38 protein-coding genes (1 of these 38 running past the window's edge) are annotated in these 57671 nt (G+C 43.4%); 25 read left to right on the top strand and 13 right to left on the bottom strand.

Going from position 1 to position 57671, the window contains the following annotated elements:
• Positions 1-440, bottom strand: the 5' end (the start) of a protein-coding gene (locus tag JMX63_RS04195) for a two-component system sensor histidine kinase NtrB (RefSeq protein WP_201555861.1). The gene continues 925 nt to the left of window position 1, outside the view; 440 of the gene's 1365 nt are visible here — the first part of the coding sequence; the start codon lies at positions 438-440; its stop codon lies beyond the left edge, outside the window.
• Positions 441-575: 135 nt separating this feature from the next.
• Here JMX63_RS04195 and rimO point away from each other — a divergent pair, with 135 nt between their 5' ends.
• The 12 genes from rimO (at position 576) to JMX63_RS04135 (ending at position 15761) form a co-directional block, all read left to right on the top strand.
• Positions 576-2162 (top strand): 30S ribosomal protein S12 methylthiotransferase RimO, encoded by a 1587-nt coding sequence (rimO, locus tag JMX63_RS04190; RefSeq protein ID WP_201555859.1) that lies wholly within the window; start codon positions 576-578, stop codon positions 2160-2162.
• A gap of 172 nt (positions 2163-2334) precedes the next feature.
• Positions 2335-3060: a UMP kinase gene (pyrH, locus tag JMX63_RS04185; protein WP_057759121.1), complete on the top strand. Its 726-nt coding sequence runs from the start codon at positions 2335-2337 to the stop codon at positions 3058-3060.
• Positions 3061-3172: 112 nt separating this feature from the next.
• Positions 3173-3727: a ribosome recycling factor gene (gene frr, locus JMX63_RS04180; protein WP_057759123.1), complete on the top strand. Its 555-nt coding sequence runs from the start codon at positions 3173-3175 to the stop codon at positions 3725-3727.
• Between the two features lie 389 nt (positions 3728-4116).
• On the top strand, positions 4117-4875 hold the full coding sequence (gene uppS, locus JMX63_RS04175; protein ID WP_201555858.1) for a polyprenyl diphosphate synthase: 759 nt from the start codon (positions 4117-4119) through the stop codon (positions 4873-4875).
• A 189-nt stretch (positions 4876-5064) separates the two neighbouring features.
• Positions 5065-5874: a phosphatidate cytidylyltransferase gene (locus tag JMX63_RS04170; protein ID WP_160021660.1), complete on the top strand. Its 810-nt coding sequence runs from the start codon at positions 5065-5067 to the stop codon at positions 5872-5874.
• A gap of 185 nt (positions 5875-6059) precedes the next feature.
• A complete protein-coding gene (ispC, locus tag JMX63_RS04165) occupies positions 6060-7268 on the top strand; it encodes a 1-deoxy-D-xylulose-5-phosphate reductoisomerase (protein WP_201571151.1) in 1209 nt (402 codons plus the stop codon).
• Between the two features lie 96 nt (positions 7269-7364).
• Complete coding sequence (gene rseP, locus JMX63_RS04160) at positions 7365-8741, top strand: RIP metalloprotease RseP (protein WP_057759128.1); 1377 nt, start codon at positions 7365-7367, stop codon at positions 8739-8741.
• A 262-nt stretch (positions 8742-9003) separates the two neighbouring features.
• Positions 9004-11403, top strand: a complete 2400-nt coding sequence (gene bamA, locus JMX63_RS04155; RefSeq protein ID WP_201571149.1) for an outer membrane protein assembly factor BamA — start codon at positions 9004-9006, stop codon at positions 11401-11403.
• A gap of 146 nt (positions 11404-11549) precedes the next feature.
• Positions 11550-12566 carry a UDP-3-O-(3-hydroxymyristoyl)glucosamine N-acyltransferase gene (lpxD, locus tag JMX63_RS04150; protein WP_201571147.1) on the top strand — a complete coding sequence of 339 codons (1017 nt, stop codon included), beginning with the start codon at positions 11550-11552 and terminating at the stop codon, positions 12564-12566.
• 52 nt (positions 12567-12618) lie between these two features.
• Positions 12619-13155: a 3-hydroxyacyl-ACP dehydratase FabZ gene (gene fabZ / locus JMX63_RS04145; RefSeq protein ID WP_057759133.1), complete on the top strand. Its 537-nt coding sequence runs from the start codon at positions 12619-12621 to the stop codon at positions 13153-13155.
• A gap of 172 nt (positions 13156-13327) precedes the next feature.
• Complete coding sequence (gene lpxA / locus JMX63_RS04140; RefSeq protein WP_201571145.1) at positions 13328-14107, top strand: acyl-ACP--UDP-N-acetylglucosamine O-acyltransferase; 780 nt, start codon at positions 13328-13330, stop codon at positions 14105-14107.
• Positions 14108-14408: 301 nt separating this feature from the next.
• Positions 14409-15761 carry a sodium-dependent transporter gene (locus JMX63_RS04135; RefSeq protein WP_102078128.1) on the top strand — a complete coding sequence of 451 codons (1353 nt, stop codon included), beginning with the start codon at positions 14409-14411 and terminating at the stop codon, positions 15759-15761.
• A 141-nt stretch (positions 15762-15902) separates the two neighbouring features.
• Here JMX63_RS04135 and tgt read toward each other — a convergent pair whose 3' ends face one another.
• Positions 15903-17054: a tRNA guanosine(34) transglycosylase Tgt gene (gene tgt, locus JMX63_RS04130; RefSeq protein WP_102078127.1), complete on the bottom strand. Its 1152-nt coding sequence runs from the start codon at positions 17052-17054 to the stop codon at positions 15903-15905.
• Between the two features lie 321 nt (positions 17055-17375).
• On the opposite strand from tgt, the gene JMX63_RS04125 reads away from it, so the two are divergent.
• Positions 17376-17969 (top strand): SOUL family heme-binding protein, encoded by a 594-nt coding sequence (locus JMX63_RS04125; RefSeq protein WP_227673238.1) that lies wholly within the window; start codon positions 17376-17378, stop codon positions 17967-17969.
• Positions 17970-18033: 64 nt separating this feature from the next.
• Here the strand turns inward: JMX63_RS04125 and asd are convergent, their stop codons facing one another.
• The gene (gene asd, locus JMX63_RS04120; protein WP_201571141.1) at positions 18034-19167 is read right to left on the bottom strand and encodes an aspartate-semialdehyde dehydrogenase; all 1134 of its coding nucleotides are present in this window, start codon (positions 19165-19167) and stop codon (positions 18034-18036) included.
• Between the two features lie 439 nt (positions 19168-19606).
• On the opposite strand from asd, the gene JMX63_RS04115 reads away from it, so the two are divergent.
• Positions 19607-20737: an endonuclease/exonuclease/phosphatase family protein gene (locus JMX63_RS04115; RefSeq protein WP_102078124.1), complete on the top strand. Its 1131-nt coding sequence runs from the start codon at positions 19607-19609 to the stop codon at positions 20735-20737.
• Between the two features lie 474 nt (positions 20738-21211).
• Here the strand turns inward: JMX63_RS04115 and JMX63_RS04110 are convergent, their stop codons facing one another.
• Positions 21212-22603 (bottom strand): peptidylprolyl isomerase, encoded by a 1392-nt coding sequence (locus JMX63_RS04110; RefSeq protein ID WP_201571139.1) that lies wholly within the window; start codon positions 22601-22603, stop codon positions 21212-21214.
• A gap of 156 nt (positions 22604-22759) precedes the next feature.
• Positions 22760-25843 carry an LPS-assembly protein LptD gene (locus tag JMX63_RS04105; RefSeq protein ID WP_102078122.1) on the bottom strand — a complete coding sequence of 1028 codons (3084 nt, stop codon included), beginning with the start codon at positions 25841-25843 and terminating at the stop codon, positions 22760-22762.
• Positions 25844-26224: 381 nt separating this feature from the next.
• Here JMX63_RS04105 and JMX63_RS04100 point away from each other — a divergent pair, with 381 nt between their 5' ends.
• A complete protein-coding gene (locus JMX63_RS04100) occupies positions 26225-27328 on the top strand; it encodes an aminoglycoside phosphotransferase family protein (RefSeq protein WP_102078121.1) in 1104 nt (367 codons plus the stop codon).
• A gap of 46 nt (positions 27329-27374) precedes the next feature.
• Positions 27375-28112 (top strand): N-acetylmuramate alpha-1-phosphate uridylyltransferase MurU, encoded by a 738-nt coding sequence (gene murU, locus JMX63_RS04095; RefSeq protein ID WP_102078120.1) that lies wholly within the window; start codon positions 27375-27377, stop codon positions 28110-28112.
• Positions 28113-28294: 182 nt separating this feature from the next.
• On the opposite strand, the gene JMX63_RS04090 is transcribed toward murU, so the two are convergent.
• From JMX63_RS04090 to JMX63_RS04060, 7 genes are all read right to left on the bottom strand, one after another.
• On the bottom strand, positions 28295-28411 hold the full coding sequence (locus tag JMX63_RS04090) for a DUF2474 domain-containing protein (RefSeq protein WP_101206161.1): 117 nt from the start codon (positions 28409-28411) through the stop codon (positions 28295-28297).
• A 95-nt stretch (positions 28412-28506) separates the two neighbouring features.
• Positions 28507-29523: a cytochrome d ubiquinol oxidase subunit II gene (gene cydB, locus JMX63_RS04085; protein ID WP_057759155.1), complete on the bottom strand. Its 1017-nt coding sequence runs from the start codon at positions 29521-29523 to the stop codon at positions 28507-28509.
• Positions 29523-31019 (bottom strand): cytochrome ubiquinol oxidase subunit I, encoded by a 1497-nt coding sequence (locus JMX63_RS04080; protein ID WP_227673236.1) that lies wholly within the window; start codon positions 31017-31019, stop codon positions 29523-29525. Before JMX63_RS04080 ends, cydB begins: the two co-directional genes overlap by 1 nt.
• A gap of 453 nt (positions 31020-31472) precedes the next feature.
• Positions 31473-33944 (bottom strand): esterase/lipase family protein, encoded by a 2472-nt coding sequence (locus tag JMX63_RS04075; RefSeq protein WP_227673235.1) that lies wholly within the window; start codon positions 33942-33944, stop codon positions 31473-31475.
• 299 nt (positions 33945-34243) lie between these two features.
• Entirely contained in the window at positions 34244-35356 is a 1113-nt protein-coding gene (locus JMX63_RS04070) for a tetratricopeptide repeat protein (protein WP_201571137.1), read from the bottom strand.
• A 236-nt stretch (positions 35357-35592) separates the two neighbouring features.
• Positions 35593-36231, bottom strand: coding sequence for a 2-polyprenyl-3-methyl-6-methoxy-1,4-benzoquinone monooxygenase (gene coq7, locus JMX63_RS04065; protein WP_201571247.1), 639 nt, complete (start codon positions 36229-36231; stop codon positions 35593-35595).
• 235 nt (positions 36232-36466) lie between these two features.
• Positions 36467-37798: an MFS transporter gene (locus JMX63_RS04060; protein ID WP_201571135.1), complete on the bottom strand. Its 1332-nt coding sequence runs from the start codon at positions 37796-37798 to the stop codon at positions 36467-36469.
• Positions 37799-38284: 486 nt separating this feature from the next.
• On the opposite strand from JMX63_RS04060, the gene JMX63_RS04055 reads away from it, so the two are divergent.
• Positions 38285-41866, top strand: a complete 3582-nt coding sequence (locus tag JMX63_RS04055) for an autotransporter assembly complex protein TamA (RefSeq protein WP_201571133.1) — start codon at positions 38285-38287, stop codon at positions 41864-41866.
• A gap of 102 nt (positions 41867-41968) precedes the next feature.
• The gene (locus JMX63_RS04050; protein ID WP_201571125.1) at positions 41969-46963 is read left to right on the top strand and encodes a translocation/assembly module TamB domain-containing protein; all 4995 of its coding nucleotides are present in this window, start codon (positions 41969-41971) and stop codon (positions 46961-46963) included.
• Between the two features lie 323 nt (positions 46964-47286).
• Here JMX63_RS04050 and hemP read toward each other — a convergent pair whose 3' ends face one another.
• The gene (hemP, locus tag JMX63_RS04045; protein WP_227672156.1) at positions 47287-47445 is read right to left on the bottom strand and encodes a hemin uptake protein HemP; all 159 of its coding nucleotides are present in this window, start codon (positions 47443-47445) and stop codon (positions 47287-47289) included.
• A gap of 298 nt (positions 47446-47743) precedes the next feature.
• On the opposite strand from hemP, the gene JMX63_RS04040 reads away from it, so the two are divergent.
• The 7 genes from JMX63_RS04040 to argC all read left to right on the top strand — a co-directional run bounded on the left by JMX63_RS04040 (position 47744) and on the right by argC (position 57524).
• On the top strand, positions 47744-48868 hold the full coding sequence (locus JMX63_RS04040; RefSeq protein WP_201571123.1) for an NUDIX domain-containing protein: 1125 nt from the start codon (positions 47744-47746) through the stop codon (positions 48866-48868).
• Positions 48869-49314: 446 nt separating this feature from the next.
• A complete protein-coding gene (locus JMX63_RS04035; RefSeq protein WP_201571122.1) occupies positions 49315-50562 on the top strand; it encodes a lipocalin family protein in 1248 nt (415 codons plus the stop codon).
• Positions 50563-50902: 340 nt separating this feature from the next.
• The gene (locus JMX63_RS04030; RefSeq protein WP_201571120.1) at positions 50903-52345 is read left to right on the top strand and encodes a glyceraldehyde-3-phosphate dehydrogenase; all 1443 of its coding nucleotides are present in this window, start codon (positions 50903-50905) and stop codon (positions 52343-52345) included.
• A 290-nt stretch (positions 52346-52635) separates the two neighbouring features.
• On the top strand, positions 52636-53841 hold the full coding sequence (gene cgtA / locus JMX63_RS04025; protein WP_101206151.1) for an Obg family GTPase CgtA: 1206 nt from the start codon (positions 52636-52638) through the stop codon (positions 53839-53841).
• 77 nt (positions 53842-53918) lie between these two features.
• Positions 53919-55091: a glutamate 5-kinase gene (gene proB / locus JMX63_RS04020; protein WP_057759177.1), complete on the top strand. Its 1173-nt coding sequence runs from the start codon at positions 53919-53921 to the stop codon at positions 55089-55091.
• Positions 55092-55183: 92 nt separating this feature from the next.
• Entirely contained in the window at positions 55184-56320 is a 1137-nt protein-coding gene (hemE, locus tag JMX63_RS04015) for a uroporphyrinogen decarboxylase (RefSeq protein ID WP_191114928.1), read from the top strand.
• Positions 56321-56456: 136 nt separating this feature from the next.
• The gene (argC, locus tag JMX63_RS04010; protein ID WP_201571118.1) at positions 56457-57524 is read left to right on the top strand and encodes an N-acetyl-gamma-glutamyl-phosphate reductase; all 1068 of its coding nucleotides are present in this window, start codon (positions 56457-56459) and stop codon (positions 57522-57524) included.
• The last annotated feature ends 147 nt before the right edge of the window (positions 57525-57671 follow it).

Raw genomic sequence — 57671 nt, 5'->3', positions numbered from 1 at the left:
CACATCTCGATAATAAAATAAGGCTGCTGTTCATAGATGACAGGCGTGACGCTATAGTCGACTGACAATGATAAATTACCATTTAGCGGTGTTTTGATAATGTGATCATGGTCGATAAAAGGCTGCTGATAGTTTTGCGCTTGCACAAAGCGCTCGGTCAAAGAGTAAGCTGGCTCGCTTGAAGACTCATTTTCATTTGTATCATTACTATCATTATCTATAGATACCGTATCTTTAGTCTTTAATTCATCAGGTGCTAGCAGTGTCAAGATGGATTGATTGATTAATCTGCCGCTACTAATGGCAAGTAGCTGCTCGGCTTGAGCATTCAACCGCGTGATTGATAGCTCATCGTTGACCCATAAAATAGCGGTGAATAAATGCTGAGATATAAATGCGAGGTCAGGGGTTGTTTTGGCGGTTATAAAATCAGCGTTCATCAGTAGGGCCCAAAAAAGTCAGATGCTTGAGATAATATTTAACCACAAATCAAGACTATAGAGCGGCAAAACTGGTGATTTTTGCAAAAAAAACGTACAATGCGCTCAGCCAATTTATCTCTAGCAAGGTCAGCCATGTCCAAAACTTCTACCGAGTCAGTGAATACGACAGCAACAGCTCCTCTATCTGCCGTAAAAGACACTGCCACTATCTTCAATCCTGCCGCGCCTACCATAGTACAAGCGCAGAGTCAGGCAGATGCCAGTCAAACAGATACTAAACAGCCTTACCATCACAAAGCCAACCACAACCAAAACCGTAGTGTAGCCCAAAGCAGCGATGTTACGACTGCCAACGCCACTGCTACGATGCCAGTTAGTGCAGCGCCAAAGATTGGTTTTGTGTCACTAGGTTGTCCAAAAGCATTGGTGGATAGTGAGCGTATTATCACTGAGCTAAGCCGTGACGGCTATCAAGTAGCCAGTGATTATGACGGTGCTGACTTAGTCGTGGTAAACACTTGCGGCTTTATTGAATCAGCGGTACAAGAGTCCCTTGATGCGATCGGCGAGGCCATTAGCAAAAACGGTAAAGTGATTGTTACTGGTTGCTTAGGTAAAGAAGCAGACAAAATCCGTGAGATGCATCCGGCCGTACTAGCAGTGACGGGCGCGCATGCCTATGACGAAGTAATTACGGCAGTGGCGCAGCATGTGCCTAAGCCAAATCGTAGTCAGGACGCTAACTATGATCCAAAAATAGATTTGATTAATGAAGCGGGTATCAAACTGACCCCAAGCCATTATGCTTATCTAAAAATATCAGAAGGCTGTAATCACCGTTGTACGTTCTGCATTATTCCAAGCTTGCGCGGTGATTTGGTATCGCGCCCGATTGATAATGTGATGAACGAAGCACTGGCACTCAAAAAAGCTGGCGTGAAAGAATTACTTATCATCTCGCAAGATACTTCGGCATATGGCCTTGACCTAAAGTATAAGACCAGTTTTTGGAATGGCATGCCGCTCAAGTCTAAGTTTTATGACTTATGCCAAGCATTGAACGATTTGGGCATTTGGGTACGCCTGCATTATGTCTATCCGTATCCACACGTAGACAAAGTCGTTGAGTTGATGGGTGAGAAGAAACTGCTTCCTTATCTGGACATTCCGTTCCAGCATGCCAGTCATCGTATCCTAAAAGCGATGAAACGTCCTGCGCATAGCGAAAACACCTTGGCCCGTATCAAAGCGTGGCGTGATATCTGTCCTGATATCGTGATTCGTTCAACCTTTGTGGTTGGCTTCCCTGGCGAGACAGAAGAAGATTTTCAGTGCTTGCTTGATTGGCTGGTTGAAGCACGCCTCGATCGCGTGGGCGCATTTACTTATTCAGAAGTAGAAGGCGCAGTTGCTAATGACTTGCCTGATCATGTGCCTGAAGACGTCAAGCAGTCTCGCTATGAGCGTTTAATGGCGCTACAGCAAGATATTTCAGCGCAAAAGCTACAAGAAAAAGTCGGCAAAACCTTAACGGTATTGGTCGATGAAATTGATAGCGATGAAAATATTGCTATCTGCCGTAGTTATGCTGATGCACCTGAAATTGATGGTCATGTCTATGTTGATGACATCAACGCTCAAGTTAAAGTAGGGCAGTTCTTAACCGTGACTATCGATGATGCTAGCGAATACGATCTATTCGCCAGTTATCAAGGCTAGATATCCAATAAGATATGCGAGTGAAAATTGCCCAATGGCGGGCAGTTTTTGCTACAATTAGCGCAATTTAGCCTTTTTAATACGCTTAGCTGTAAGTGTGGCGTTGTGGGCAAACTCGATTTGTATTTTACCGATAATTTTCTTTATAATTTCATGATAACAAGGTGACCTCATGTCTGACAAAAACCCGCGTTACGCTCGTATCTTGCTGAAACTCTCCGGTGAAGCCTTAGCTGGTAGTAAAGACATGGGTATTGATACCGAAGTGCTTGATAAAATGAGCTTGTCTATCGCTCACTTGCGTGGACTTGGTGTCCAAGTGGGTATCGTAGTCGGTGGTGGTAATTTATATCGCGGTGCACAGTTACAAAAAGAAGGTCTCGTTGGCCGTGTGACTGGTGATCAGATGGGCATGCTAGCGACCGTTATGAACGGACTGGCAATGCGTGATGCGCTTGAGCGTCGCAATATCAAAACGCGCTTGATGTCAGCGTTACCGATTGGTGAAGTCACCGAAAGCTATAGCAGTCGTAATGCCATTCGTTATCTCAAAAACGGCGAAGTTTGTATCTTTGTTGCAGGTACGGGTAACCCATTCTTTACCACTGACACTGCTGCTTGTTTGCGCGGTATCGAGATCGAAGCTGGTTTGATTTTAAAAGCGACTAAGGTCGATGGCGTTTATGACAAAGACCCAAGTCTACATGACGATGCAGTCAAGTATGACGGTCTGACTTTTGACGAAGTGTTAGAGCAAAAGCTAGGCGTCATGGATTTAACGGCTATCGCATTGTGCCGTGAGCACAACGTACCGCTGCAAGTGTTTGATATGACAAAGCCCAATGCATTATTGAATGTCATCATGGGTGAAAATGAAGGCACACGAGTTTTTCATTAATTGATGCGATACTGGCAACTAACGTCAGTAAATAGCTAACGATTAGCAATAAATAATTAATATCCCAATAGCAAATAAAAGATTTGTCGGTAACGATAAATAAGGATAAACAATGATTAAAGAGATTAAGCAAGACGGCGAAGCACGCATGCAAAAAACGTTGGAAGCGCTTGAAAGCACTTTCAGTAAAGTTCGTACTGGTCGTGCGCATCCAGGCATGTTGTCAGGTGTGATGGTTAGCTACTACGGTTCTGATACACCATTGAACCAAGTGGCAAGCGTCAACGTCGAAGACTCACGTACCTTACTGGTTCAACCGTTTGACCGTACAATGGTACAAGCAGTAGATAAGGCCATTCGTGAAGCAGATTTGGGTCTAAACCCAATGTCTGCTGATGTTATTCGTGTGCCGATGCCAGCATTAACAGAAGATACTCGTCGCGATATGCAAAAACTTGCACGTGGTGAAGCTGAGAGCAGCCGTGTTTCTATCCGTAATATTCGCCGTGACATGATGAATGACATCAAAGATTTGGCAAAAGAAAAAGAAATCTCAGAAGACGATGAGCGCCGCGCTAGTGATGATATTCAAAAAATCACTGACAAATATATCGAAACAATCGATGCTCGCTTGAGTAAGAAAGAAAGCGATTTGATGGAAGTTTAATACTGATATATTTGGTATTGAGAGCAAGAAATAGTTCGGTAGATTATCTGTCATTGAGCAGCCAATACTTTATAGCTATTGGCTGTTTATTATTGTGTAGACTGATATAGTCAATCCTTTCTAAAAGAGTGACAGCGTTAACCTCGCTTGAAATATCACAGTTACATCTGCACTCGGTTGCTCTGTTTCTCTTTTAAACTGAATTAACTATATAAAGCCATATCTAAAGCAAGCCAAAGGTGTGGTTGATTGAACTGGATTCATCGAATTCTGAACGCTAAAAACTAACAATGCAATTGTGATAAGTTAGTGAATTATATAAATGGCGCTTTTTAATCGCTGTTGCACACGTTATTATTATTTTACCTCAACAATAAGCAAGTTCGCCTATGTCCACTTCAGCCGTTTTGGCGCCCGCTATTCTTCCTCGTCATATCGCCATCATTATGGATGGTAATAATCGCTATGGTAAGGCTAATGATTTGGGCCACGGTCAAGGACATGTGGCTGGCAAAGATGCGCTCGATCCTATCGTCGAGTATTGTGTCAATACAGGCATTGAAGTGCTGACCGTATTTGCGTTTTCTAGCGAAAATTGGCAGAGACCGCCTAGTGAGGTAGCATTGTTGATGCAGCTACTCACATCGACGATTCATGAGCAAATGCCGCGCATGAATGAGTATCGTATTCGCTTGCGTTTCATCGGTGACCGTAGTCAACTTAGTGAGTCATTACAAACGCTAATGGCTGACGCAGAAGAAAAGACGGCAGAGTTTGATGCGATGACGCTGGTGATTGCGATTAGTTACGGTGGGCAGTGGGATATTGCAAATGCAGCACAACAGCTGGCTCAGCAAGTGCAAGCTGGCGAATTAAAACCTGAAGATGTCAGCGAAGAGCTGTTAGGTAACTACGTACAATTAGCCGATACGCCAGCAGTAGATATGCTGGTACGTACGGGCGGCGAGTATCGTATTTCTAATTTTTTATTGTGGCAGTCTGCTTATGCTGAGCTGTTTTTCACTCCCACATTATGGCCGAACTTTGCAGCAGAAGAGCTAGCTTCGATGATCGCAGAGTTTGCAAAACGTCAACGCCGCTTTGGCAAAACCAGCGAGCAAGTAGTGATAGAGCAGCAAGGTCACTGAGCAGTGAGCTGATAGATAAGTTTAGTCGGCTCAGTTCAGTTAGTATTGTATAACTGGTCAATAGGGTTGGTTTATGCAATGATAAACGGCTTGAATGAGCATTGAATGCTATCACTAGGCCATCGTTAGTTAGCTGCTATAATGCATTTTTTGACCATCTGTTCTTCATTATTATAAGGCTCGATAAGTATGTGGCAACGAATTAAGACGGCAATTGTTCTCGTTATTATCGTTGGTATTGCAATGTTTGCGAGCCAAACGCCTATTTTATTTGCACCACTGTTGGCCATTGGGGTCATTATCGCCGCTCATGAGTGGGCTAAATTGATGCCTAAATGGCGCCAGCCTGTGGTATTCGTTCTATTGATTTTAGCGCTTACTATATTCTCACTGATGTTCAAGGTAACTTGGTTGTTTTGGTGGGTGGCGTCACTCATTATATGGCTGATGGCGCTGTCTTGGGTTCGAGTCTTCCCAACACAGACGAGATGGTACGGCAACCAGCTGGCAATGATGGGCGCGGTTATTTTGACGGCATCTATCACGGCGATGTTCTATCTCTGGCAGTTATCTGCGTGGTGGCTGCTGTATGTGTTCTTATTAGTATGGTGTGCAGATAGTGGCGCATATTTCGTTGGACGCAAACTTGGTCGCCGAAAAATGGCACCCAATGTCTCACCCAACAAGAGCATGGAAGGGTTGGCTGGTGGCCTCGTCACAGGGCTGTTAGTTGTGGTAGCCATTAGCGTCTTTAAATTACAGCTGACCGGTGTACCGTTAATCGCATTTGTAGCGTTATCGGCCATCACTATTCTTGCCTCTGTACTTGGAGACTTGTTCGAGTCGATGCTCAAACGTCGTGCTGATGTAAAAGATTCAGGCACTATCTTGCCAGGTCACGGTGGTATCCTTGATCGTATCGATTCGCTGCTGTCTGCTACACCGATATTTGCCCTTGGCTTTTGGGCGATACAGCAGTTTGGTTTGATAGTGGTGTAAGCTTATATAGCAGCACTGTTCTATTTAAACCTGTTCTGTAGCTCATTCTCAGTAATATTGATATAAGTGAGCCAAGTGTGAACGATACATTAGTATAGCTATAGCCAGCAAAGTTATCAGAGCAGTGGTTTTATAGTTAACAGACAATATTCTATTTTTATTATTTTTAAGTATCATGGGCATTGATGGTTATGACGCAACGCATCGCCGTACTAGGCGCGACAGGCTCGATTGGCGATAGCACCTTAGCAATATTAGCGGCGCAACCGCACACTTATGAAGTCTATGCTTTATCAGGCTATCATCGCTTAGATAAGCTATTTGCACTCTGTCAGCAGTTTTTGCCGAAACGCGTCAGTGTGCCAATGTCAGCCGTGGATGATTTTGCTAACAGGCTTAAAGCAGCAGGGATTGATAGTGAGGTCGTAGGGGGCGAGGCAGGATTAGTAGATATTGCCACTGACTCACAGACTGATACGGTGGTAGCGGCGATTGTAGGGGCGGCAGGGTTGCCGTCTACATTAGCAGCAGCCCGTGCAGGCAAACGTATTTTATTGGCCAACAAAGAAGCCTTAGTCATGGCAGGTAAGGTTATGATCGATGCGGTCAAGACGCACAAAGCCACTTTGCTGCCGCTCGATTCTGAACACAATGCTATTTTTCAATGCTTACCACTTGCTATTCAGCAAGATAATACGCAAATCCATCAGTCAAATCATGGTGTCCGCAAACTATGGTTAACAGCCTCTGGTGGGCCTTTTTTGCAGCAGTCGTTCGAGCAAATGCAGCAGGCAAGCGTCGCAGAAGCGGTCAAACACCCGAATTGGTCAATGGGTCAAAAAATATCTGTCGATTCGGCGACGATGATGAATAAAGGGCTTGAGCTGATAGAAGCCTGTCACTTATTTGATTTGCCTGAAGATAAGATAAATGTGGTCATTCATCCACAAAGTATCATTCACTCAATGGTAGAATATAGCGATGGGAGTTTTTTGGCGCAGCTAGGTAGTCCAGACATGAAAACGCCCATTGCGCACGCGCTTAGCTACCCTGATCGGATTGATAGTGGCTCGCAGCCATTAGATTTATTTGCACTTAGTGGTTTGGAGTTTATTGAGCCAGATCTACAAAAATTTGCCTGTTTGCGTTTGGCTCGCCAAGCTATGCAAGCAGGGACGCAAGCCACAATTGTGCTCAATGCGGCAAACGAAATTGCAGTAGCAGCGTTCCTCGATGGTAAAATACGTTTGACGGATATTGCTGATATTAACGAACAAGCCTTAAATGACATACAGCTGCCACCATTGAACGAAACCGCTGACATAGAAGACATATTGGCAATCGATAAGATTGCACGCCATCTGACTGATAAGTTGGTAGCAAAGCTGACATAATCGTAGCAAGCGTCTCTTAGCTGATACATGATATTGCTAAACGATATTAGCGAAGATGTTGATAAAAATGCTGAGAGACAATACTGAGAAAAAATCATGACGTTTTTACTAACACTTCTTGCCGCCATATTTGTCTTGGGCCCGCTTATTGCCTTACACGAGTGGGGACATTATATTGTGGCGCGGCTTTGCGGTGTCAAAGTGCTAACGTACTCTATCGGTTTTGGTCCTAAAGTTTTTGGTTGGACCAGTAAAAAAAGCGGCATCGACTATCGTATCTCAGCATTGCCACTTGGCGGCTATGTAAAGATGCTAGATGAGCGTGAAGGTAATGTCGCAAAAGATGAGCAGCACCTTGCATTTAATCGGCAACATCCGCTCAAGAAAATTGCTATCGTTGCAGCTGGCCCTATCATGAATTTTGTCATCGCTATCGCGCTATTTTGGGTGCTATTTATGACCCCATCTGAGCAGTTGGCGACTAAGATTGGACAAGTACTACCAGATACGCCTGCTGCGATGGCACAGCTGCCAGTCGGTGATAAGATTGTGGCGATTGATGGACATGATGTGCAGACATGGGAAGGTATTAACTATCGCCTTGCAGGACGTATGGGTGAGACGGATAATGTCAGCATTACCTTGCAGTCAGACGCCCAAACCGATCAGTCGACTAAAACCTATCAAGCACCAGTCACGCAGTTTATGCAAGGCGAGGCTCAAGGTAAAGACGCATTGACCAGCTTTGGCATGTTGCCATGGCAACCGCAGATTGCGCCGATTGTAGGCGGCTTGGCTCCCGATGGTGCCGCTAGCCGCCAAGGTCTAAAGGTTGGCGACCGCATTACTGCTATTAATAATGAGTCAATCGAAGATTGGATTACTGCCACACGTATCATCCGTGATAATCCTGAAACGCTATTGAACTTTACGGTGTTGCGTGATGATAAGTCTGTACAGTTGCAGATTATGCCTCAAGGTAAAAAAGACAACTTGGGTAATGATTACGGACAGATTGGTGCGATGGTTGATCAGACTGAGATTGTGATTCCTGACGATTACAAGACTACCGTGGTCTACGGTCCTAGTGAGTCGTTAGTTAAGTCGTTTGAAAAGACTGAGCAGCTCGCGGTAATGACTGTAAGCTCGATGGGGAAAATGCTGTCAGGTATGATTGGTTTAGACAATTTATCAGGGCCAATTACCATTGCTAAAGTCGCCAAGCAAAGCTTTGATATCAGTTGGCAAATGGTATTATCGACAGCGGCGCTGATTAGCTTGAGTCTTGCTGTATTAAACCTTTTGCCAATTCCGGTATTGGATGGTGGACATATTGTCTATCATTTTATCGAGCTGATCCGTGGTAAGCCATTATCTGAAGGTGTGCAAATGGTCGGTCTAAATATCGGTTTACTCTTGCTGGCAGGTTTCATGGTGTTAGCAATTGGTAATGACATCAGCCGGCTATTTTGATCAACTGATGGGTAGTATGGCTTATAAAGCACGATATACTAATGGTTTTACGCCTATTATAGGCTGATTATTGTTATGATATACATGCTACTCTGTGTCGCAGCCTCTGTACTAATCGTAATTTTTAGTTTATTTTGTGATGCAATTTATATAAAGTGTTCTGAGTTACCCTTGCATGGGTTTATAAACTTATGCGCATGGGTTAGACAATACGTGCCTTTTAACTTAACTTAAGCAATTTTTTTATTGACGGATAGTGTTTATGCGTACGCCTTTAATTATGAGCGCGGCTGGGTTGCCGTTAGTTGTAGCGATGATGAGTATGCCAGTACAGGCTGCAGAATTTGTAGTAACTGACATCGGTTTTAATGGCTTACAACGCCTAACCCCTGATAGCCTCTATCCGGTCTTACCTGTTACGGTAGGCGATACGGTGAATGATAGTAGCTTAGCTGCCAGTATTAAGGCGCTATATGCAACTGAGAACTTTGCTGATATTCAAAGCCGTGTCGAAGGTGGCAAGCTAAGGTTTGACGTCATTGAGCGTCCAACGATTGCTGAAGTTACCTTTGAAGGTAACAAGCTCATTCCAAAAGAAGGGCTTGAGCAGGGATTGAAGAATGCTGGACTGTCTGCTGGTGACGTGCTCAAGCAGTCTACTTTGCAAGGCGTGGCCAATGAGCTACAACAGCAATATATTAGCCAAGGTTACTACAATAGTAATATCGAAGTAGATCAAACGGTACTTGATGGCAACCGCGTAAAACTTGACGTACGCTTTGTAGAAGGCAAGCCTGCTAAAGTTGTCGATATCAACATTATTGGTAATAAGCACTTTAGTGATGAAGAGATTAAAGATGTTTTCGCGGTAAAAGAATCTTCATGGACGCGTCTATTATCTAAGTCTGATCGTTATGCTCAAGAAAAACTGGCTGCCAGTCTAGAGAGTTTAAAGGCACTATATCAGAACGATGGTTATGTGCGTTTTTCAGTTGATAATGCCGTATTGAACATCAGCGAAGACAAGAGTAGCGTGTTTATCGAAGTTAGCCTAAGCGAAGGCGAGCAATATCAATTTGGTGAAGTGAACTTTTTAGGTAAACCTACCTTTGAGAATAGTGAGCTAAAAGAGCTGGTGAGCTTTGCATCTAATGAAAAGTACTCGCAAGCAAAACTAGACGAAACCACTGCTTCTCTTAAAAGACGCTATGGTAATGAAGGCTATTATCTAGCTCAAATCAGACCAGTACCACGTATCAATGACGATACGAAAATGGTCGATGTTGATTACTATATCGACCCTGCACGTCCTATCTACGTTCGCCGTATTAACTTTACGGGTAATATTAAAACGCAAGACGAAGTATTACGTCGTGAAATGCGTCAGTTAGAAGGTACGCTATCGTCCAATGACAAAATTCAACTGTCACGCACGCGTTTGATGCGTACTGGCTTTTTTAAAAATGTCACTGTCGACGTTAAGCCCGTACCTAACCAGCCAGATCAAGTTGATGTAAACTATGTGGTTGAAGAGCAGCCTTCTGGTAGCTCAACGATTGCAGCCGGTTACTCACAAAGTGGTGGTGTGACTTTCCAGTTGGATTTGACCCAAAACAACTTTATGGGTACCGGTAACCGCGTAAAGGCTGCGCTTTCTCGTTCAGAAACACGCGACTCTTATAGCCTAGGTTATACCGATCCGTACTTTACAGAAAACGGTGTTTCTCAAGGTATCAGTGGTTATTATCGCAAAACTAAATATGATGACGACAACGTTAGTAACTATGTGACCGATTCATATGGTGCGACGCTGAATTATAGTTATCCTATTGATGAAACCAAACGCCTGAGTGCCGGTCTAAATGTGGACAACACAAAAGTTCGTGGTGGTCGTTACCTAGGTATATCTAATGTTCAGGAAATTCTAGACGAAGGCGGTACAAAAACGCCGGAAGTTGAGACTGATGGGGTTGCTAGCTTCAAGAATGACTATCAGACTTACAACCTATTGTTTGGTTGGGACTATAGTACTTTAGACCGTCCAGTATTCCCTACCAAAGGGATGAGCCATGCAATTGATGCAACCATCGGTCTTGGCGATGCCAATTACCAGAAGCTAACTTATAGCGGCAATATATATTACCCTATTTATAAAGACGTGATCGCGCGTGGTTATACTAAGCTTGGTTATGGTAATGATTTACCGTTCTATGAAAACTTCTATGCTGGGGGTTATGGCTCAGTACGTGGCTATGAATCATCTACTCTGGGACCTAAATCACAAGTCTATTATGATGCGGTCAATGATCCAGACAACCAAACCTTTACCGCAGAAGAGGTTGGTGGTAATGCACTAGCAACGTTTGGTGCTGAACTAATTTTACCAATGCCGTTTAAAGGCGATTGGGCAGATCAGGTACGTCCAGTATTGTTTGCTGAAGGTGGTCAGGTCTTTGACACGTCTGATAAAGAAGATCGCACTTTTAATGACTCAGATGTTCCATTGCTGACTCAAGATAATGACTTCCGTTACAGTGCTGGTGCCGGTATCACTTGGTATACGCCAATTGGTCCAATCTCACTTAGCTACGCGGTACCATTTGGTGACAAAGAAGGCGATGAGACTGAAAAAGTCCAGTTCCAGATTGGTAATACATTCTAAATTAATGACATCATTCTCATCTATTTGAGTAGTTTTAGAGATTGTCTCAAATAGATGGAAATATCATTAGAGCTTAGTAGGTCGTCAAAACGCATTGTTATTTTGGCGACCGTTTCATTTATAACCATATTTTATTAATAGTCATTATGATAACGATTGAGCAACTCATTACTCGAATTGAGCAGCGTCAGCCTATTATTAATAAGGCTGAGATTGATACTGAGCAATTGTGTCAACCATTCAGTAGCGTCGGTAGTTTGACGACAGCCAGTCAGCAGCAGTTAAGCTTTTTGGCAGATCCTCACTATATCTCTAGCTTGGCTAGCAGTGACGCAGGTGCGGTGTTGGTAACGGAAGCATATCGTGATCAAGTGCCTACCTCAGCGATAGCGCTAGTCGTCTCAAATCCATATCTGGCTTATGCCAGTGCCAGTCAGCTGTTTGCACGTCATTCTTTATCTAATGGGATTCATCCTAGTGCTGTGATTGCAGACAGTGCTGTTATTGGCGAGCAAGTCAATATCGGCCCTTTTTGTGTGATTAGTGACAATGTGCAAATAGGAGCGCGTAGCTCACTCGATGCTCATGTCGTGGTTGAGGCCAATACTAGTATCGGTACCGATTGTGTCATTAAGTCGCAAGTTGTTGTCGGGCCTGAGTGTGTCATTGGCAATCACGTTAGATTGCATGCAGGGGCAAGCATTGGATCTGAAGGATTTGGTTTTGCTCCTACTAAAGATCCTAGTAACACAGGTTGGGAGCGCATTGCCCAGTTAGGCCGTGTCATTATTGGTGATTATGTACGAGTTGGTAGCCAGACGTGTATCGATCGTGGCGCTATTGATGATACTGTTATTGGTAATCACGTGATTATTGATAATTTGGTACAAGTTGCCCATAACGTCCGTATTGGTGACGGCACTGCTATTGCTGCTCAAACGGGCATTGCGGGTAGTACTACGATAGGGAAGCGCTGTATAATAGGCGGCGCTGTCGGTATCACAGGGCATATCGAGATTACAGACGATGTTGTTTTGTCCGGCATGACCATGGTAACCAAATCCATTAAAACCGCTGGCTCATATTCATCTGGTACTGCTGCAATGCCAACTGCTAATTGGCGACGTGCGGCTGTACGTTTTCGTCAGCTGGGCAGTAACTAATGCAAACACAAACAAATGATAGATATTCAAAACACAGCAAGGAAGCGTCATTATGAGCAATAACAATATAGATATCCCAACTGATGAAGACGTTAAAAGCTTGGCTGAGCAAGGTCTTACGCTACCATTGACGTATCATACGATTAAGCATTACTTACCGCATCGTTATCCTTTTATGCTGGTAGATCGTATTGTAGCTTGTACGCCAGGTGAATGTATTACTGGTATCAAGAACGTGACTATTAATGAAGAGTTTTTTAACGGTCACTTTCCTGACGAGCCGATTATGCCAGGTGTATTGATGGTGGAGTCAATGGCACAGGTGTCAGGGGTTCTCGGTTTTATCAGTGCAGGACTGACAGCAGAAGACGGTTACCTCTATCTATTTGCAGGTGTGGATAAAGTCCGTTTTAAACGCCGTGTGATTCCTGGTGATCAGCTTATCATTCGTGCAAAAACCGTGATGCAAAGACATGGTATCTATAAGTTTGATTGTACTGTTCATGTCGAAGATGAACTGGCTGCTAGTGCGCAAATCATGATTGCACGTCAAGAGCAACAAAAACCTGCTAATACGAAGGGTGCTTAAGTTTTTAATAAGCCATACTGTACAAAGAGCGATATTAATTCGCTCACTATCACTGCAATAAACAGCTATATGTAAACTCAACAACATAACTGGTATTAGCTTCGTTAGTAACACTGAAATAGCGATACTTTCTTATTATTTACTCGCATCAAATGATACAAGGGCCCATCTTATGAGTCAGATTCATCCTACAGCACTCATCTCACCGTCCGCGCAGATTGACGAAACTGCTATCATCGGGCCCTATTGTATCGTTGGTGATGAAGTATCAATTGGTGCGCATACGGTTTTGCATAGACATGTCGTTGTGACTAAGCTGACTCGTATTGGTCAACACAATGAGTTTTATCAATTTTCTAGTATTGGTGAAGATCCTCAAGATTTGAAATATGCAGGTGAGCGTACTTGGCTTGAAATCGGCGATCATAATACGATTCGTGAAGCCTGTAGCTTACATCGCGGTACAGCGCAAGATGGCGAGCTGACTAAAATCGGTAGTCATAATCTACTGATGGTAAACACCCATGTCGCACACGATTGTGTCATTGGCGATCATAACGTACTGGCTAACAATGTTGGTGTGGCAGGGCATGTGACTATCGGCGACCATACCATCATCGGTGGCAACTCAGGCATACATCAGTTTTGTACAGTAGATGACTATAGCTTGATTGGCGGAGCCAGCCTCATTCTAAAAGATGTGGCTGCATTTACGATGGTGTCTGGCAATCCAGCAAAGGCTCATGGACTCAATATAGAGGGTATGCGCCGTAAAGGTTGGTCAAAAGAAACCATTAATGTATTACGTCAAGCGTATCGTACGATTTTCAGATCAGGTTTGACCACTGCACAAGCGTTGGAAGTCTTACATAGTGAGCTATTGGCTAAAGAGCCAAAAATTCAGCTACTTATTGATTCCTTACAAAATAGCAGCCGTGGTGTTGTGCGCTAAAAAAGCATAACTCGATTCATGATGAGTTTGATACTTTTAATGAGCTAAATTCTTATGGAATGAAGGCGAATTAGATGAAAGCCATAACTATTTGTTATGGCTTTTTATATTTATGAGCACTTGACTTTTTTGGTCGCTTAGCAGAAACTGAGCGTTTACGATATTGTAATCAATTCTTTCTTAATGTTGCTGGGCGTTTCACATCGAAGCGTTTACTAAATAGTCCCACAGTAAGGCCGACTATTTATGTTGATCAAGGAAGATTATCAGTAACGTTAATTGAAGCACGAGGACGGAAAAAATGGCTATCAATAAACAAGAACATGCCCAATGGAGCTCAAGCTTTGGCTTCGTATTGGCAGCAGTAGGCTCAGCAGTTGGTTTAGGAAACATATGGAAATTTCCATACATGGTTGGCGAAAGCGGTGGTTCAGCTTTCGTTATTGCCTATTTGTTCTGTATCGCGCTGGTCGGTTTTCCGATATTAGTTGCTGAATGGTTAATTGGTCGACGTGGTCAAAAAAACCCAGTCAATACTTTTTCAGACGTAGCAGCGACTGAAGGTAAGTCACGTAGCTGGGGCATCGTTGGTGCTACTGGTATCTTAGGTGGCTTCTTAATTCTATCGTTCTATAGTGTGATCGGTGGTTGGGCGCTTAACTATATTACTAAAGTTGCAACAGGTAGCTTTGCTGGTCAAGACAGTGACTCTGTTGCTGCAACCTTTGATGCTATGCTTGCATCAGCTGGTACATTGACGATCTGGCATACGGTATTTATGATCTTAACCGCTGTCATCGTTGGTATTGGTGTGACAAGTGGTATCGAAAAAACAGCTAAGATTTTAATGCCATTATTGGGTGTGATTCTGTTCGTTATCGTTGGTTACAACGTGATTAACGGTGGATTTGGTGAAGCAGTTGCTTACCTATTTACACCAGATCTTAGCAAACTAACGGCTGATGTTATGCTTGCAGCATTAGGTCATGCATTCTTCACACTATCAATTGGTATGGGTATCATGGTTGCTTATGGTTCGTATTTGGGCCGTGAAGTAAACTTGCTAAAAACAGCACGTACCGTTGTTATTTTAGATACGGTTATTGCGTTGGCTGCTGGTCTTGCCATCTTCCCAATCATCTTTAGCAATGGTCTAGATCCTGCATCAGGTCCTGGTCTTATCTTTGTAAGTTTACCAATTGCTTTCGGTAGCATGGGTGCGGGCACTATCATTGGCGCATTGTTCTTCTTGCTTATTACCTTTGCAGCTATCACCTCATCTATCTCGTTACTTGAGCCAACCGTTGAGTTATTAGAAGAGCGTACGTCGATGAGTCGTACTGTATCGACTATCGTGGCAAGTACAGTAATCTGGTTGTTAGGTATTGCAGCACTGCTATCGTTCAACCTATGGTCTGACTTTACTATCATGGGTAATGGTATCTTTGATGCATTAGATAAGCTTACTAGTAAGTTCCTATTGCCTCTAACAGGTCTGGCTGCAATTGTATTTGTTGGTTGGAAAATGGATCAACGTAACATTCAGCAAGAGCTTGGTTTATCTAATGGTACATGGCAGCTGTGGCAAATCGTTGCGAAATTCATCGCGCCAATCGCTGTTATTGTAGTATTTGTGACGTCATTGATGGGATAGTAGTCAAAATAGACTCTACTTAAATCATTAAGTGATAATCATTGAGTGATAAAAGCAGCACAGAAAAAGGGCTTAAGATTATTCTTAAGCCCTTTTTTATTTCAACAGATATCGTTATACGGTCGTGAATATTAAATAGGATTAACGCAAGTTTAACTCAGGAACCGTTTGACCGCGTTTGGCATAAAACTCACTGACAAACTCATCAAATTTATCTTGCTCGATAGCATCTCTGATACCTTGCATCAAACGTTGGTAATAGCGTAAGTTATGAATGGTCGCTAACTGAGCACCTAGCATCTCTTTGCACTTATTAAGATGGTACAGATAAGCACGGCTAAAGTTTTGGCAAGTATAGCAGTCACACTCAGGATCTAATGAGCCTTCATCATTGCGATATTGGCTATTACGAATACGTACCACACCAGCATTGTCTGCATCGCCCGTCACAAAGTAATGGCCATTACGCGCGTTACGAGTTGGCATCACGCAGTCGAACATATCCACACCGCGACGTACGCCCTCAACTAAATCCTCAGGCTTACCAACACCCATAAGATAGCGTGGCTTATCTGCTGGCATATCATCAGGCAGGTAGTCTAGGACATCTATCATCTCTTCTTTAGGTTCGCCAACTGAAAGACCACCAATAGCATAACCATCAAAGCCAATCTCTAACAGGCCTTCAAGTGATTGCTGACGCAAATCAGGATACATACTGCCTTGTACAATACCGAATAATGCGTTGGTGCTGCCCAGTCTGTTGTGCTCATCGATACAGCGCTGTCCCCAACGTAGCGATAGCTCTAACGACTTTTTCGCTTCATCATGAGTGGCTGGATACGGCGTACACTCATCGAACTGCATGACGATGTCTGAGTTCAAGCTGTACTGAATCTGCATAGATTTTTCTGGTGAGAGAAATACCTTTGCGCCATCGATAGGAGATTTAAAATTTACGCCTTCTTCGGTAATTTTACGCATTGCGCCGAGGCTGAATACTTGGAAACCGCCCGAATCGGTCAAGATAGGCTTGTCCCAATGCATAAACTTATGTAAGCCACCGAATTTATCAATGACTTCAGTACCCGGACGTAACCAGAGATGGAAGGTATTGCCCAAAATAATATCAGCACCGATGGCTTCGATATCACGTGGCAGCATGCCTTTGACCGTACCATAAGTACCAACAGGCATAAAAGCAGGCGTTTGCACGTCGCCATGATTGAGATGAACCGTACCACGGCGTGCACGCGTTGCACCGCTGGCCGTTTTATGTAAGACAAATTGCATATGTTAACCGATATATGAGCTATGAAAATGGCGCTAATTATAGCATTGTTAGCGGTTTTTTTGGACATGGATATTTAGTGGTATCGATACATAGTTAATATGTTCTTTAGGGATTTTATTTGACATCCCTTTTTCATAACCAAAAAATACAGATAGCACGCCAAAAGACACAGACAGTGCTAGAGGTCTATTGATACAGTAGAAGTTATACAGGTGAGGTAATAATCATTGCCACACCATGCTTTTAGATGCTGGAGACATGACATGAAAAAGACAGCTTACTTATTATTGAGTGGTTTATTATTGATATCAGGAGGGGCTATGGCTACTGAGGAGCCGAAATATACGGTGTTGACCCAAGTAGATGACTTTGAGCTGCGTCGTTATGATGAGCAGCTAGTAGCGCAAACGTGGGTGAGTGGTGACCAAGACTCAGCAAGTCGTGAAGGGTTTAAGGTTTTAGCGGACTATATTTTTGGTAATAACACCGCACCAAGTGGCGACAGTAGTAAAATTAGTATGACGGTACCTGTCACGATGCAAGCTGATAACAAAGAAAGTGATAATGAGTCACAAAAAATTGCCATGACAGCACCAGTCAGTATGCAACAAGACAATGGTAAGTGGCGCGTACAATTTACGATGCCTAGTAAATATACGATGCAAACACTGCCAAAGCCAAACAATCCAAACGTTGAAATTATAGAAGTGCCTGCACAGACGTACGGTGTGATTAAGTTCTCTTGGCTCGCAGGAGAGGACAAAGTAGCGGAAAAAACCGAAGCGCTGCAAACATGGATGCAAAACCAGAATTTGACGCCTATAGGCGAGCCTGAATTAGCACGTTATAACCCACCTTGGACGCTACCATTCTTACGTCGTAATGAGGTGATGATTGCGTATCAATCTAAATAGTAGTCGATCCATAAAAAAAGACAGCAATCGCTGTCTTTTTTGTGCTTAATATAAGGTATCTAAGTTAGACGTTTTGCTCACGGATGATATTAAGCATACGACGTAATGGTTCTGCTGCGCCCCATAACAATTGATCACCAACAGTAAATGCGCCTAGATACTCAGGGCCCATATTCAACTTACGCAAGCGACCTAGCGCAACGGTTAGGGTGCCAGTCACTGCTACTGGAGTTAGGCGATTCATAGTAGCTTCTTTGTCATCTTCGACTAAGTCCAACCACTCGTTGCCACTGTTTTTGAGTGCAGCTTCGATTTCTTCTAGTGGAATGTCTTTTTTCAGCTTTATCGTTAAACCTTGCGCATGACAACGCATAGCGCCGACGCGTACACACATACCGTCGATAGGAATCGTACTGGTATCATCGTTACCCAAGATCTTATTGGTCTCGACGCCGCCTTTCCATTCCTCTTTTGACTGTTTGTTTTCTAGCTGAGCATCGATATAAGGAATCAAGCTACCTGCCAGTGGTACACCGAAGTATTGTGTAGGGAAGTCTGCTGAGCGCTGAGTCTGAGCGATTTTTTTATCAATCTCAAGAATCGCACTAGCAGGGTCAGCCAATTCGTCTTTAACGGCATCGTGTAATACGCCCATGCCATTGATGAGCTCGCGCATGTTGTTTGCGCCAGAGCCACTAGCGGCTTGGTAAGTCATGGCGCTGACCCATTCGACCCAGCCTTTGTTAAACAGCTCGCCGATAGCCATCAGCATCAATGATACGGTACAGTTACCACCGATAAAGTCTTTTTTGCCGTTGGCTAGGGCACTATCAATAACGTTACGGTTGACTGGATCAAGAATGATAATGCTGTCATCTTTCATTCGCAGCGTACTCGCCGCATCAACCCAGTAGCCGTTCCAACCGCTATCACGCAATGGTTGATGGACTTTTGACGTATAGTCACCACCTTGGCAAGTAATAACGACATCACAAGCAGCAAGTGCTTCAATATCATGAGCGTCTTTTAGTTGGCCGGTTTCAATACCATCGAATTTTGGTGCATCACCACCAGCATTACTGGTTGAAAAAAACACGGGTTTGATCCCGTTAAAGTCATTTTCTTCCTGCATACGTTGTATCAATACTGACCCTACCATACCGCGCCAGCCTACCAAACCTACTGTTAAATCACTCATGAAGTTCAATCCTATTTACAATTATTTGTTGCATCGTCAACCGATAACAATGCCGTGAATGGCGCGAAAAAGCAAGGCGTTTTGGCTATTATTTGGTCGTTTTCTATACACTATTAACTATGTCGGCTATAACTTTAAGTTATTACTGTTGAATAGATACTTGGCTATCTGACGACATCAAAAATATAATGTTTAATAAAGCACTCATTACATTGAGTGAGCCAATATTGTAACGTTTTATGATAGTTGTCGCATAATTGAGACTCACCAGTAGGCGAGAATCTTCTGAAATGCTAAAGTAAGTCTCAAACACAATTACTCGACGTTAGTTATTTGATGTCAGGTGAGTTACAACCACGATATTTCTTATCAAATAAAAGCTTAACCAATATACATCATTGGCTCTATCAATATTTCAATCAACGGTTAGTACCTACTTATGGATCTCTCACTATTATATTACGCCTTACAAGGTCTAGCAGGATTCATCGCCTTTGTCACAATCTGGGGCTGGTTACCGCTGGATAACTGGTGGGTGCGCGGTGTTGAGTTTCCACGCATCCAAATAATGGTGCTTGGTATTATCGCTTGGGTTGGCATGATAGTGTTTTTCTCAGAGTGGGAGTTAGGGCAGTGGATATTGTTTGTTGTATTGAGCGGTACGTTAGCATTTCAGCTGAGAATGGTACTGCCATATACTAAGCTGTGGAAAAAAGAAGTTCAAAAGGCAAAAGATAAGCCAGAAGGGCAAGCGCATCAAATAAAAATCATGGTATCAAACGTATTGACGCCCAATGATGAAACGCAGAAGCTGGTCGATTTGGTTAAGCAAAAGCAGCCTGATATCTTAATTACGTTAGAGAGTGATAAGAAATGGGAGCAAGCCCTACACCAAGTTGAGTCTGACTATCCCTATACCGTGAAAGTGCCACTAGATAATTTATATGGTATGCACTTGTATTCTAAGCTTGAGCTAATTGATCCTGAAGTTAAGTATTTGATGATAGATGATATACCGTCTATCCATACACAGTTGCGTTTGCAAGGAGGCCGCGTCGTTTGGTTATATTGCTTACATCCTATGCCGCCTAGCCCAACTGAAGCTGATAAGTCCACCACGCGTGATGCTGAGCTGCTCATGGTGGGTAAACATATAAAAGAAAACGATCAAACGGCGATACTGGCAGGTGATCTCAATGATGTCGCATGGTCAAAAACCACGCGTCGTTTCCAACGTATCTCTGGCCTGTTAGATCCTCGTATTGGTCGACATTTCATTAATACCTTTCATGTTAAATACCCATTTCTACGTTGGGCTCTAGACCATATCTTTCATAGTGCCTGTTTTACAGTAGTTGATATTCAGCGTATGCCATCCGTAGGATCTGATCACTTTCCTGTGATGACTACCTTACAATATGAGCCAGAAGAGGCAAGCAAGCAAGAAGGCAATGCGCCTACTGCACAAGCAGAAGATATCCAAGAAACTGACAACAAAATCGAAGAAGGCAAGAAAGAAGGCGAAAAAGTGTCAGAAGAACACAGACAAGAACAGCGCAGTTTTGGTTGATAAAAGAGGCCGTTTATTAACGGTAATGCATAAAAGTGATGTAAGCATATGCTTACGCAAAATAGAGTCTTTAGCTTCTATCGGCACCAAATTCATTGGCCTATAATACATCCATCAACACAAGGATACGCATGGATGTAGTGTTGAGACAGTACCAATAAAAGTACAGGTCAGCCCGCTGTCTTATATAATACTGTTAAATGACTTAGGATGAGTCAGCACGGAAGAGAGATAATAACAATAACACGAAGTATTGAAACCCTGAACCAATCGCCCTAGGTTCGGGGTTTTTCTTTGTGTGGATTTTGGTTTAATAAAGTTTAAAATGCTTAACTCCGATATTTTTTTAAAGCTTCCAGTTAAATATCTAACTGCGCAAAATAAAGAAGGGTATATGCAATAGCATATACCCTTCTTTGTTTAAATCGATTCAGTGCTTTCGCTAACTTAATACTACTAGCTTATTGCAACATATCAGCCAAGTATCTGAATATAAGCGCCAGCACGTAGCTCTTGTAACCAGTCTTCTTGAGCTTGTGGCGCTAAACGTTGATACAATGCTTGACGTGCCATATTGCGACGATATTGCTCGCTAATATCTTGATCGCGCTTACCGTCGACTTTTAGGATATGCCAACCAAATTTTGTCTTAAATGGTGCAGAGTAGTCACCAACCGCTGTATTTTTCATGGTGGCTTCAAATGAACCAACCATATCTTCTTCGCTAACCCAATCAAGATCACCGCCACGTCCCGCAGAACCTGGATCATCTGAATACGTTGAAGCTAAACTAGCAAAGTCAGCGCCGCCACGAAGTTGCTCGTATAGATCATTGATTTTTTGTTCAGCAAGCGCGTCAGTCTGTAGGTCATCGACTTTGACTAGAATATGGCGAGTATGCCATTGTGGTATCAGCATCGTATTGCTGGCTTTTTTATCAGCAAGCTTGATGATATCAATCCCTTCAGGAGTCAATAGTGGCTCGCTTACAGTACCAACGTCTAGCTTGGTAATTTTGCTAGACAGTTCTGTCGGTAAAGAAGCAGCCTTGTGAAAGCCCATATCTCCACCTTGCAATGGAATCGGATAGCTACCTTGGCTAGCAGCAACGGCTTCAGCGACGTTGACATTTGGCTCAAGCAAACGCGTACGTAATGCTTGCGCGACTTTTAATGCTTCTTCACGTTGAGCGGCTGATAGGCGACTATAGTCATCTATATAAGGCACACGTACGTGAATGGTTTGATATTCGCTTTGATTCAGACTTTTGGCTTCAGGTGAGGCCAAAAATGCATCAATATCTTGCTCGCTAATACGTACTCGGCGAGTAATTTGACGCTGCTGTAGCGCTTGGATAGAAGCCTCTTCGATCAGTTTGGCACGTAGATTGGCATAACTACCAGGTTGTGCGGCATCTAGACGTTGCTGCAATGCTGCAATGCTATTAAGGCCTTCAGCTTGAGCGATTTGACCAAGACGTTGATTGATTTCTGCTTCATCGGCAGACAGTCCCGCACGTTTGACCATAGACAGTTGTAGTTCACGCAAAATAAGCGCGTTTAATACTTCAGACTGTAGTTGTGCTGAGTTTGCGATAGGCTCACCAGCAGCTTTGGCACGTGCTTGGGTTTGCTCGATAGCATCAACCAGTTCGCTTTTTAAAATAGCATTTTCATTAACTAGGGCAATAATACCGTCTGTGCTATTGGCTGGCGTCAAGCGATCAACTGAGCTTTGCGTAGCAGAAGTAGAAGCTTGAGCCGCTGCAGGTTTGACAGTAGCAGCGTTGGCACTTAACGTAAGCGTAAGGCCTGCCATAGATAGCAATACTGCTCTGCTAGTCTGACGTAAAGAAAAAAATCTCATGATGCTCCTCATCAATGTCATTGCATCGGATGGTAGTTGGTCAACTCTATCCAATACTCTTAATAATAAAATATTCGACAGCGTTTCCCATAATAGGGGTTCAAATAGTGTCTTATAAATATTTACGTAAATAATTCTAATCTAGCAAAAAACTGGTTAGTCTTTCCATGCCGTCTGTACAGGTTCAAAGCCCAAGATTTTATCAGCAAGCAATCGTGTCAAGCGGCTACTACCGCTGCCAAGACCATTTAATCTAACTTCTGCCATAATAGCTTGTGTTGGCTCGTCTTTTACGTTTAGGTCATTGTAATAGCGGCGACCATAAACAGCAAAGCCGAAACAGCAGTCTTCGTAATCAACGCCGATGAGTGAATCAAGCATCTTGTTACGATTATAATCGTACTGACCTTGAGCCAATATACGCCAGCTGTTATTAATAGGGAAAACAGCGGAAGCGGTAAACGCCGATAATGGCAACTGATCGGTATTGTCATCACGCTGACGCTTAACATAACCCACATTAAATAAGCTATTGTCTGATGGCTGATAACGAAGTTCAGTCGTAATGTAGTTCAAATCATAATTACTGGTTAGGGCACCGCTAACATCAACCCAAAAATTATTATAAGGCTGAGTGCTGGTATCCCATACCATACCTGAAGAAGACGAGGTAAATACTGGCTGATCGTCATCAAGTGTTACACGTCCATCATCTAGATAGAACTGTTCTGCAATGCTACCATCAAAACGTGTCACACCCGTTGCATCGATGTAACGATAATTGACGCCAGGCGTAATAGAGTGCAAATCCTGCAAGCGATCATGACCTAAGAACCAACTGTCTGAAAACAGCTGCTCATAGTTAATAGAGGCAATACGCGTATTAAAGTTAGGAATGTCGTTTTGGTTCTTATACGGTGAATACGTATATTTTACGCGTGGGCTAAGTAAACGATAGCCGCCCATCGTATCGTCAAACGCACCAAATGGTGAGCCCGCTTGATAGAAGTGTAGTCCTGCATCGATACTGGCTTGCGGAACAAAAACCGACTGACTGCCATCTTCTTCACTAAGCTGATTATCTTCTAAGCTATCTTCATCATATGACGTATATAGATGCTGCAAGCTAAGCTTAGGTTTGATATAACCCCAAGAGGTTTCCATCGGGTAGGCGGCGCTCAGTTTATTATAAATACGTGCGCCACTTTTTTCGTTTTCAGAACCATCATCAATGGATTTTTTGAAGTATGCAGAATCATGAATACCAGTGATATCGAAGCGCTCAGCCCAAGGCAGGCGATAATTTAATTTGAGCTGTGGCAAACGTGAGTACGGCTTGTCTTTGTCTTCTAACGCTTCACCACTATCAGTGAATGCATCTAGAGTCTGGAAAGTTTCTACTTTCAGTTCACCATCGACATAATCATTGTAATAATTGACACGAGCACGACGTGGCAAGTTTATCGTGCTGTCTGACAAGCCCAACGTATCAAAATCATTAAGGTAATCGGCATCTGATACATAGTTGTATTCAGCGTCGGCGCTTAAACGTGGAATGCTTTTCGACGACCAAGTATGGTCATAAAACAAGCTGGTACGATCTTCGTCGTCATATTCTTTATCGTTAGGTAAGTATGAACCGTTTAAAATACCTTCCCCATAGCTCTCAGTCAGATAACGGAACTCACCTGATAGCATCGGGTTACGGTCAGTATAAATATGCGTGTTAAGGGTGGCATCGTAGTTAGGTGCTAAGTTGAAATAATAAGGAATATCAACTTCAAGACCGCTTTCACTGCTGACACTGGCACTTGGCAATAAAAACCCACTACTACGGCGACTGTCTATCGGGAAGTTAAAGTAGGGGAGATAAAATACGGGTATGTCAGCAACACGGAAAGTGGTGTTATACGCTTCGCCGCGCCCTGTATCGGTATTTAGATCGATACTTTTGGCTTCAAACTGCCATTTGCGGTTGGTAGGTGGACAGGTACTAAACATCACCTGATCCAGCTCGTATTCACTCTCATTCGGTTTGTTTAAGCGTTTGGCATAGCCGTGCGCTTGTAGACCGACACTGGCAAACGCCACATCATTGGCCGTTGATTGACCAGTCTCAGTATTGTAATTCAAGCTATCTGCAACGCCAATTAGGCCGCCTTGTGCCGCTCTATCATTAAAGCTGGCTTGGCCGTTATTCGTAGCGGCATTGTTTGTAGAGACGTTGCTTGTACGCTGTCCAGTCGCATTATCTGTAAACATGACTTTGCCTTGAGCAGCTGCAACGCCATTGCTCAAGTCAATCATGACTTTTTCTGCTTCGATATGCTGAGTGCCTTGGTCAATTTTTACATTGCCTGAGAGCTCAGCGTAATTCACGTTATTGTAATAACCGTAATCAGACTCGGTAAATAAAGGGGCTTGATTGTTCGGAACGCTAGCCACATTTGGTGCTGGTTGTCCGTTTGCCGTACCAGCTTCGTTTACAGCGCGTTGATAATTGGGGTTACTCTGCGGATATACCCATTGACCTTCACAGCGCTGGGCACTGTCCACGGCATTTGGCAACAGACGCAAATCTCTACCGACCTTTGGAATCGTCTGTGCAGCAGGCATCGCATTATTATGAGTATTGTTCGCTTCAGTGCTGATAGCCTCATTGTTTAATGTTGACGCATCGGTATCTGGCGTTAGCTCATAAAACTCTGCTAAGCGCATTAGACTGGCTTGAATACTCTCATCATTAAGATCTAGCTTGCCATTGTCAGTTGTTATCGCTTTAGGAACAAAGGCACTGCTATCTGGTGTATCAATGCTTGCTTGGTTGTTAGTTTCTGTATTTAAATTAGCAGTATTAGAAACTTCGTTGCTAAAAGCTTCAGAGTCAGCAGCCTCATTAATATCTGTGATATCTAGGTCATTGTTCTCAGAGAATCTGCTATCTAACGCAGTATCATTTAATAAAGTAGCGTTGTTCGTATTAGCAGAATTAGCATCGTCTGGATAGCTATCATTTAGAATATCTGCTTCTTGATAGCCCTCATTACTTTGAGTACGACTAATACTATTGGCGTCAGTCGCCACACTATTAGACGCATAGCTGCCTGTACTGTCCGTAGTGAGTGGTTCAGTTTTTTGCGTATTGGCATCACCAATGGCAGCACTGACAGTTAGGCTAGATAAACCTAAGGCACCAAATAAGATCAAGCGGATGCTTTGGTAAAGCGGAGAATATAACAAGGGCACACCTATGATTGCAGAGCTTATTGGATTGCATGACTGAGTTTAGTAGCGGTATCACCGAACGACATAAAGCAGTGAACGAGCGACTAAAATATGACTAATGTATTCTCAAAAATTTGGATGTTTTACATATAATGACGACTAATCATAGTCAAAAAAAACCAAATCAGCTACACTATTTACCAAAATTTATAATATAGCCATGCTGATTTTTAAGTAGCGATAGCGATTCTATCCGACATCAAGTATTGAATGATATAGCAATACGTTTGTGGCAGCTTGTATAGCACCGCCGCATATCGCTATTTTAGCAAGTATTTGTCAGACTTATCACTACTTTAATTATTTATGACTTATATTTAACCAGCGATGCCTAATATGACTGACAAAATGACTTTAGAGACTGATATGATCGATGAAAATAACAACCGCCAACAGCAATTAGAACAATGGTTACAGCAAGTATTTTTAGATCAAACATTTAGTCTAGATAGCTTACCTGGTGACGCTAGTGCCCGCCGATATCATCGTATCGAACTATCAGAGACAGACAAAAGCGCCAACAAGCATTATATCGTCATGGACTCTGCTGACGAGCAAGATGCGATGCTGCAGTTTATCAATGTCGCTAAGCTGATGGCACCTGCTGTCAACGTGCCGACTCTGACTGCACAAAATGTAGAAAAAGGATTTTTGGTATTACAAGATTTTGGCACAGTAGAGTTTGCCCATTTGCTTGTCGATGCCACCGCAGACCAAATCAATGACTACTATCAGCTAGCAATGCAGACATTAGTTGCGCTACAAACGGTACCAGTAGAAACGGCAAAGTCGCAACACCAGCTACCAGATTATGACACAGCACTATTAGACCGCGAGATGGATTTATTTAGCGAATGGTTTATGCCTTATATTGGTATAGTGCTAAATGAGCAAGTCTGGGGAAAACTAAAAACAGCATTAATGAATGAGATTTTGCGACAGCCACAAGTAGTGGTCCATCGTGATTATCACAGCCGCAACCTTATGCAAGATCAAGCAGATAAATCAAAGCTGGGCGTGATTGATTTTCAAGATGCCGTCATTGGCTCGTATGCTTATGATTTAGTGTCGTTAGTACGCGATGCTTATGTTGAATGGCCAGAGAGCCAAATATCTGCATGGATTGAGGACTTTTGGCAGCTACAAAAACAAAAGTCACTAACCACTGCTGATAGCGCGGTGCAGTTTGAAAAAGATATGAATGTCATAGGCGTACAACGTCATCTAAAGGTATTAGGGATTTTTATTCGTTTATCTGAGCGTGATGGCAAAGACCGCTATTTGGCGGATATTCCTAAAGTCATGCGCGATTTGATTATTGAATTAAACTGGCTTGCCGAACATGGCAACGATGAACTAAAGCAATCAGTTATACCGTTTAATCAATGGCTACAAGAGGCAGTGCTACCTGCTTATAAAGAGAAGTTTGTTTCAGCGTAGATTACGCTCAGCTAAATTAATTTAAATAATAAAGATAGGAGCGCAGATGTCTACCTCTACGATTACACAAGCCATGATTTTAGCAGCGGGCAAGGGCACACGCCTACGTCCATTAACGCTTGAGACGCCCAAGCCTTTGGTTGAAGTCGCAGGTCAACCGCTTATTGTATGGCATATTAAAGCACTACAAGCAGCAGGCATCACCGATATCACGGTCAATGCCTCATGGTTAGCGGACAAGCTAATGAATACCTTAGGTGACGGTTCACAGTATGGCGTAAATCTGCATTGGTCAGTAGAAAACGATGAACCACTTGAGACCGCAGGTGGCATTTTTCAGGCATTACAATCAGGTAAACTAAAGGATGAACCGTTTATTCTGGTCAATTCTGACGTCTGGACTACCTATGATTTCTCTCAATTAACAGACTATACATTGGGAGCGGATCAGCGCGCGCACTTATTATTGATAGATAATCCAGAGCACAATAATGGCGGCGATTTCGCCATCAATAACGGTCTTGCTAGTGAGCAGCCGGTGGGCGATGCGGATAAGTATACCTTTGCGGGTATTAGCGTAATGTCACCAAAATTGGTAGAAAGCCTGGTATCAGGACAGCCTGCGGCATTAGCACCACTACTAAAGCAAGCAATGATAAAGTTTCAGATTACCGCTGAAGTGACAACAGATAATTGGATAGACGTGGGGACCCCAGAGCGTCTAACACAGGTTAATGAGTTTATCGAACAGCATGATATCGAGCATGCAGGTAGGCCAAACTGATAAATTTAAGATAAACAAAAAGCAGCGCCGATTATTCAACGCTGCTTTTTTTATGCATATAGAATTATTTTTTACAACATGTCTAGAGGGTATATTGGCAAGACAAAAGTGCAAATTTAGCATCTAAGAAACTACTCATTAGCTAACTAACTGGCACTCAATCGTATGATTAGGCAATTATGCTAAACACCCATGGCCAACTTGATTAGCTGAGCAATGGTAAACACCACTAAAAATCCTGCTAAATATAGACCCACAAACCATGCCCATTGCGATTGTTTTTTACTGAACTTTTTCATAGAGATCTCCTGATTAGCGTATGAAGTGTGGCTACCATCTATAAACAATAATAGCCACCCTTTTTAGCCGATCCGTTGCCCGTCTCGATTAACGATTAGTACATCGGATTGTGATCAGATTTACCTTTGAAGGTATAGTAAGCAAATGCTGTATAGCTCAAGATAATCGGTAACATGATACATGCGCCAATCAGCATAAATGATAACGAAGTATCGGCAGCCGCCGCTTCATAAATCGTCATTTGATACGGTACGATATAAGGGAATAGGGCGAAACAAACCCCAATGTAACCCATTAAAAATAAGGCAACCGTTAGTAAAAATGGACGATACTCACGCTCAGTTTTTAAGTCTTTACGCATGATAAAGAATAAAAGCATGACAATGATAGGCATAGGAGCAAGGTATAACAAATCTGGGAAACTAAACCAGCCTTCTAATGCATCGATGTCTGAGAAGTACATAAACGCTGTGACCACAACCATCGCCACTAGTAACGCAGTAAGCATCCATCTAGAAACTTGGCGCGCCCATACTTGTAATGTGTGCTCTGTTTTTATGATAAGCCACGTAGAGCCAAGTAAGGCATAACCAATAATCATGGCAAATCCGCACACAATCGAGAAGGGTGTGAGCCAATCAAATGGGCCACCAGTATATAGACGGTTACTGGCTTCTAACCCTTGTACTAACGCCCCAAGCATAATGCCTTGAGAGAAAGTGGCGACGACTGAACCGACAAAGAAAAAGGTATCCCATACATGCCGACGTGAAGAGGATTTAAAGCGAAACTCAAACGCCACGCCGCGCATGATAAGACCGAACAACATGGCGGTCACGGGTAAATAAAGACCTGTCATGATGATGCCATAAGCAACAGGGAATGCTGCGAATAAACCACCACCACCTAGTACTAGCCACGTCTCATTACCGTCCCAAAATGGTGCGATAGAGTTCATCATGCGGCTACGGTTTTTATCTGAGCCTGCAAAAGGGAACAAGATACCGCAGCCCAAATCAAAACCATCAAGCAGTACATAGACAAAGACAGACAAAGCAATCAAACCGCCCCAAATAAGAGGTAAATCTAATACATCACCGAAGTTAAACATTAGCGTAATCCTCCATCATCGACATCGTTTGCAGGCTCATCTAAGCCTTCTTCAGTACCTTTGGCAGGATTACTATCACCACTTAACGCGCGACCTTGGCTCTCTGTCACTGAATGCTCATAGAAATTATCTTCAGCAGGATCTGTATAAGGCTTGGGACCTTGAGCAATCAAACGCAAGATATAAAAGCTACCTGCCCCAAAAACAAATATATACAGCACAATAAAACCAATCAACGTCGTGGCTACCTGCTGTGCAGCGACTGGTGACATACTTTCAGCAGTACGAATAACCCCATAAACCGTCCAAGGCTGACGTCCTGTTTCAGTTACGAACCAACCTGATAGTAATGCGATAAAACCAAGCGGTGTCATCATCATCCACGCACGGTGGAACCAGACACTTTCGGGATTGAATTGCTGTTTTTTGAAGTATTTATAGGCACTAAATAAACCGACCAGTACCATCAACATACCAATAGCGACCATAATACGGAACGCCCAAAACACAATAATGACGTGAGGTTGGTCTTCTGGTGCCCAGTTTTTGAGACCCTTCACTTCACCATCTAACGAATGGGTGAGAATCAAACCTGTGACATAAGGGATTTTTACTTCGTATTTATTGGTTTGATTTTCTTGGTCAGGAATCGCAAAGAGACGCAATGCGGCCCCACGCTCATCTTCCCAAATACCTTCCATCGCAGCCACTTTGGCTGGCTGATGCTCAAGCGTATTCAAACCATGCTCATCACCGATCAATACTTGCGCCGGCGCAACAAAGATGGCCATAATCATTGCCATACCTAGCATGACACGACCATGCTGACGGTGCTCGGCGTGTTTTTTGGACTGGATATAGTAGGCACCGATACCGCCAATGACAAAGGCAGTGGTTAAGAACGCCGCCGTCACCATATGTGCGAAACGGTAAGGGAATGAGGGATTGAATATAATCTCAAGCCAGTCAGTAGGATAGAGCAGGCCGTCTGCACCCACCATAAAACCTTGAGGGGTTTGCATAAAACTGTTAGCCGACAAAATCCAAGTAGCTGATATCAGTGTACCAATGGCAACAATGGCAGTGGCGGTAAAATGCATGCGTTTGCTTACACGGCCCCAGCCAAATAGCATAATACCCAAAAAGGAGGCTTCTAAGAAAAACGCGGTCAATACCTCATAGGCAAGTAGTGGGCCTATGACGTTGCCAGCTTTATCTGAGAATACGGCCCAGTTGGTACCGAACTGGTAGGACATCACCACGCCTGATACCACACCTAGACCGAAGACTACGGCAAATATCTTGACCCAGTGCTTATAGACCTCAGCATAGATAGGTTTGCCAGTTCTTAACCAACGAAATTCTAGTACGGTCAGCCAGCTGGCAAGTCCAATAGAAAAAGCGGGAAAGACGATATGAAAAGAGACAACAAAAGCGAACTGGATGCGCGCGAGTGTCAGCGCATCGAGCTGGTCAATCATAAACGTAGCGAACATAAACGGTTACTCTCATCTGTTAGCTGAATAGCGCTGGCTTCCGTACAACGCTCAAGTAACTGTCCGTAACTGTACATAAATCAAGGTGACAAAGATTACGGGCAATGGCTCAATGACGCAAAACTTTACTTTAGCAACATTAGGCATAAATTGTGGCTAAGCTTGCGACTCACTGTTTAGCTGAATTGAATAATTTATGTCCCTATAAATTCATATATTACAGTCATGTGCTGTATATATTATGCGCTTCCCTAGATAGTCACGCAACCCGTACCGTTAGACAGCTGCATACCTAGCAGTCAGAAAAACAATCATAAAACACCCTTGAAAATAAAATTAAATTTATGAATAACAATGACTTGGGAATAGCGAGTGCTTTTTCATAAAACATCTGTTCTGTTTATTACTTGGTGTCCCATGCATTAAAATGTTCCCCAATAACAAAAACATACATCATTCTTGTAACTGTTTATGCAAAATCTGTCGCAACGTCAAAATAGTTTGTGGATTGGTTTGAATACTATGACCGCCATTGATAACAGTTTCAGAGGCAGCGCCATCTAGGTGAGCACTGGTATAGGGAACAATACCATCTGATAAACGTTGGGTTAGGGCCTGACTGATATTTTTATCAACAGTGACGGCAGCAACCAGTGGCTCAGGAGGCAGCTCTGATGTGTCCTCTGACACGCTGACACTGGCGCGCTCGTCTTTAGCGTCTTCTTCTAGCGCTTGCGATAAATCAATTTTGGCACCATTTGGTTGCGTTTGTGCTAGTCCTTTAGTGATATCGGCATCATTGTTGGCAATGATGGAATGGTAAGTAATACGCTCATTAATAGTGATGTCTTTGGTTAACTCTATAAAAGAAGACTTGTCACTTAACTGGCTGGCACCGTTCTGCAAATATAACGCGCCCAGTGGGTTTTGCGCCAAGTCGCCTTGTGTTGCAATGGTCGCTAAGTTATCTGTGAATGTCTTGACCAAACCTACAGGCAAATAAACAATACGGCGCAGCGCCCGCGTAAACCAACGATCTGCATAATCTGTACCACGGAAAGGTGCAGATAGAAAAACAGCGGTGTCTACTTGTGGCAATGCCTGTAGCTCAAATCGTTCCTTTAATTCATCTTCGCCAAAAGACGTTTTGAGCGCGTTACGGATTTGCTGTTTCTCATTACTAGAGAGGATATCTTTGTCATTGAGCTTATCTAAATCATCGACTAAATTTTCATCAGATAGCATCATACGAGCGATAATGGCACCCATACTATGACTGATAATCACACTGTTTTGACTGGCACGATTTTGTCCTGTTGGGTCCGTCTGCTCGTAAGTCGTGTTAATTAACTGCTGAATCTGATAACGATTTTCTAAAATAGGCAGATTGGTTGGATAGAATATTTGCCAAACTTGGTAATTATCACGCAGCTTGTCATCATTAAGAATATCGTTGGTAAGATTGACCCAAGTGGCCGGACTAGAGGCTAGCCCATGCAACATAATCAACACGCGTTTATCAGGATCATAAGGCTCAAGCATGAAGAGTTTGGGCAGCTGAGCATTTGGCTGGCGCGTAATCAAGTTTAAATAACCCACGCCATCTAACTGGTTTTCTGATAACCATAAGCCATATCCCGCGGAAAAATTGGCTGCCAGTGGGTAATCATCATTGAGGATATTTACGGATTCAGTTTGGTACGGATTGTATAAATGAATATCAAGCTTACGACTGCTCAGCGCATCTAATACGCTATCGCCGTCTGGCTTAATCAGACCCGTTAGTAAAAGGTGTCCAGTCGGATAAATACGTGAGCTTGGCTCGCTGTCGTCGGTGTTTTTATCTTCATTTGTTAGTCGACCAGATAAGGAGGCGACCAGTAACTGACGGATTGTGGTGGTATAGCGATCATCCAACGACGCCACCAAGCTGATGCCTAAACCGGGACGCTTACTCACAGAATTGAGACCGGAGAGCCGTAGCTCATAAGTGGATGATAAGTCTGCCAAAGCGGAAGTTTGTTTATGAGCGTTTTGCAGATAGTTGTTTTCGTTGGGCAAATAAATATCGAGGTTATAGTCATTTACGGTTACTTTCATGACTTTGACTTGGTCTGTTGCTTTGCCCTTTAGCGGTGGTCGATTGGCAATTGCTGCTTCATCCGTGTTGTCACGCTTGGTAGAAGTTATCGGCAAATACTCTACTGTTGTATCACCCATCAATTTATTGGCGTTTTCAGTCGATTGATAAATTTGAGTAATAACGTCATTGCTAGCAGCGTTATAAATATCTTGGGTTTGGATATCATTGTCATTCGGAATACGGTTTTGCGCACGATGGCTATTACTATTTTGCTCTGCACCTTCAAAGTCATGGGTCAAACTGTCATAAAATAGATAGGTGTAGCTGTATTTGACGGCATCAAACAATCTTGCTTGATAATCGGTTAAACACAGGTCAGTCTCTTCTTGCTGTGTTTTTGAATCCTCATTACTTAAAGGCGCATTGGCGTAATACGGATCAAGTGGCGGGCGTGCAAGCGCATTACGACAGTTTTTTGAATCAGATAGTTGACGCGCTTTTGCATAGTGCAGTTCTGCAAAAATAGCTAAGGCAGGCCGATAGTGCCTGTTAAGCATACTATCAGAGAGCTGAGTCAAGCATAAGTCAAATTGCTGCATACAGGCTTGCTCATTCAGTCCTGCTGATAGCAAAGCAGATGTTGTGTCGCTACTTAGCGCATTGTCAGTGACGATATTGCCGCGCTGCGCTGAGATGGTCTTGGCCGAGGCTTGTTTATCGACCGTCACCGTACTACACGCTGGTAGCAATACTGCTGCCGCCAAAAGCATAAGTGACGTAATGGGCAGGGTTTTTTTATTAATATGCATTACTGTCTGTTTGCTAAAGCCAGCGAAAGTCATAAGTCAGTCCAATAAACGGTGGTTATGAAAGTATGAGTAATGAAGGTAGCAATTGATAATGAGTGTAGCGCAACTTTTGGCGTTAGACTATTCATTTGCAGTTCTACAAAGGTGTGTTTTAAAACGAAAGGGTTTCTACTAGTCGAAAAAAAGCGCTTTTGTCTTATAGATATAAAACAAAAGCGCTTGGTATTTAAAGCTTAGATTATTTATTAGATATTTGACCTAGTGAAAGTCTTATGAAACAAATATCTTATGAATCAACCCCTCAATAGCTAATCTCAACAAGTACATAATTTCTACGCACCTGGTTTTACGCTAATATCAGGGGCAGGGATATCCCAAATGTAGAATTTGCCTTCTTCAACAAGTTTGATTTGTTGAGGAATAACAGTATTGTTAGGGTATTGCCCTTCAAGACGACGTAAGCGTTCTAATGCATTAGAACGACGGTCACTGAGTAGATCTGACTGTGCCAAGCTTTGCTCTGCTTCGGTGTATCCTAAAGCGACAGCGCGATCTAGATACTTTTGACCTTCTTTGAACCCGCCGCCTTCTGATAGCATCATGCCGTATAGGAAGTTAGCCTCACCACTATCAGGTTGCAGTTTGATAGCGCGATCGACATACTGACCACCACGTACTGTGTAGTCTGAACCTAAGTCTAGGTTACGACCCATGCCGTTTAGCTTAGCGGCACGAAGCAACACGTCATAAGAAGCATTTGGGGACTTGGCATACGGTTCGATCCAATCCGCTAATACTTTGATTTTTTCACGAGTGTAATGACGCTGTGTGCGGTTAGGGAAATTTGGTGGATAGTGGCGCGCGTTAGGGGATACATCAGCGATGAAATCATCTAATAAACTAACATCAAGCTTATCAGTACCTAGCCCTTTTTGTTGTGGAATCAGTACGGTTTTAACAAAGCTCATGTCTGAGAGCTGTACTTGCGGTGTAGGAATATTCGGAAGTTGTCCGCTACGCAGGTCGATACCAGTAGCTGTCATTGGACCAGGCTCATAAACGCGAGTAGTGCCGTTCATGACAGGTGCAGCAGCAGGTGACATCATTTGCGGTGTTTGAGGTTGAGATGCATTGCTTTGCAGAGTGCCGCTTAATTGCATGTTAGTTGTTTGTGCATTAGTCGGCTGGCTGTTGCTCGCAGGTGTTGCTGGCAAGCTTGTTTGTGCGGCATTGGCTTGAGCAGGACTGATAGCTGCATTAGGACGAGCAAGACGAATCACACGTTTGCTTGAATCCATCGCACTAGGTACAGCCGTTGCAGTTGCGTCAGTTTCTGCTGCATTCACAGGTGCAGATAACAGCATGGCACAGGTTGCAGCCATAACGGTCAACGTCGCAAACTTTGGTGACTTAATAGAGTGGCTACTAGAGAAAATCGCTTTCATAAAAATCGTTACCTTGTTTAATTTATTTGGTTGTTATTCATTGATTGGACGGTAATATAAATAGCGCATTGCTGCAAAATCGTACAAATTTTTAATACCGTAGCAAATTAAGCTTTACGCTATCTGTGGTAGGATTGTTAATCGCTAGAATTAAGCAAACCTACGTAAATCTGTGCAGCTATTAATTAGTAAGAAAATCGACAACAGCAGCTAACCACAGTACCTGTAATCATAAGTTATAAGTGATAAGCGGTATCTTTCATACGATTTGCCATCCATCGCATGGTCCGACGTACTGGGGGAGACAAAGCAGCGCCGCCACTTGCAAGTGCTAGCTCGCGATGATGCAGCTCCTCTTTATCCATTTGTGCCAGTATCTCTTTTGAGCGCTGATCATGCTCAGGTAATTGCTTGATATGATCCTGTAGATGCTCGCTGACCTGCGCTTCTGTCTCCGCTACAAACCCTAGACTAAACTCATTGGAGATCGCGCCTGCTACCGCACCGAGTCCAAAAGACATACCGTACCAAAGCGGCGTAAATACGCTGGCATGGCTACCAAGCTCGCTTAGACGAGTCTCGCACCAGACCAAATGATCGACTTCTTCTTCGGCCGATTGTTGCATGGCTTGTTTGACACCACTATCTTTCGCGGCAAACGCTTGGCCATGGTATAGACCTTGCGCACATACTTCACCTGTATGATTAATACGCATAAGACCTGAGACGTGCCGCGCCTCTGTAATGGTCAGCTCAGGAATCTCATCGCTACTGACGGGCAACGGACGCGTGCTTGGATTGGAATGGGGCACGACAGCTCGTAATGCCTTATCGACCCCAAGTAACAACTGGTCAATTTTAGATAAAGGACGCAGGGTCATAACTCACTCCTGATGGTGTTAAAAACTGTCAATAAAATAAAGTGTATTACCGTCTAAATGCAACGGCATAATGCGTATTACTATAACAAACAATCCAAATTATCGGCTCAAATATTACTGTCTAGATAGCTCATAAATAATCTATAGATGGTTGGTAGACTACTATAGCTATAACAGCAACAAAATCATCAGCGCAACGGTTAGACTGTATCTATTGAGCTAACCATATTTACGGTGCTATACCATCGTTAGTTTGGATAACGGCATGCTTAATATGTTTATTGAGTTTGATGTATAAGAATGCGCCAAACACAATATTCAATAGCCCTGTCACCAAAAATAACTGCGGCAGCGTAAATCCTAAAACATTTAAGATAACAATCGCAAAAATCGCTGATGTGACCATAAATATCGCGTTAAAAATGTTATTTGCGCCAACAATACGTGCTCGATGACTCTTAGGTGCGTAGGCTTGCATAGAAGCATATAGCGGTACGATGTACAAACCACCACTAAACCCTAATAAGAATAAATCCGCGAATACCCGCCAGCTACCGCTTATATTAAACAAATCACCGATGCCAAGTAATGTGCCATTATTCACATTTATATCTAAACCTGAAAGTGAAAAATACAAATCAATAGCAAAGATACTTAATCCAGCAATACCAAAAGGTAATAGACGCAAGCTAACTTTATTTTTGGTCAATGTTTTGCACAGTACCGAACCGATTGACACACCAACAGAAAACAATGTGAGTAAGAAAATAACGACGGACTCATCACCAAGCAAAATCACCTTGCTGAACTCTGGCACTTGGGTCAAAAATGTCGCCCCATAAAACCAAAACCAGCTGTTACCAAGAATGATAAAGAATAAAAAAGGCAGAGAGTATAAGTAACGAACCGTGGCTAAGCTGGTTGTAATAATATTCCAGTTAATCTTCAGGTCAGGCTGCATCGCTGGCATATTAGGGATATAGCGCGCAGCTAGATATCCTAAAACAGCCACAACCAACACCGTAGCACTAATCCAATACAGTGACTGCGATAGCTGAGTCAAAATACCAGCGACAATCATCCCGACCAAAATAGCCAGCGACGTACCCATCTGAAAAAGGCCGTTGGCGCCGACCAACTCATCTTCTTTCATCGCTTGTGGCAGATAAGCGTATTTAATCGGTCCAAAGAAGGTCGAATGCGTACCCATCAAAAACAACGCGACAAATAGCAGTGCATACCATTCAAAGACAAAACCGACTGCGGCAACTGCCATAATGACCAGTTCAAGGAGTTTGATAAACTGTGTGAGCTTTGATTTTTCATACTTATCAGCAATCTGTCCTGCCAAAGCAGAAAACAAAAAGTAGGGCAGAATAAATAACATGGCGGCCAAGTTATTAAGAATACTGACCTCTACACCTAACTTACTGGCGGCAGTATAAGTCAGCACCAGTATGAGCGCCTGCTTAAAAATATTGTCATTGAATGCGCCCAAAAACTGGGTGAAAAACATAGCGCTAAAACGACGGCGCTTGAACAACTGAAACTGGTTGGACATGGACATTCCTACAGATAAATCGCGACTGATAGAGAAAATATCGGCGCTGAACGACAATTTTTTTATGATGATAATCGTAAATTTTATTAAAAACTATATCAAGATATAGCATAGGTTTTATCAATATTAAGCCGTATAATAGCAAGGCTTCGGTGAAAATACATGCAGTCAATGCTATGATTCGATATTTAACTAAGTTATGATTTATAAATTTTATGTGATTGCATTTTAGGGTATAAATAGTAGTGAAAACAAAGGCTGCTACTACCCATCAACGCTATCTATAAACTAGTAGTCTTCTCTAAGCTAGTAGCCTTATAAGGCAGTAGACATACAGTGCTAAAGCCGACACTATAGATAACCAGTCATAAAATTAAAGTAGTAAACCATTAATTCCAGATAACTGCTATAAGTTTATTCACCGGTCAGACTTGACGATCGTTATCGTTGATAAGATTGTGCCGCGTGAGCTGATAGGACGTAAAGATGATAAAGCAGCCTTCAACTCGAGCATGCAAGGGTCTAATGATGCAGCGTGACACAGCCATAATCCAAAACGATAGTAATAATCCAGGTACATATCCAGCAGCGCCGCGTAAAAATTTCAGACGCTCTGCACTGTGCACTGCGCTTGCGACCAGTTTGTTCGGTATGGCACCTGCGGCAATGGCAGATACCATTAATAATGCAAACAATACGGCTATCACCAACTTATCTGCTGCTGACCAAACTGATAGCAGTCAAACGTTTAGTAACCAGAATAACAATAGTCAAGCTGCTAATGAGCAAGCATCTATCAAGCAATCAGCTACATTGTCCGATGACGACACTCAGCTAGATATGGCTCTAGATGCGCTACGTCTAAAAAAAGCAGTGGAACAAGGCATCATTGATCAGTCAGTATTGGACGACTATAGCGAACAGAGCTTAGGAATTAAAAAACCCAACTCGACAAAGTCAGGCTCTAAAAACTCGACGACGCAAAATGCCAATGCTCAAAACCTATCTTCTCAGAGCAGTAATTCACAAAATACAACTTCTCAAAACAACAACTCTCAGAATTTAGAGAGTTTCCCTGATAGTCCAAGTACTTCATATAATCCAAACAATGCTCAATCAGTCGCTTCTAATGATGACCTGTTGCAACAAGCAACCGAGATTCAGCAGCAAGGCTATCAAATGATGACGCCTGAGCAGATCGATCGTGAGCTAGCTGCAATGGATGCGCAGAATGCTCAAGACATTGATAGTATCAATATTAGTAATAACGACAGTGACTTTGATGCACCAATCGCTACGTTAGATGACACAACATCGCCAATTGGTCTCGATGTAGAGCTAGATGCAACAAACTTGCCAGCACCTAACAACCTTGATACGTTGGGTAGAAGTGAAACAACAGAAGAACAGGCGAGCGCAGCTGAAGGGATGTCACGTCCGATTGAGGTAAGTGGCGCTGTCAGCAACGAAGATGTCGTTAGCAATGAAGCTACTGTTAAGAATGAAAATAGCCTGACGACTGATGATAGTAGTGATGAGGTGATAGCTGGCACGAATGTGCCTGCCAATGTAGAAGGTACGACAACAGATATTATCAATCCTAATGACTATCTACCAGATTATCAGAATGATACTCAGGCCGTCGATCAAAGTATCGAACAAGCCAATAGACCACGGCCACGCGCGCGTAATAGAGGTAATATCGTGACGCGTCTCTACAATCGCTTTTTTAACGACGGTGGCGTGGTGGCTTTGCCAAATGTAGAAACCGCTATTTATCTAGAGCAAGTATCCGCTGAAGACTCTCCTAATGGTAAGGCTCAGTTGGTTGAGGCTGACAATGATATTCAGCCAATGAAAAACATCAAAGCGGCACTGGATGACACTTCCGTTCAGTCGGTTATTGACTTTACTGCGGCATTGCCACGTTTGCGCGAAACAGCACAGAATGCTGCTAAAGCCGTTGGTTACTACGAGGTTGAGATGCGTTTGACCCAGCCTGATCGCGATACAGTCAATGTTGTGATTGAAGAGCTAGGCGAGCCGGTACTGGTAGACAGCCGTATTATTGAGATTCGCGGTGAGGGCAGTGAGCAAGAAGAATTTGCAACGCTTGAGGCAGATTTGCCACCGCAAGAAGGCGATATTTTTAATCATCGTGTCTATAAGAGCAGTAAAGCGGCTTTAGAGGCCTTGAGCAATACCTACGGCTACTTTGACCAGTATTGGCTGAACAAATCCGTTGATATCATCTTGCCGGACAATAAAGCAGATGTCTCGTTGGTTTATAACACGGGTGATCGTTACGAGTTTGACGATGTGGTGTTTTTTACTTACGACAAAGAAACCAATACGCTGACCCAAGACCCCGACAAGCTACCAGTAGAGCTTTCATTGTTACAACAGCTCTATGGCTTTACGCCGGGTGAGCCGTTTTATCGTCCAGCAGTTACTAAGTTTAGTAATGACTTATCGGCAACTCGTTACTTTAATACGGTCAACGTCGAGTCGATACTACCACCAACTGATAGTAGTGAAGCTGGTACCTTGGCGTTTGACAATGCTGCTACCGAGGGTAACGACACATTAGATTCTGATGTAGACAATGATGGCGTCGCAGGTCTGAGTAGCAATGATGGCGCAGCTGCCTCAAATGTAACTGCTAGCACAGAAGATACGGTTAACGATAATAGCGATATAGGTGCAGAGAGCGATGATGCTCTGAGTGCTAACAGCGGCGAGACGGTCAATGAAGCGGATATCGCTGCTATTGATTTTGAGGCTGATGAAGCCACTCTTGATAAGCTGCAAGCTATCAGACAAAAAGCAGAACGACTAAGCCGCTTGCCGAATGACCGGGTGCTTGATGAAAAAGATCAGGAAGCTGATAATTTATTGGGCAAAATCAGTGACTCAATCAGTAATGTCGCACAAAAGATATTCCCTGACGAAAAGAGTCTGATCGCTGACGAAAACTTTGTACCGCCAACGCTAGCAGGACGTAAAACGCCGCAAGACGTTGCAGAAAGCAAAAAAGTACCTTTATATGTGTTTGTATATGCGGACAAACCACGTGACGCTCAAGTTGGTCTGGGTTATGGAACAGATACAGGCGTTCGCGCCACCGCAAAAATAGACTACAACTTGCTCAATCGCCAAGGCTATCAAGCAGGGGCTGAGACGGAAGTATCGAGAATCAGCAAAAACGTGGCTGTCTATGCCAGTCGTCCATGGAAGCATCCGCTCAATGATAAGTTAGATGGGCGTTTGACTTATGAAGAAGAGGTAATTGATCAAGGTGAAGGCAACTTCGACCTGTCAACCACAACGCTAAAAGCAGCTTTGGCACGTAATATCCGTAGTGATACTGGTTGGAATCGTAGCTACTCTGTGCGTTACCGCTTGGATGAGCTTGAGACGGGGGTTGATGGGGCAGCACTAGATGATCTGCCTATCCGCTTTACCTCTTCAAGTCCGAAACAGCGCGCGCTGCTATTTGGCTATGGTATGAATAAAACAGATACTGACAACGCTACCAACCCAACGCAGGGCATGCGCCAGTACTACTCAATCGAGGCTGGCACTGATAGCGCATTCAGTGATACCGATATGGCGATTATTCGCGCAGGCGTTAGTGGTATCTATAGCTTTGGCGAAGACAAAAAGCATCAAGTATTAGGTAGTGCCAATGCAGGTTATATCTGGGCGGATGATTTTTACGATGTGCCTTATAAGTTGCGTTTCTTTGCAGGTGGCGATCAGAGTATCCGTGGTTATGACTATGAGAGCTTGTCACCACTAGATAAAGGCTATCTAACTGGCGGGCAGGTGCTAGCGGTCGGTAGTGCTGAGTATAACTATGAATTTAAACCAGGTTTCCGTGGCGCATTCTTCACAGATGTCGGTAATGCCTATGACAAAGATTTTGATACTGAGACAAAAGTCGGCGTTGGTGTCGGTATCCGTTGGGCGTCGCCTGTAGGAATGGTGCGTGTCGATGTGGCTGCTGGCGTGACCGAGGAAAGTATTCCAGTACGACTACACTTCTTTATTGGGTCACCGTTATAAACGCTTAATGCAGTAGCTCTAAATTTTTAGTAGTTCCAAATGTTCCAATCATTACTTATCGTACCGATTGCTGGTCTTCATTTTTTAACGTAGTTGAGTATCATGCTGACAGAAAATACCCCGCCTAATAATGCTCCAGATGAAGATCCAGCACAGCGTGATGCCCGTGCCGTTAGGCGTTGGTATCCGTTGTCATTTCTGCTCAAACTTCTGGTATTGGTGCTTATCGTACTAGCAATTATGTTCGCCATCTTCTTTTATGCGGCAGGGACTGACGCTGGCACGAAGTTTATATTAGAAAAAATCAGTGTTGAAACAGGTATTGATTTCAAATACGGACGCGGCAACTTGCGCGATGGTATCTGGGTCACTGATATCGATATTGAAGCGACTGAAGATCTTGAGATATTAGTAGATAAGGCCTACGTCAAAATAGGCTGGCGCGCAGTATTTGCAAAAGAAGTGCATTTAAGCGATGCAGACATTCAGACTATAGAAATTATCAATAAAAAACCACCTACTGGTGAACCATTTGATTATAAAACTTTAAAGTTGCCAGTAAATTTGCGTTTTGACCAAGCAAAAATTAAGAAAATCACTTATAAGCAAGTAACCAAAGATCCTATCGTTATTCAAGATATTACGGCGCGTGACCTGACGTGGGTAGGTAGTACGGTGACCATTGACCGTGGTGACTTGCAGTACGCTGATATCGTAAAAATCAGTGCCTTACAAGGCGAGATCGACCTACAGGGCGACTATCCACTAGATTTGAGTGCGATTGCGGAAGTCAGCGCCCTTGAAAAAGCCTATATCGACCCGTTAAACATATCTGCAACGGGAACGCTTAAACGTACTGTCGGTAAAGTACGTAGTCGTTATAACGATAGCGATGTGAAAGGCGACTTTGTAGTACAGGGGCTAGATGCGGGTGCGCCGTTTGATGCAAAACTACAGTGGGATGATATTCTTATCCCTTACGCTGACAGCCAAAACATTCGCCTACAAAGCGGTACGGCTACAGCTTCTGGTGTCATTTCTGAGATACGGCTGCGTATCAATACTGAATTGACCGCCAAAGACATTCCATCAGGTCATTATCAAGGCCGCGCCGTTATTGCCAACAGTCAGCTACGTATAGATCGCCTAGATGCTGACGTGCCAGCGGGACGTTTGGCGTTGCAAGGTATTCTAGATTGGAAAGACAGCTTTGAGGCCACGGTGCGTGCGACAGGCAGTAATTTTAATATTCGCCAAGCTATTCCGGCTGAGTATGCTGACTTTAAAGCTTATGCACCGCAAACCCTTAACGGTAGGCTGTCATTGCGTTATCAGCAGCAGAATCCTACTGGTAACACGCAGATTGATGCAGATTTGCGTCAGCGCGATGGTGAGCACATCAATGCCAATATGATCCGTGGTAAAACTTCTGCTAAATCTAAGCAGGTTGCGCCTTGGTATATTGATGCTAACTGGAAAAACTTAACCCGCCGTAACGTACCCAATATTGGCAATATCGACAGTCCTAGTGGGCAGGCGGACGTCATCGTTCGAGGTTCGACCCTATCAGTCGATGCCAATGCCGTCATCAATGAGCTCAATGCTGCCCCCAAAGGCAACTATGATCTACGTATACGTAAGGCTGGTGATGTCATAGATATCAATCGTCTTAATTATAACGGCATCGTAGGAGACTTATCCGGCACAGGACAGATTCAGTTAGCGAGCAAACAGCGTCCACTGACATGGCAGATTGACGCCAGTACCAAAGGTTTACTTCCTAAGAAATATCGTAGCGATTTACCGCTTGAGCGCCTAACAGGTAGTATAAGCGCGCGTGGTCGACTGCTAAACATCACTAAAGATGGTGTTAGCGGACAGCGTCATGTGATTACTTTAAACAATACCGATATGCAAGCGCAGCTCGATGCGACGCAAGCAGATCGTGCTATTGGTATTACTGGTGCTGGCGATGCCAGTGTCGATATCATAGGTGGTGAGCTGTCAGTATTTGATGCGCGTTTTGATGGTCGGATTGATACAGCAGATGTACCACAAGGCCGTCTGTCCATCGATGCTGCGGGTACGCCAAAGCTGATTAGTATTCGTAAGCTGAACTATAAGGGTGAAGCGGGCGCAGTTGATGCTAAAGGGGTCATCGACTTACGTAAAAATATCGGCTGGAATATAGATGGTCGTTTTGACCAGTTCAATTTGGGTTATTTCTTACCCAATAATCCAGCGATAATCACAGGCGATTTAAAAACCAGTGGCGAATGGCAAAATGCACCAAAGAACAGCAAAAATACTGCAGGTACTTTGCAGCGCTTTGCCGTAAATTTCAACGGCATATTGGATGCCGAGCAATTGCCAGCAGGTAAGCTGAATATAGAAGCCAGTGGTGACAGCCAGCTGATACGTATCAACCGTTTCCGTCATGTGGGTGCGGCAGGTAGTATCGATGCCAGCGGAACCGTTGATGTGCGTCAAGGCGTTGCATGGGATATCAACGCGGTCATGGATCGTTTTAACATTGGCTACTTCCTAAAAGATACCCCAAGCCTTATCACTGGTACGATTGATACAGATGGCCGCTGGAGTGACACACAGCAAATCATCAATATTAAACAAGTCAATCTGAATGGCATGCTAAAGGGGCAGCAACTGAGTGCCAAAGGCAGCCTATCAGCGAAAATGCGTTTGCCTAAAGATTTAGCAAGTTACTTTAAACAACTTCAGACCCAAGATGCCCAAGCACAGTATAAGCAAGTGAATGCTTTGATTGATAGCTTAAATGCTAATAACCTTGTACTACGTTGGGGTGACAATTATGTCACCGCTAACGGCAATGCCAAACAGCTACAAACCAAAATTAACATCACCAGTCTAGATCAACTATCTAGCCAACTGGCTGGTAAAGTCACTGGCGGTGCCACGCTGTCTCAACCGGCTGGTCAAGCACTGCCTACTATTTATATTGATCTGGTCGGTGAGAGACTCGCGCTACCTGGCTTTATATTGCGTCAAGGCCGTGTACGCGGCAAGCTGGTCAACTTAGCCAATAGTCCAAGCCAGTTAATCGTAACGGCTGAAGGTCTAGATGCTGCTGGTCAAAGTTTCGATAGTGTTAAAGCGTCTTTTAATGGTACCGAAAAGTCTCATGTGGTCGATCTAAATGTAGCCAATAAGCAACTTGATGTTGGTGCTAGGCTAAAAGGTGGTTTTGATCGAGACAGGCTAAGTTGGTCAGGTGTCATTGGAAAAGGCCGCATCAAATCTAAATATGCGACTTTGAATCAGTTGCAACCTGCACAGCTGATTGTGAATTTACCTTACAATCAGGGTGGTGAGAACCGTGATCTAAAAGTACAGCTTGCCGCTCACTGCTGGCAGGCCACGGATCAAACCGGCAAGCTCTGTCTACGTGAAAAACTAGTGGCATCGCCGGACCAAGGTGAGGTCAATGTAGCGTTGCAGAATTTAGATACGTCGTTATTCTCAGTGTTCTTGCCAGAAGATATTGACTGGAATGGCAAGATTAATGGTAAAGCAATCGTCGGATGGCAACGTGGTCGTCCTCCAACCATCAATACCACGCTATACTCAGATAACGGTAAGATTGGCCTCGTTCAAGATGGCGAGAGCACATCAATGACCTTGCCATACAAGCGTGTCTCTCTTATTGCTCTGTCTGTGCCTGAGGGTATCAAGCTGCGTACCGATATCAATACTGGACGTGGGGCGCGTGGCTATGCTGAGGTGATCGTCGATCCTTATAAAGACCCTAAACCAATCTCTGGTGCACTGGTACTGAACGAGCTTGATCTTGCGATATTTAAGCCTTTCTTCCCTGGTATGCGCGTCCTAAGAGGTAACGTTACAATGGCGGGCGGCCTAGGCGGCACTTTAACCAAACCGCAGTTCTATGGCGACGTAAAACTCTCTGACGGCCGTATAGCCATGCTTGATTTGCCAGTGAATCTGTCCAAAGTAAATGCTGCTGCAAAAATACGCGGTACGCAAGCGACCATTGACGGTACATTCAATAGTGGTACAGGTGAAGGCGCATTGACAGGGACAGTCAATTGGCAGCAAAAACTGCAGGCCAAGTTGAGTATCGTTGGTGAAGGCCTAGTCATCACTCAACCGCCATTACTGGTGGCTGAGATTGATCCTGATATCGATATTATCGTGCGTCCAGGCGATCGTTATGTCGATATAAAAGGGGCGATCAGTGTACCGTCTGCGACCATTCGTCCACCTGAAGCCAGCGAAGATATCATCACTCAGACTGAGGATGCAGTTGTACTAGATCGCCGTTTGATTGGTAATATCGATGAAGTACTGGCTATCTCAAAACCTTGGTCAATCAATGCTGATATCGGTGTCGATTTGGGCGACGATATCAACTTCCGTGGTTTTGGCGCAGTCATTCCATTGGCAGGTGCGATTAATATTACTCAGAATGGTACAGGTATCATGCGTGCTAGAGGTGTTGTGCAGGTCTCACGCCGTACCAACATCAATGCCTTTGGCCAAAGCCTAGAGCTGAATTATGGTCAAGTGCGTTTCAATGGCGATGTGATGAAACCGAGCTTGAGTATTGAAGCGGCCAAAACCATTAATGGCAAGACAGTAGGTCTGCGTGTCAAAGGAACCACCGAAAGCCCCAATATTGTCGTCTTTAACAATGCAGGGCTGACCCAGCAGCAAGCAATGAACGCCTTGGTGACAGGTCGCATCGATAATAAGAGCGCGACACAAATCAGTGAGCAAGGGTTTAAGTCGCAAGTGACCAATAATCTGGCCGCCGCTGGATTGAGCTTTGGTCTGAGTGGCACTCGTAGCCTGACCAATCAAATTGGGCAAGCGTTTGGTTTGCAGAGTCTGACAGTTGATGCCTCAGGTAGTAGCGAGGATACCAATGTCAATGTCACAGGTTACGTAACGCCTGATTTGTACATTCGCTATGGTGTGGGTGTTTTCAATGCGCAAAACAGCCTTTCTGTTCGTTATCAATTGACGCGCCGCATCTATGTAGAAGCAAGCTCAGCAGCGGAAAATGCAGTAGATGTGGTCTATAGTTGGCAGTTCTAAATCGTTTATTAGGGCATGTCCTCAATTCAATCGATAGTTATCTAAATGGGTTAAAAATGGCTAAATCTTGCCAAATGGCGTCAAATAGCTGACTAATATCTCGATATTATCTGCGCTATTTTCCTTGTTTGACTGCGATTTATCTCATTTTTATCACCATTTTTAAAATGAGGACACGCCCTAGTAAGACAACTGCTTTCTAATTGATGTCAGCTGAGAGCGCTTTTGAAATTATTTTTAAGTTGTAGAACCTATAAAAAAACGCCTCATAATGAAGGCGTTTTTTTATAGAAGTATTGAAACAGATACTATTGAAATAGGCGTTACTTGGTTAGAATCAAGCGATTGTTGCGAGTTAGGCGTAGTCGATACTCTTCGCCTTCATGCTCGATACGTACCTCTTTAGTCAGTGCAAATAGATGTTGTGATTGCAAAGTAGGTAAACGGTTTTCACGACAGTTTAAATAACGAGAGATGACCATGCTCATAGTAAATTCCTTTTGAAAAAAAGTGGCTTATAAATTGGCTAACCATAGCGTAATTGTTTTTAACGATAATAATTATCATTTAGATTTGATAAATTTGCAAGGCAATTGATAAAATAAAATGCAGTTATTATGTAAACTTATCTAAGTTTACTGTTATAAACTATCTCGATTAAGCATTTTATTTAAATAAATTAATGAGTTAAGTGCTAAATCCAAATAAATCATCTAGCCTATAAAAACTATTAAATTATCAAAAATAATCAAGGTAAATACCGAAATAAAGGATATAAGTATGTTGAACGGGTCAAATCAACAATCAGAGACCAAGCCGGAAAGTAAGACGAAAACTAACAAACCTAACATCGTAAATGTTGCAGTGGCTGTCATTCATTATAAAGATCAGTATTTACTTGGGTTTCGAGATGCTACTCAGCATCAGGGAAATCGTTACGAGTTCGTCGGCGGAAAGATAGAAGCGAATGAGTCAGCAGCGCAGGCGTTGATAAGAGAAGTGGCTGAAGAGACGGGTATCTTACTTGAGGATAATACTATCGTTAAGCTTGGGCGTTTGCATCATGATTATGGCGACAAGCAGGTCAGCTTACAGGTTTATAAGATTGAGCTAACAGCAGAGCAGTACGAGCAGCATAAACACCGTGAGCAGGGTTTAGAAGGGCAGGCACTGACTTGGGTAAGCAAATCACAGCTTTTGGCAGGAGAGTATCATCTGCCCGCTGCTAATAAGACAATCCTTGAATGGTTGAAACTCCCATCGAAGATAGCGATTACTTATCCTCTAGCACATTTCGGCACACACCCTGATGCAGCCGCGGCATGGCTACAGTATCACCAAGAAAATCTAGCATTAGAGTCGTGGGTATATATCCGCTTGAAGGACACAAATTCTAAGCATCTTGCTGAGCAACTGATGACGGCACGCCCAGATATTTTAGCGATTTTACCTAATGATAATGAGCAGCCTTTGAATGAGCAAGGCTCATTAACCGCTAATGAGACAGAGATTAGCCAGCGAATAGTTGCCAAGCATTTGACACACTCGACACTGATGCAGTGTTTCAATGATGTAGGCAGTTCTACAGCTCTCACGCAGTCGTTATCTAAAGACCATCCGCTTATCGTCAGCTGCCATGACATTGCGAGCATAACGGCAGCCAATCAACTTGCCAGCATGCGCATAGAGAATGCATTACCACCCGTGATTGGTGCTTTCGTATCACCTGTGCTCGCTACCCAAACGCATCCTGATGACACACCGCTTGGATGGGAAGCATGGTCAGAGTTAGCAGAGTTAGCAGATATGCCTGTCATTGGGTTAGGTGGTCTGAAGCCTGCTATGTTCAATCAAGCATTGCAGTATGGCGGTATCAGTGTGGCAGGTATTCGTCAGTTTATATAATCCGCATGACTCAAGAAAGCTATCTACAAGCTATAATTCCATTTGCCTGAATGTGACCCCTATTAGACTTGCGTATTAAGCTTAGTAAGTTCAAATAACTGATTTTTAACTTAGTTATCCAGCAAGTAACTATGTGGTTATGATGTGTTCAAACAACACTCAAACCCCATAGTTACTTACAAACCGTTGCGTTTTCCTACATTGCACTACTGTTTTAATAGTCCAGTTGTCCTTAATATATATTGCATATCTACGATACGTTGATCTTATTTCTATAGACAAGTGACTAACCAAAAGTAATGCTCAAAATACAATAATAAAGCTTTTGTAGAGTCAAGTTTTGCACGAATAATTTATACCAAAGCAAATGGCTTTTAGAAAACGAGACCAAATAGATGCCGTACGTAAAGCGTTTTTAACAATCACTATTTAAGAATGGTACTCCTATGAAAACCAATAAGTTACCTGAGTCAGCATGGACTGATTCACAGGCAGCTGGTTCTCAACTTCAGCAGCCTAAGCAATCGCTCAATGACAATGAATATGGCGATGATACGCAACAGACAAATCAAGCTAGTAATGATGCTAGCTATAATCACGACAGCTCGAATGGCGAATATTCGCACCATCTGGCAAAAGACACGTCTTCGCAAGACAGCTATTTTGGATACAAAAGCGCCGACAAAAGCCCTAGGGCAAAAGAGTCAGCTATGAGTAACAATGAAATAAGCAAAGATCTAAAAAATAGCAATGAGGACAGTTATGACGTGGCTGGTGACTATAAATCATCTGGCTACAAATCACTTGGCTATAAATCAGCGCAAAATAAGCAGCCACAAAAGCTGACTGACGATGAGCCATTAATGTCAGGACTGTTAGAGGATCAAATAGATAATCTACACAGTGGTTCTGAACAGGCTGTCGACGCTGAGCAAATCAATGATGCATCAACAAATAATTCATCTTACAAAGAAATACCGGAGCGCATATTTATGAATGGACTGATCAAACATACAGGCATTGCCTTAGCAATTATTATACCGTTAGCAGCGTTCTCAGCTTATGCGGCCACGCCGCCAGTGAACATGGCAACTAATAACACGGCAACTAATGGTATGTCTGATGATGCGATGAGTGAGAAGACCACGACTGATGTACTATCGGTTAAGCCAAGTGATATTATTCATAAATCTGCAAGTACGCCAACTACCGTAGATAGCGTAGATCTGAACACTTATGCAGGTACTTGGTATGAAATCGGCCGTTTGCCGATGTATTTTCAGCGTAAATGTGCTGGTGATGTGACCGCCAACTATGCACAAAAAGATGATGGCTCAGGAATCACGGTTACTAATAAATGTGTGAGCGAGGACGGTTCAACTATTGTCGCAGAAGGTTTGGCTAAGCCAGTCGATGAAAGCGGCAGCAAACTAAAAGTGACGTTCTTACCAAAGTGGATTCGCTGGATTCCAGTCGGCCGTGCTGATTATTGGGTGCTGGCACGTGATGCAGGTTACAAAACTGCGCTAGTAGGGACACCTGATAAAAAATACTTATGGCTATTAGCACGTTCGCCAAATATCAGTCAGGAAACGTATACTAAATATCGCCAAATTGCTCAGCAGCAAGGTTATGACTTAAAAGAATTTTCATTGACGTCGCAGAGTAATCAAACGGTGAATCTAGCACCATAATAGATGTAACTGAATTTACTGCTTTAATTAAACCATATAGCGATTAGTATTTCATTACGTCTCGAATAAGGCAGCATATATAGCTGCCATTATTTTTATTGTCAGCTATATATAAGAGCTATATACGAGAATGAAACCTATTATGCACACTAGCTAATCGGTTACTACTGGCAAAATGAGGCGTTTTAGGCTAAAATCTAGGCGATTCAAATACTCTAGTGTCAATAACCCATATTGATAGTGGTTGATTATCATATTAGAGTCGCCATTTAGAGCATACACGACCTATCTATTTTATACTTCTTCATATTTTATTGATCATACATTACTGACCATAAGGATGTTTCTCGTGAGCAACGCTGATACCTTACGCCAATTACATCAAGACCACTTGAACAACTACAACAATCAAGAGCAACAAGCGATTGAGCTTATGGGGCTACTAAACAAGCTCTATAACAAGCAAGACGTACAAGTGACTTTGTTTGGTGAAACGCTAGACTCTACCTCAGTTGGTCAAATACTTGCTTTACATCAAAAAGTAGCACTACGCGATCACGGCGCCAAAGCTATCGATATCGCTGATACTCTAGCGATGGTAAAAGTTATCTCAGAAAATACTGATATTCAAGCCACTCGTATCGATGTTGGTCAACTGATTGCTAATGATACTGACTTACAAACCGCTCTACAGTCTATCAACAACGCTGGTGCTGTAAACGGCGCGACGGATGTTGTACTGTACGGTTTTGGCCGTATCGGTCGTATTTTGACTCGTCTGCTATTGTCACAAGCGTCAAGCGCAAAAGGTCTACAACTAAAAGCGATTGTTGTACGTCCAGCCGCTGCTGGTGACTTGGCTAAGCGTATCTCATTGCTTGAGCGTGATTCAATCCATGGTAGATTCTTAGGCGGCATCAGCATTGATGATGATAATAACGGTATGATCGTTAATGGTCGTTTTGTACAAGTTATCTATGCCAAAGACCCAAGCGAAATCGACTATACTGCTTATGGTATCGACAATGCTCTTGTTATTGATAACACAGGTATTTGGAAAGACGAAGCGGGCCTTGGTAAGCATTTACAGTCTACTGGCGTGAAAAAAGTACTACTAACAGCACCTGCTGGCGGCGATATCAAAAACGTCGTTTATGGCGTGAACAATGACACCGTTGGTGATGATACGATCGTTAGTGCTGCTAGCTGTACGACCAATGCGATTACGCCAACGCTGAATGTATTGAATGATGAGTACGGTATTGTAAATGGTCATGTAGAGACTATTCATTCATTTACCAATGATCAGAACTTGGTTGATAACTATCATAAGGCAGACCGCCGTGGTCGTAGTGCTGTAATGAACATGGTTATCACTAGTACGGGTGCTGCAAAAGCTGTCGGTAAAGCCTTGCCAGAATTAAATGGTAAGCTGACGGGTAACGCTATTCGTGTACCAACACCAAACGTCAGCTTAGCAATCTTGAACGTGAATCTAAAAACTGCTCCAGCAAGCGCTGATGTGTTAAATGAGTTCTTGCGTAAAATGGCTAACAGCAGCACTTGGCAGTCGCAGATTGCTTATACAGATTCTACAGAAGCGGTATCAACGGATTTCGTTGGTACGACTCATGTTGGTATTATCGATGCTCAAGCGACTATTTTGACTGACAACCAAGCTATCGTATATGTTTGGTATGACAACGAAGTAGGTTATAGTACTCAGGTATTGCGTTTGGCGACGCAAATGGCCGGAATCAGCTACGCTCAGATTCCAGCATAGATTACTAAATACAGTAGAGTAATAACGTCATACCAAGTATAGTAGCGCTATCGTGTCATAAAAATGGCGCTGCAGTAGATGCTACTTTGAATAGCTTGGTAGAACTTTAACTGTCATACTTAAACACCCGATAGTCCGATTGATTATCGGGTGTTATTGTCATAATGGGCACTAAGTAAAAGTAGACTTTATACAGTGTTCATTTTGACGCAACAATATAGCAAAACCCCAAAATACAACCGTTGGTTGTAACCAGTTTATAGACTGGATTGTGAATTAAGGAACGTAAGATGCGATTTATTGATGAAGCCGTCGTAACGGTAAAAGCAGGTGACGGTGGTAACGGAATCGCCAGTTTTCGCCGAGAAAAGTATGTCCCACGTGGTGGACCTGATGGTGGTGATGGCGGCAAGGGCGGAGATGTGTATGTCATTGCAGAAGACAACACCAATACCCTAGTTGACTATCGTTATACGCGTCGTCATGACGCCATGCGTGCTGAGAACGGCCATAGTAGAAACTGTTCAGGTAAAGGGTCTGATGATCTTTATTTGCCAGTACCAGTTGGTACCACGGTAGTTGATACCGAGACAGACGAAGTATTGGGCGATTTGATTGAGATTGGCCAGACACTACTGATTGCCAAAGGTGGCGATGGTGGTCTGGGTAATACCCATTTCAAAAGCTCGACCAACCAAGCACCGCGTAAAGCGACGTCAGGTTTTGAAGGCGAGCTAAAAGTTCTTAAGTTTGAGCTAAAAGTAGTGGCTGATGTTGGTTTGATTGGTTTGCCTAATGCTGGTAAATCGACCTTTATCCGTCAAGTCTCTGCTGCTAGACCAAAAGTGGCTGATTATCCGTTTACCACCCTAGTACCAAACTTGGGTGTGGTCGATATTGGTCGTCATCGTTCATTTGTGATGGCAGATATTCCTGGTCTTATCGAAGGTGCATCAGAAGGCGCCGGACTTGGTATTCGCTTCTTGAAGCATGTTGCGCGTACACGTCGTCTGCTACACTTAGTTGATGTCAAGCCTGTTGATGGTAGCGATCCAGTCGAGAACGCTCGTGTTATCTTAAACGAGCTTGAGCGTTTTTCTCCTGAATTGGCTAATTTACCGCAGATTTTGGTATTAAACAAAATCGATCAGGTCAATGATGAAGATTTGAATGCGCTTTGTACTCATATCGTGGCAGAGCTTGGTTGGACTGGTATGGTCTTCCGTACGGCAACGCTAACTGGTGAAGGCGTTGATGCGGTCAAATATCATCTGATGAATGATATTGAACTTGAGCGTGAGCGTGAAATAGAAGATCCTATCTTCGCTGAAGCACAAAAAGAACGTTTTGAGCGTCTAGAAGCTGAAGTACGTCTTAACACTGAAGCACAGCGTGAAGCATATCGTGCGGCTCGTAAAGCGGCGCGTGAAGGCTTGGATACGTCTGATTTTGACGACGATGATGACGATGGCGTTGAGGTAATGTACGTTCCTTAAGCTAGTATGCTTGAGCAGTTATACTTGAATTGTGAATTTAATCCCTACAATCAATTGATATGAAAAAAGGAGTTTATATGGCAGATGACATAGCAAACACGATGGAAGAAGCAAGATTTGTTAAGCAAACTCGCAACTTTGATATTCAGCGCGTTATTGTCAAAATTGGTTCATCACTACTAACCAATAACGGTCGAGGGCTGGATCGTACTGCCATATATGAGTGGGCAAAGCAAATTGCTAAGCTACACAAAAAAGGCGTTGAGGTACTGCTAGTATCATCAGGTGCCGTTGCTGAAGGTGTGGTACGTATGAACCTTGAGGAACGTCCCAAAAAACTAGCAGCACTACAAGCCTGTGCTTCTATTGGTCAAATGGGGTTGATTGAAACATGGTGGTCAGCGTTGATTCAGCATGGTATTCAAAGCTCGCAGCTATTGCTAACTCATGATGATTTGTCTAATCGTAGTCGTTATCTCAACACGACGGGTGCGCTGACACAGTTATTAGAATGGCGTGTACTACCTGTTATCAACGAAAACGACACCATCACGATTGATGAGATTAAATTTGGCGATAACGATACCTTGGGTGCGATGGCAGCCGCGATGGTTAATGCTGATTTGTACATTATCTTAACCGATCAAGAAGGTGTCTTCACTGATAACCCACGTGATAATCCTGATGCTAAGATGATTCGCCAAGAACGTGCAATGGCTGATTATTTATTTGATATTGCAGGAGACGGCGGTAAGCTTGGACGCGGTGGTATGTTGACCAAAATCCGTGCTGGACGCCTTGCTGCTATGGGTGGCTGTCCTACCGTTATCGTCAGCGGTGCTATCGATGACGTTATTACCCGTGTGGTATCAGGCGAAGCGGTAGGTACGTTGCTGACGACTAATGACGAAGATAAAATCATTGCGCGTAAGCAATGGCTAGCTGCGCATCTACGTATGTCAGGTAGCTTGGTCGTTGATGCAGGCGCTGCAAGAGCATTGACTGAGCACAATAGAAGTTTATTGCCAGTGGGCGTTGTAGAAGTGCAGGGCGGATTTGATGAAGGTGATGTGGTAGAAATCATTCATCAAGATACAGGTGAGCGCATAGCCGTTGGGCAGGTAAACTTCTCATCGAATGATGCGCGCCGCGTTGCTCGTGAGCGTACCGAACAGTTCGATAAGATCTTTGGCAGTAGCGAAGAACGTGTCGTCATGGTACACCGCGACAACCTTGCATTAACTGTATAGCGCTTTTATATAACCTTTTTTATTCAACTTATTTTATCCAGCACAATATCCATTTATAAATATGGATATTGTGCTGTTTTGGAGATTTGTACATGAGTGCTTCAGACGGTAGTAACTCGGTTCAGCAACAGTTTGCACCTTTAAAAAATGATAGATTGCTACGTGCATTACGTTTTGAGCCCATCGATACCACACCGGTATGGATGATGCGCCAAGCTGGTCGTTATTTACCAGAGTATAAGGCCACTCGTGCTGAAGCGGGTGACTTTATGAGCCTGTGTAAAGATACAGACCGCGCTACTGAAGTGACTCTACAGCCATTGCGCCGTTATGATTTAGATGCTGCCATTTTATTTAGTGATATTCTAACTATCCCTGATGCAATGGGACTGGGCTTGTATTTCGAAACGGGTGAAGGCCCTAAGTTCAAACATCCTATTCGTGAGCAGGCTGATCTTGATAGATTGCCAGTGCTTGAGCCAAACGACTCTCTAGATTATGTAATGCGTGCCGTAACCAGCATTCGTAAAGCATTGAATGGTCAAGTTCCACTATTCGGTTTTTCTGGTAGTCCGTGGACATTGGCTACTTATATGATAGAGGGCGGTAGCTCGAAAGATTATCGTTATACTAAAGGCTTCTTATATAGTAACCCTGATTTTCTACATCAGTTATTAGACAAGCTTGCGACGTCAGTTATTGACTATTTAGATGCCCAAATTGTAGCTGGTGCTCAAATTGTACAGATATTTGATAGTTGGGGCGGGGCGTTAGGCCATCGTCAATTTATCGAATTTTCACACATTTACAATAAGCGTATTGTCGCTGAACTAAAAGAACGTCATCCACAAGTACCTGTAGTGCTATTCACTAAAGGTGGTGGGTTATGGCTTGATATTCAGGCTGACAGCGAAGCGGACGTGTTAGGTTTAGATTGGACGATGCCGATTGATCGTGCGCGTCAAGTATTGACTGAAAGTCAGCGTCAGTTGACCAAGAAGCATAAAAAATTGCAAAGCAGCAAAGCTATCCAAGGTAACTTAGATCCAGCGACGTTATACGGTTCGCCTGCGACAATTCGTTCTGAAGTGAATGCCATGCTTGACCGTGCTTACGCTGATGGTGAAAAGACTGGTTACATAGCAAACTTAGGTCATGGTATCACCCAATGGGTCAATCCTGACAATGCCAAAGTGTTTGTGGATGCAGTACACGATTATAAAATTTAAGAGTCAGAATATTTAGAGACTAATTCTGTCTTTGCTCGCATTTGTGGAACTGTATGATTTATAGAACTGCATGAGTTATAAGCAAATACAGAATCTATCAGTGCATATTTAGTATTTACCAAGAAAAGGGTGTTTTATGATTTCAGCAGCGATCGTCGGTGGCACAGGCTATACGGGTATTGAGCTCATTCGTTTATTATCTGCTCATCCTGAGGTTTCTATTGATTTATTAACTTCTCGTAGCGAAGCTGGCACTCGTGCTGATGAAATCTTCCCAAGCTTACGCGGTGTGTCTGATATCGTTTTTAGCGACTTGGGTGATAATACGCTTGCTGCATTACAAAAGTGCGATGTTGTGTTTTTTGCGACTCCGCATGGTGTTGCAATGAAGCAAGCTGAAGCGCTTACACAAGCTGGCGTCAAGGTCATCGATTTGGCTGCTGATTTTCGTTTGCAGTCACTGACTGACTTTGAGCACTGGTACAAACAGTCACATGCTTGTCCTGAACTGTTGAAAACAGCAGTCTACGGTCTACCAGAAATCAATCGTGACAAGCTTGCGAATGCGTTACTAGTAGGCAATCCAGGCTGTTATCCAACCACTGCGATTTTGGGTCTAAAACCAATTATCGCAGCCCAGAATAAGCAAGCAGAGCGTTTGATTGAGTCTCGTATTGTAATTGATGCAAAATCTGGCGTTTCTGGTGCAGGTCGTCAAGCATCGCTTGCACTCAATTATGCTGAGACAACAGATAGCTTTAAGGCTTATAGCGTTGAAGGCCATCGTCATTTACCTGAGATTGAGCAGGGTGTTGCACAGTTATTAGACAGTCAGTTCGCGCATCGCATTCGCTTTTTGCCGCATTTAGTACCGATGATTCGTGGCATGCTAAGCTCTATTCATATGGAGTTGACCGATGCAGGTGCTGCTATCGATTGGCAGCAAGCATTTGAAAATAGCTATGCGTCAGAGTTGTTTGTTGATGTCATGCCAAAAGGGTTGTATCCAGATACGCGCAGTGTTCGCGCTAGTAACCGTCTACGTATTGCCGTACATCAGGATAATGAGCGTGCTGAGCTAACAGTTATCGTTGTTCAAGATAACTTAGTCAAAGGTGCTGCTGGGCAGGCTGTGCAAAACATGAATGTGATGTTCGGTTTTGATGAGTCAATGGGGCTGAACTTTGCACCGATTGTTCCTTAATATCAACGACTTCATATTCCGAGACCATCCCGAATTCTGTGTAACTGCCGTTTAGATTAAATGCTTGCTGATACGGTCATCAAACATAATCATAAAACGATTCAGAGCAGACGTCCAGTTACGGATTGGCATCGACCACTTTTTGGA

This window comes from Psychrobacter nivimaris, assembly GCF_904846365.1.
Taxonomy (GTDB): Bacteria; Pseudomonadota; Gammaproteobacteria; order Pseudomonadales; family Moraxellaceae; genus Psychrobacter; species Psychrobacter nivimaris_B.
Note: the sequence above shows the minus strand (reverse complement) of the source record. Positions and strands in the feature narration are given on the sequence as shown.

Bases quoted from the DNA above. Each gene is read 5' to 3' on its own strand.
- proB (WP_057759177.1), top strand. From the start codon at position 53,919: ATGGCAGATGACATAGCAAACACGATGGAAGAAGCAAGATTTGTTAAG.
- JMX63_RS04055 (WP_201571133.1), top strand. From the start codon at position 38,285: ATGATAAAGCAGCCTTCAACTCGAGCATGCAAGGGTCTAATGATGCAG.
- hemE (WP_191114928.1), top strand. From the start codon at position 55,184: ATGAGTGCTTCAGACGGTAGTAACTCGGTTCAGCAACAGTTTGCACCT.
- JMX63_RS04135 (WP_102078128.1), top strand. From the start codon at position 14,409: ATGGCTATCAATAAACAAGAACATGCCCAATGGAGCTCAAGCTTTGGC.
- rseP (WP_057759128.1), top strand. From the start codon at position 7,365: ATGACGTTTTTACTAACACTTCTTGCCGCCATATTTGTCTTGGGCCCG.
- hemP (WP_227672156.1), bottom strand. From the start codon at position 47,445: ATGGTCATCTCTCGTTATTTAAACTGTCGTGAAAACCGTTTACCTACT.
- JMX63_RS04040 (WP_201571123.1), top strand. From the start codon at position 47,744: ATGTTGAACGGGTCAAATCAACAATCAGAGACCAAGCCGGAAAGTAAG.
- JMX63_RS04170 (WP_160021660.1), top strand. From the start codon at position 5,065: ATGTGGCAACGAATTAAGACGGCAATTGTTCTCGTTATTATCGTTGGT.
- JMX63_RS04030 (WP_201571120.1), top strand. From the start codon at position 50,903: ATGTTTCTCGTGAGCAACGCTGATACCTTACGCCAATTACATCAAGAC.
- uppS (WP_201555858.1), top strand. From the start codon at position 4,117: ATGTCCACTTCAGCCGTTTTGGCGCCCGCTATTCTTCCTCGTCATATC.
- ispC (WP_201571151.1), top strand. From the start codon at position 6,060: ATGGTTATGACGCAACGCATCGCCGTACTAGGCGCGACAGGCTCGATT.
- JMX63_RS04080 (WP_227673236.1), bottom strand. From the start codon at position 31,019: ATGTTCGCTACGTTTATGATTGACCAGCTCGATGCGCTGACACTCGCG.
- frr (WP_057759123.1), top strand. From the start codon at position 3,173: ATGATTAAAGAGATTAAGCAAGACGGCGAAGCACGCATGCAAAAAACG.
- cgtA (WP_101206151.1), top strand. From the start codon at position 52,636: ATGCGATTTATTGATGAAGCCGTCGTAACGGTAAAAGCAGGTGACGGT.
- fabZ (WP_057759133.1), top strand. From the start codon at position 12,619: ATGAGCAATAACAATATAGATATCCCAACTGATGAAGACGTTAAAAGC.
- asd (WP_201571141.1), bottom strand. From the start codon at position 19,167: ATGAGTGATTTAACAGTAGGTTTGGTAGGCTGGCGCGGTATGGTAGGG.
- lpxA (WP_201571145.1), top strand. From the start codon at position 13,328: ATGAGTCAGATTCATCCTACAGCACTCATCTCACCGTCCGCGCAGATT.
- murU (WP_102078120.1), top strand. From the start codon at position 27,375: ATGTCTACCTCTACGATTACACAAGCCATGATTTTAGCAGCGGGCAAG.
- argC (WP_201571118.1), top strand. From the start codon at position 56,457: ATGATTTCAGCAGCGATCGTCGGTGGCACAGGCTATACGGGTATTGAG.
- pyrH (WP_057759121.1), top strand. From the start codon at position 2,335: ATGTCTGACAAAAACCCGCGTTACGCTCGTATCTTGCTGAAACTCTCC.
- lpxD (WP_201571147.1), top strand. From the start codon at position 11,550: ATGATAACGATTGAGCAACTCATTACTCGAATTGAGCAGCGTCAGCCT.
- JMX63_RS04050 (WP_201571125.1), top strand. From the start codon at position 41,969: ATGCTGACAGAAAATACCCCGCCTAATAATGCTCCAGATGAAGATCCA.
- JMX63_RS04070 (WP_201571137.1), bottom strand. From the start codon at position 35,356: ATGAAAGCGATTTTCTCTAGTAGCCACTCTATTAAGTCACCAAAGTTT.
- JMX63_RS04115 (WP_102078124.1), top strand. From the start codon at position 19,607: ATGGATCTCTCACTATTATATTACGCCTTACAAGGTCTAGCAGGATTC.
- JMX63_RS04060 (WP_201571135.1), bottom strand. From the start codon at position 37,798: ATGTCCAACCAGTTTCAGTTGTTCAAGCGCCGTCGTTTTAGCGCTATG.
- JMX63_RS04090 (WP_101206161.1), bottom strand. From the start codon at position 28,411: ATGAAAAAGTTCAGTAAAAAACAATCGCAATGGGCATGGTTTGTGGGT.
- JMX63_RS04035 (WP_201571122.1), top strand. From the start codon at position 49,315: ATGAAAACCAATAAGTTACCTGAGTCAGCATGGACTGATTCACAGGCA.
- tgt (WP_102078127.1), bottom strand. From the start codon at position 17,054: ATGCAATTTGTCTTACATAAAACGGCCAGCGGTGCAACGCGTGCACGC.
- bamA (WP_201571149.1), top strand. From the start codon at position 9,004: ATGCGTACGCCTTTAATTATGAGCGCGGCTGGGTTGCCGTTAGTTGTA.
- JMX63_RS04125 (WP_227673238.1), top strand. From the start codon at position 17,376: ATGGCTACTGAGGAGCCGAAATATACGGTGTTGACCCAAGTAGATGAC.
- JMX63_RS04075 (WP_227673235.1), bottom strand. From the start codon at position 33,944: ATGACTTTCGCTGGCTTTAGCAAACAGACAGTAATGCATATTAATAAA.
- JMX63_RS04100 (WP_102078121.1), top strand. From the start codon at position 26,225: ATGACTGACAAAATGACTTTAGAGACTGATATGATCGATGAAAATAAC.
- JMX63_RS04110 (WP_201571139.1), bottom strand. From the start codon at position 22,603: ATGAGATTTTTTTCTTTACGTCAGACTAGCAGAGCAGTATTGCTATCT.
- cydB (WP_057759155.1), bottom strand. From the start codon at position 29,523: ATGTTTAACTTCGGTGATGTATTAGATTTACCTCTTATTTGGGGCGGT.
- rimO (WP_201555859.1), top strand. From the start codon at position 576: ATGTCCAAAACTTCTACCGAGTCAGTGAATACGACAGCAACAGCTCCT.